The organism is Candidatus Pseudomonas adelgestsugas (assembly GCF_004124255.1).
In the GTDB taxonomy this organism is placed as follows: domain Bacteria; phylum Pseudomonadota; class Gammaproteobacteria; order Pseudomonadales; family Pseudomonadaceae; genus Aquipseudomonas; species Aquipseudomonas adelgestsugas.
Genome location: NZ_CP026512.1, coordinates 1,268,771 through 1,326,441, shown reverse-complemented (window position 1 = coordinate 1,326,441; position 57,671 = coordinate 1,268,771). Strand labels below are relative to the sequence as shown.

The window sequence follows — 57,671 nt, the reverse complement described above, 5'->3', positions numbered from 1 at the left end:
GATGTTCGTATTGGTGAACGTGTAGTGATTCAGTCAGGTGCTGTCATCGGTGGTGAAGGTTTTGGTTTTGCTAACTATAAAGGTATTTGGCACAAGATTGCCCAGGTCGGTGGCGTATTAATTGGTGATGACGTAGAAATCGGTGTTAATACAGCGGTAGATCGAGGGGCTTTAGCCGATACAGTAATTGGGAACGGTGTGAAGATCGACAACCAGATCCAGATCGCTCACAACGTACAGATTGGCGATCATACTGCTATGGCGGCATGTGTTGGTATTTCCGGTAGTACTAGAATCGGCAAGCATTGCATGCTTGCTGGAGGTGTTGGACTGGTAGGGCATATTGATATTTGTGACAACGTTTTTATTACCGGAATGACCATGGTAACTCACTCAATTACTGAACCTGGTACATACTCTTCCGGTACTGCTATGCAGACGGCGGCTGAATGGCGCAAAAGCGCTGCGCGTTTACGCAAAATTGACAGCATGGCTAGACGCCTTAGACAGGTAGAAAAACGCGTCGAGGATGTGACCCCTAGTGGTAATGCTTCATCAGAAGGTTAATACCATTTCCATATTAAGTATGGAGTATGTACAGCCACTATATCTATATAGCTTTCTTGATTTACTAGCGAGGCATGTGCTTAGGCATTCTGCCTTCTTCCTTATTACAGGCTTCTCACTAAAATGATGGGCATAAATGAGATTCGCGAATATTTGCCTCACCGTTACCCATTCTTATTGGTAGATCGTGTAGTAGATCTTAACGTAGCAGAAAAGCGCATTTGTGCTTATAAGAATGTCAGTATTAATGAACCATTTTTTAATGGTCATTTTCCAGCTCATCCAATTATGCCAGGTGTATTAATAATTGAGGCAATGGCTCAGGCTGCTGGTATTCTTGGTTTTAAAATGCTTGACCTTAAGCCTGCCGATGGCATGCTTTACTATTTCGTTGGTTCAGATAAATTGCGTTTTCGTAATCCGGTTATACCTGGCGATCAGTTGATCTTGGAAGCCAGACTAATCAGCTGTAAGCGCCAGATCTGGAAATTCGAATGTCAGGCTTCGGTGACCAGCAAACCGGTGTGCTCCGCTGAGATTATCTGTGCGGAACGCAAATTATGAGTTTGATTGACTCTCGTGCAATTATTGAATCATCAGCTGTTTTAGCCGCCGACGTTAAAGTTGGCCCCTGGTCGATCATTGGTGCAGGTGTTGAAATCGGTGAGGGAACTGTGATCGGGTCTCATGTGATCTTAAAAGGTCCGACTTTTATTGGCAAACACAATCGTATCTATCAATTTTCTTCAGTAGGCGAAGACACCCCGGATATAAAGTATAAAGGTGAAGAAACACGCCTAGTAATAGGTAATTATAATATTATCCGTGAAGGTGTAACTATTCACCGTGGCACCGTACAGGATCGTGCCGAAACCACTTTGGGGGACCATAATCTTATTATGGCTTATGCTCACATTGGTCATGACAGCGTGATCGGTAACCATTGCATTTTGGTTAATAACACTGCACTGGCAGGTCATGTGCATGTTGAAGATCGAGCAACCCTGTCTGGTTTTACCCTGGTACATCAATATTGCCATATTGGCGCCTATAGCTTTTCTGGCATGGGTACGGCAATTGGCAAAGATGTTCCAGCATTTGTTACGGTATTCGGAAACCCTGCTGAAGCACGCAGTATGAACTTCGAAGGCATGCGTCGTTGCGGCTTTAGCGAAGACGCAATTCATGCGTTGCGTCGTGCTTATAAAGTGGTTTACCGCCAGGGGTTGACAGTTGAGCAGGCTCTAATAGCTCTGACTGAGCCGGCAGCATTATTCTCGGAAGTAGCTGTGTTCCGTGATTCTATCCAAGCATCGACACGTGGTATTACCCGTTAATTATGGCTAACTTGTGTATTGCGCTGGTAGCTGGTGAGGTTTCCGGTGATATTCTTGGCGCAGGCCTCATGCGAGCCCTCAAGGCTCACTATCCAGTAGTGCGGTTTATTGGTGTCGGTGGCCTGCTAATGCAGGCCGAAGGTCTCATGTCTTACTTTCCTATGGAGCGTTTATCGGTCCTGGGGCTATTAGAAGTGTTAAGCCGTCTGCGTGAGCTGCGAGCTCGTCGTAAACTGCTAATCCAGACTCTGATTAGAGAAAAGCCAGACGTGTTTGTTGGTATTGACGCACCAGATTTTACTTTGAATATAGAGCTAAAGTTACGTCAGGCAGGGATTAAGACTGTACACTACGTCAGCCCTTCCGTGTGGGCATGGCGGCAAAATCGCGTGCTAAAAATCCGTGATTGTTGCGACTTGATGTTAATTTTATTGCCATTTGAAGCTAGGTTCTACGAAGAGAAAGGTGTCCGGGTACGGTTTGTTGGGCATACCCTGGCCGACACTATTCCATTGCATGTCAATGGCGCTGCTGCTCGCGCCGAGCTGGGCTTACCTAGCGGCCCGTTAGTTGCTCTGCTGCCTGGCAGTCGAGGCAGTGAGATTAAGCGTTTAGTTAGCATATTTTTTGATGCTGCGAAATGCTTGCAAAGCATGAAACCAAACGTACGTTTTGTTTTGCCTTGTGCTAGTCCGCTATGTCGCGCACAAATTGAGATGTTGCTGGAAGGTTGTAATCTGCCACTGACATTGCTCGACAGCAAATCACACTTAGCGCTAGCAGCCTGTGACGCAGCGCTAATCACCTCAGGCACCGCAACTTTGGAGGCTTTACTGTATAAGCGACCAATGGTCGTGGTCTATCGTCTAGCGCCGCTGACTTTTTGGATTCTTAAGCGCATGGTTAAAAGCCCATATATTTCCTTACCAAACCTACTGGCCCAACGCTTACTAGTGCCTGAATTATTGCAAGACGATGCAACGCCTGAAGCTTTAGCGCAAACTCTATTACCTTTGATTGATAACGGCGAAGAGCAAATTGGTAGTTTTAAAGACATCCACCACACCTTGCGGCGTGATGCATCCAACCAGGCGGCTGACGCCGTATTGACCTTAATTGGCCAAAAATAGAACATTTAACAGTAATGCAGATTGGTTTTGTGCTTTAGTCTAATTGCGGACGTTCATGAACTGGTAGTTAGTGTTAATAAAGTTAAGTAGCAAGTTACTGTGTGGCGCCGTAATGGCGGCTGCGGTAATACTTGATTTAATCCGTCAGACTCTCGGTTTCAACAACTCGCGGCAAACTCATCAAAGTAATACGTAAAATGACTAAATATCATTCTCAAAATAGCGGTGATTTATAGCGACCGCCGCTTTACTTTGAAGATGTTGCAAAAATTGATGGTGAATAGCACTAGCAATGTCCCTGCTATTGCTAGTGCATCGATTTCAGCTACAGTCAGTTGTGGACCTTGAAATTTTTGCGTTTTAATTGATGTGCTCTAGTTAAAAGTATTAGCAGCTATAAAGGCTACTGGATACTGGATTATCTTCAGGCTCTGGTTTATTTTGGTCCTATGCCTTATTTGTTATCGTTCGTTCGCTTCAGTCTATCAATCTTATGAGACGCTGTACTTAGCTAAACTCAGTCGCTAGACTGATGTTTCTCTCAGGGCACGGTACAATCTAAAACTTGTTGTTTTCATGTATTAGAATAGGATAACTATGCCGGTTTCATTCGTTCATCTACGCCTGCACACTGAATATTCCCTGGTTAACGGTCTAGTACAGATTAGACCACTAGTCCAAGCTTTAGTGGATATGAATATGCCAGCAGTAGCAGTTACCGAGCAGAACAACATGTGCTCCCTGGTTAAGTTCTACAAAAACGCTATGAGCGCCGGTATCAAGCCGATTTGTGGCGTTGACCTATGGCTGTCTAATAAAGATCAAGATAATCCGCTTAGTAGTATTAGCTTATTGGCAATGAATAGTGTTGGTTATCGTAACCTTACTGAGCTAATTTCCCGTGGCTTTCTCGATGGTCAGCGTAACGGTTCAGTAATTATTGAGCGTGAGTGGATTGTAAAGGCAAGTGATGGTGTAATAATGCTATCTGCAGCTAAAGAAGGTGAAATTGGTATCGCGATGCTGGGCGGTAATATGAAGAAAGCAGAAGCTCTTACTATAGAGTGGATGCGGGTTTTTCCTGATCGTTTCTATCTGGAAGTTCAGCGCACCAATCGCCCTAATGATGAAGAGCATCTTCATGCTACTGTAACTTTGGCTGATAAGCTAGGCGTGCCGATAGTCGCGACTAATGATGTGCGCTTTATTAAAAAAGAAGAATTCGAAGCCCACGAAACTCGTGTTTGTATTAGCGAAGGCCGTACTCTAGATGATCCACGCCGTTCAAAAAACTGCAGCGAAGAGCAATACCTTAAAAGCGCTAATGAAATGGTTAATCTATTTAAGGATCTGCCTGAAGCTCTAGAAAACTCTGTCGAGATCGCCAAACGATGCAATATTGAAGTTACGCTAGATAAACACTTCCTGCCCAGGTTCCTGGCTCCTGACGGTATGATTATCGATGAATATTTTCGTAAAGTGTCGTTCGATGGCCTAGAAGAACGCTTTAGTATTATGTTGCCTAAGGATAGTACTAAAGATTACGAGGCTAAACGCCAGGTCTATATTGATCGCTTGAATTTAGAGCTAGATATTATTATCCAGATGGGGTTTCCAGGTTACTTTCTCATTGTTATGGACTTTATTAATTGGGCTAAGAGTAATGGCGTACCGGTAGGTCCTGGTCGAGGGTCAGGTGCTGGTTCACTGGTGGCGTATGCACAGAAAATTACTGATTTAGATCCGTTAGAATATGGTTTGCTATTCGAAAGATTCCTGAATCCAGAACGAGTATCTATGCCTGATTTTGACGTCGACTTCTGCATGGATGGTCGTGACAGCGTAATTGAATATGTGGCTAAGAAATATGGTCGTAATGCGGTTAGCCAGATCATTACCTTTGGTTCTATGACGGCTAAGGCTGTAATTCGTGACGTGGCTAGAGTGCAAGGTAAATCTTATAGTTTAGCTGATCGCTTATCAAAAATGATTCCATTTGAAGTTGGCATGACCCTAAAAAAAGCCTACGATTATGAAGAAATTTTGCGTGAATTTATTGGAAATAATGAAGAGGCTGCCGAAATTTGGAACATGGCGTGTAAGCTTGAAGGTGTCGTACGTAACGTTGGTAAACACGCTGGTGGTGTAGTTATTGCGCCAACCAAACTAACTGATTTTTCGCCGATATATTGCGACGAAGAAGGTGATGGCCTGGTAACTCAGTTCGATAAAGATGATGTAGAGGCGGTTGGCTTGGTGAAGTTTGATTTCCTTGGCCTACGAACTCTAACGATTATTAACTGGACGCTTAAGACGATTAACCGTGAAAGGGCTAAAGCCGATAAAGAGCCTCTAGATATCTCTTTTATACCGCTAGATGACATACTAACCTATACCTTGCTACAAAAAGCCGAAACTACAGCAATATTCCAGCTTGAGTCGCGCGGCATGAAAGAGTTGATCAAGAAGCTTAAGCCAGACTGCCTAGAAGATTTGATTGCACTGGTAGCTCTATTTCGTCCTGGCCCTTTGCAGTCAGGCATGGTAGATGACTTTATCAACCGCAAGCACGGTCGCGCCAAATTAGCGTATCCGCATTCAGATTATCAGTATGAAGGTCTACAGTCAGTACTGGCACCAACCTACGGTATTATCCTGTATCAGGAACAGGTGATGCAGATTGCTCAGGTAATGGCTGGTTATACCCTTGGTGGCGCAGACATGCTACGCCGTGCCATGGGCAAAAAGAAACCAGAAGAAATGGCTAAGCAGCGCGCCGGTTTTATTGATGGGTGTGCTATCAATAACATTGAAGCCGATCTTGCCGGTAATATTTTTGACTTAGTAGAAAAGTTTGCCGGTTACGGTTTCAATAAATCCCACTCCGCCGCCTACGGCCTTTTGTCATATCAGACTGCGTGGTTAAAAGCCCACTACCCAGCGCCTTTCATGGCCGCAGTACTCTCGGCTGATATGCATAACACCGACAAAGTTGTGATTTTGATCGAAGAAGTGCGCATCATGACATTACACCTTGATGCGCCAGACGTGAATACTTCGGAATTTAAATTCACAGTTAACGACAAAAACCGGATTATCTATGGCCTTGGTGCTATTAAAGGTGTAGGTGAAGGTCCTGTAGAGGCGATCACCGAAGCGCGTCATGATGGGCCATTCAAAAATTTATTTGATTTCTGTGCACGGCTTCACCTTAAGCGTATCAATAAACGCACTCTCGATAGTTTGATTCGTAGTGGTGCACTTGACCGTCTTGGCCCGTATTTCTATGACGAGCCGAAGGCTTATAAGACAAACATGAACCGTAACCGTGCGGTGCTGCTAGCTGCTATGGAAGAGGCGATCAAGGCTGCTGAACAGACTGTCCGTACTCAAAATAGTGGTCACGCCGATCTATTTGGCGGTCTATTTATTGCAGAAGACTCTGATGTCTATGCTAACTATAGAACGACTAAGGAGCTGACTATCAAGGAGCGTCTCAAGGGCGAGAAAGAGACTTTAGGTCTATACCTTACCGGTCATCCGATTGACGAGTATGAAGATGAAATACGTCATTTTGCCAGTCAGCGCATTGTTGATCTAAAACCTGTGCGGGAGACACAAACTATCGCTGGCATGATTATCGCTATACGGGTAATGAAAAATAAGAAAGGCGACAAGATGGGCGTTATTACCCTTGATGATCGATCTAGCCGGATCGAGGTGTCAGTGTTTGCTAATATTTTCCACTCTACGCAGTCAATGCTGCAGACGGACATTATGGTAGTAGTAGAAGGAGAAGTCACTAACGATGACTTTTCTGGCGGTCTACGCATGCGCACTAAACGCGTCATGAGCATGGAAGATGCTCGTATTAATCTGGCTAAAAGCTTATGTTTGATGGTTAAGGCCAAAGCCCTTAAAGGTGATCAGCTACATTGGTTAGGTAACTTGCTAAAATGTTATCACGGCGTTTGCCCTGTTACAATGGAGTACACTAGCAATGATGCTAAGGCGCTGCTGCAGCTTGGTGATACGTGGCGCATTAATCCTGCTGATGGCCTAATTCAGGCTCTGCGTGATCAGTTCGGAAGAGAAAGTGTTTCCCTTCAATATTTTTGACATTCTAATCTCGAATAAAATATTTACTCTCGACCTAAACGCGCCGCTCCTTGAAAGTAAGGAGTGAATAGACAACAGCCTAGCTCAGCGCTTTTTGCTGTTTAGCAAGATGGACTTTTATGAACCAGAATTTTCTTGATTTCGAACAGCCGATCGCTGACCTGCAAGCTAAGATTGAAGAACTGCGTCTAGTAGGTAATGACAATTTGCTAAATATTGACGATGAGATTGCTCGCCTACAAGATAAAAGCAATGCTCTCACCAAAGACATCTTTAGTCGGTTAACTAGCTGGCAAATTGCATGTCTAGCTCGCCACCCGTGTCGTCCATATACTTTAGACTATATTCAATATATCTTCACGGAGTTTAACGAACTGCATGGCGATCGCCACTTTTCCGACGACGCAGCTATCGTTGGTGGTATCGCTCGCCTAGACGATCAACCAGTGATGGTTATAGGTCACCAAAAAGGCCGTGAGGTACGTGAAAAAGTACGCCGTAACTTCGGCATGCCGCGTCCAGAAGGCTACCGCAAGGCTTGTCGTTTGATGAAAATGGCCGAACGTTTTAAGATGCCAATCTTAACCTTTATCGATACTCCTGGTGCTTATCCAGGTATTGGTGCTGAAGAGCGCAACCAAAGCGAAGCAATTGCTTTGAATTTGCGTGTGATGGCTCGCCTAAAAGTACCTATTATAGCTACCATGATTGGTGAAGGTGGTTCCGGTGGTGCCCTAGCTATTGGTGTTTGCGATCAATTGAATATGCTGCAATATTCTACATACGCAGTGATTTCACCAGAAGGTTGCGCCTCAATCTTGTGGAAAACCACAGAAAAAGCTTCAGACGCCGCTGAAGCTATGGGTGTCACTGCTGATCGCCTGCAAGGCCTTGGCATTGTTGATAAAATTATCACTGAACCAGTGGGTGGCGCCCACCGTAACCCGGCAGCAGCTGCCGCAACCATACGCACTGAGCTTGGCTTGCAACTGACAACGCTCAAAAAGCTGAGTAACGAAGCGTTACTAGCTCATCGTTACGAGCGTCTTATGCACTATGGCCTCTAAGTTGATGTAGCGCTAATATGTTCAAGGCTGGTTTTTATACGTGATAGTATATCGCATTTTAGATTAAAAGTATATATTTTTTATGAATTCCACCATAATTAGTAAAGCTCTTCAAGCGCTCACACCATGGCGTTACGCAAAAGTTTGGCATATCGCTTTCTCTGGTGGTCTTGATTCCACTGTTTTGTTATATTTTCTTGCCACCATGGCAAAAACTGAAACCCTTCCAAAGCTAAACGTTATTCATGTCAACCATGGACTGCAAACTGCTGCTGATGCATGGCTAAGTCATTGCCAAACAGTCTGTAACAGCTTATGTGTACCTTTGCAAGTCATCCATGTCCAGGTCCAGGCTGGCGCTAGCCTTGAATGTGCGGCGCGTAATGCTCGCTATAAAGCGTTTATCGAGGTAACTGGAGTTGGAGAGGTGTTAATAACAGGCCAACACTGTAACGATCAGGCTGAAACACTGTTACTTCAACTGCTACGTGGCGCTGGAGTACGAGGTTTGTCAGCTATGCCTATGTATCGCCAATTGGCTGGCGGGCACCTAGTGCGGCCATTTTTAAGCATCTCGCGTGCTCAGTTAGAGGCCTATGCGAACGAGTATCGTTTGCAGTGGATTGAAGATAATTCGAATGCTGACACTAAGTTCTCTCGTAACTATCTTCGCCACTGTATATTTCCACTGCTTATAGAGCGTTGGCCTCAGGCTATCGCCAGTTTGGCTCGCGCTGCTAAGCATATAGGCGAAGCCCAATACCTGCTCGATGAATTAGCAGTTATAGACCAGCAGACCGCCAGTCAACCTTCGCCATTTCCATGGTTGACATTACCATCATTAGCTCTTGCACCATTGCGCAAGCTTTCTGATACTCGTCAACGTAATGCTTTACGTCATTGGCTGGCACTACTGACGCGTTTACCAGACAGCGCCCATTGGGCTGGCTGGTATTCATTGCGTGATGCCAAGCGTGATGCGCAACCGACCTGGCGCCTTACTGATGGTCAATTATGTCGTTGTGGTGAACGCATTTGGTGGCTACCTTCTGCTAGTTATCAAAAATTTTTTGATGCGCCAGTGAGTTGGTCTCAACCGAAAAAACCATTAAAGCTTCCCGGTAATGGTCAGTTAAAATTGATTGGCACGATACCAACAGGTCCACTGGTAGTTCGTTATCGACAAGGCGGTGAAATTATCGAAGTACCCGGTAGAGGCCTACGAAACCTTAAGCGCCTGCTTAATGAAAGTTGTTTACCTAGTTTTATTCGTAGAAGATTGCCACTTTTATATCGCGGTGAAGAATTGTTGGCTGTTCCGGCTATTGCAGGGTTATGGGTTAGCGGTCCTGGTGACTGGCAATTACATTGGATACCGCAAATTTATGATCAAGGTTTGAGCTGATAGAGCCTTTCCGGTAAGCTACATATCCTTTTGATAAAACTTTTATAAATTTACCCAGAATTAGTAATTTCTGCCTACCAAGCGGTCCCTGCTTAGTGATTTCTAAAATATGCAGCAATCGATGTGCTGGTGCTTTTTTAATCGCTCATCATAACGCAACGGTTTTTTTTGAGAGGTGCGCTATGATTAATGCAGGTTTGATCAGAAGCCTTGGTTCTTATTCGCTTTTCCTGGCGGTCTCAGACTTTTTTAACGTATATTTCTAGGGTTTTTCATGACGCGCTACATATTCGTTACGGGTGGTGTTGTTTCTTCATTAGGTAAAGGTATTGCTTCTGCTTCATTGGGAGCAATCCTGGAGGCACGTGGACTTAAGGTCACCATGCTTAAGCTAGATCCGTATATAAATGTTGATCCTGGCACTATGAGTCCGTTCCAGCACGGTGAAGTCTTTGTCACTCACGACGGTGCTGAAACCGATTTAGACCTAGGTCACTATGAGCGGTTCATCCGTACAACAATGACACAGCACAATAATTTTACTACAGGTCGTGTCTACGAGCATGTTTTGCGCAAAGAGCGCCATGGTGACTACCTAGGTGCAACTATTCAGGTGATCCCGCACATTACCGATGAAATTAAGCGTCGCATTATTAAGGGTGCAGGTGATGCTGATATAGCGATGGTTGAGATTGGTGGCACCGTAGGTGATATTGAATCCCAGCCGTTTCTTGAAGCTATTCGTCAGTTGCGTTTTGAAGTCGGCGCCAAGCGTGCGATGCTGATGCACCTAACGCTCGTGCCTTACATTGCTGCTACTGGCGAAACTAAAACTAAGCCAACCCAGCACTCAGTAAAAGAGCTACGTGCTATTGGCCAGCAGCCAGACGTGCTAGTGTGTCGCTCTGATCACTCGATCGACATAATCTCTCGCCGTAAGATTGCACAGTTTACTAATGTTGAAGAACGAGCAGTCATTGCTCTAGAAGACGTTGATACTATTTATAAGATCCCTGGCATTCTGCATTCTCAAGGACTAGATGATTTTGTGGTTGAGCGTTTTGGTTTACATTGCAATAATGCTGATCTATCCGAGTGGGAAATAGTAGTTGACGCTAAGCTCAATCCTGAGCATGAAGTCACCATCGCTATAGTCGGTAAATACATGGAATTACTAGACGCGTATAGATCGTTGATTGAAGCAATGAGCCACGCTGGTATCAGCAACCTGACTAAGGTTAACCTGCGTTATATAGATTCAGCAGATATCGAGAATTATGGTCGCACGCTGCTCGAAGGCGTTGACGCGATTCTCGTGCCTGGCGGTTTTGGTCTGCGCGGTGTGGAAGGCAAGATCACCGCTGTTCAATATGCCCGTGAAAATAAAATACCATACCTAGGTATTTGCCTGGGCATGCAATTGGCCGTTATTGAGTTTGCCCGTAACATGCTGGGTTGGAAAGACGCTAACTCAACTGAGTTTGATCATACCTGCGGTTATCCGGTCGTAGGCTTAATCACTGAGTGGGAAGATGCTAATGGTGCCGTCAAGACTCATATCGAAAGTTCAGATCTGGGCGGAACTATGCGCCTTGGTGCACAAGATTGCCTGTTAGAGCCTGGTTCGCTAGTTTACGACTGCTATGGTAAGGGGGTAATTGTCGAGCGTCACCGTCACCGCTATGAAGTAAACAATAACCTGTTACCGCAAATAAAAAAAGCCGGTTTAAAAATTTCCGGTTTTTCAGGTGATGGTAAGCTAGTTGAAGTAGTTGAAGCGCCATCTCATCCATGGTTTATAGCTTGTCAGTTCCATCCAGAGTTTACCTCAACTCCACGCGACGGTCACCCATTGTTTAGTGCTTTTGTTAAAGCAGCATTGACGCAACATAAAAAGCAGGCACAAACCTAATGGTCCAGAAAATCATTCGTGTTGGCGATATAGAGATCGCCAACGACAAGTCAATAGTATTATTCGGCGGTATAAATGTATTAGAAAGTGGCGATATGGCTATGCATGTCTGCGAAGAGTACATTAAGGTTACCCAGAAATTAAATATTCCTTACGTGTTCAAGGCTAGTTTCGACAAGGCAAATCGCTCTTCTATAACCTCCTATCGCGGCCCAGGTCTTGAAGAAGGTATGCGAATTTTTCAGAATATTAAGCAAGCTTTCGGTGTGCCAATCATTACTGATGTCCATGAGCCTTGGCAGGCTGCAGTGGTAGCCGAGATGTGCGATATAATCCAATTGCCAGCATTCTTGTCGCGCCAGACTGATCTTGTAGTCGCGATGGCTAAGACAGGTGCTGTGATTAATATTAAAAAAGCCCAGTTCCTCGCGCCACATGAAATTAAACATATTCTGAATAAATTTGTGGAGGCTGGCAATGATCAGTTAATCTTCTGCGAGCGTGGTTCGAGTTTTGGCTATAACAACCTTGTGGTGGATATGCTCAGTTTTGGTATTATGAAACAATTCCAATATCCGGTATTTTTTGACGTTACTCATGCGTTGCAAATGCCTGGTAGTCGTATTAATTCTGCTGGTGGGCGTCGTGCACAAGTCTTAGATCTTGCTAAAGCTGGCATCAGTCAGTCGCTAGCTGGCTTATTTTTAGAAGCCCACCCAGATCCGGACAACGCCAAATGCGACGGCCCATGCGCTCTGCGTCTAGACAATTTAGAGCCATTCTTAGCCCAGTTAAAGCATTTAGACGCACTAATCAAGAGTTTTCCTGCTATAGAGACTTTGTAAGCAGTGTTTCTCCTGTTACGTATCCTACGTAAAATGCTTAGCTCTATTTCTCTGGTCCTGGTTGTGATGCCTACAAGGTGGTCTTGTTATCGCTGTTATACTATAGACGGTTTAAAGATTTCTTTAAAATACGTCATTTTCGTCAACTTTAGAGTGTTTACAGTAATGGCAAAAATCATCGACATTAAAGGTCGTGAAGTTCTTGATTCCCGTGGTAATCCCACTGTTGAAGCCGATGTGCTTCTCGACAACGGTATCATCAGAAGCGCTTGTGTACCATCTGGCACTTCTACCGGTTCGCGTGAAGCGTTGGAGCTGCGTGATGGTGATAAGAGCCGTTATCTAGGCAAAGGTGTACTTAAAGCGGTATCTAACATTAATGGCCCGATCTGTGATTTATTGCTGGGTAATGATCCGCTAGACCAAAAATCCATAGACTACGCTATGATAAAGCTCGACGGCACAGAAAACAAAAGCTGCCTAGGCGCTAATGCTATTCTCGCTGTGTCCTTGGCTGTTGCCAAGGCAGCTTCTCATGGAATGCCACTATACGCATACATAGCTAATCTAAATGGTACTCCAGGCTTTTACTCTATGCCAGTTCCGATGATGAACATCATTAATGGTGGTAAGCACGCTGACAATAACGTCGATATTCAGGAATTTATGGTGCAACCAATTGGCGCCAAGACTTTTTCTGATGGTTTGCGCATAGGAACCGAGATTTTCCATAATCTGAAAGTTGTATTGCAATCTTATGGTCTAAGTACTGCAGTAGGTGATGAAGGTGGTTTCGTACCAAGCTTGGCGTCTAACGAAGATGCACTTAAAATGATCTCCGAAGCAGTAGTTAACGCTGGTTACAAACTAGGGACTGATGTAACTATGTCCATAGATTGCGCGGCTAGTGAATTTTACGAGAATGGTACATACCACCTGTTCAGTGAAGGTTACACATTCACCTCAGATGGTTTTTCTGATTATCTGAAAGATCTAACCGAACGTTATCCTATCATCTCAATCGAAGATGGTTTAGATGAATCTGATTGGGTTGGTTGGAAAGTACTTACCGATAAGATAGGCGAGAAAGTCCAACTAGTAGGCGATGATTTATTCGTGACCAATACTAAGATCCTGAAAGAAGGCATCGATAAGAAGATCGCAAACTCAATTTTAATCAAGCTCAATCAGGTTGGTACTTTAACCGAAACCCTGGAAGCTATTCAGATGGCTAAGGTTGCTGGCTACACCGTTGTAATCTCGCATCGTTCCGGCGAAACTGAAGATTCAACCATTGCTGATCTAGCTGTTGGAACTGCGGCTGGCCAGATTAAGACTGGCTCTTTATGTCGGTCTGATCGCGTGTCTAAGTATAACCAATTGCTTCGAATCGAAGAGCAACTGGCAGGTAATGTTCAATACAACGGTCGGAGCGAGTTTCACGGTTAATGTAAGCTTTTAAGTACAAATCTGATTTTTTGTATAGTTATGTCATTCGTTGTTGTAAAGGCTTTGTGTAAATATTTTTACTGGATACTCAAATTTCGATGCGTACTCCAAATTGGTTATTTCTAGTTTTATTTTTGTTACTGATTAATCTTCAGTATCGCTTATGGGTAGGTAATGGTATTTACGCGCAGATGAAAGAACTGACTCAGCAAATTGCTAGTCAGCATGCTGAAAACGAACGCCTATTAGAAAGTAATCGCATCCTTGACGCCGAAGTGCTTGAGCTAAAACAAGGTACAGAGACAATTGAAGAGCTGGCCCATCATGAGTTAGGTATGGTGAAAAATGGCGAAACCCTCTACCAGTTGGCCGAATGAATAAGCCTTTACCAGACTTCTGGGCCGTGATTCCTGCTGCCGGTTTTGGTATCCGTATGGCTGCGGACCGCCCTAAGCAATACTTGCAACTTGGTGAGCGCACCATTCTCGAACATAGTCTCGAATGTTTTCTTGACCATCCAGGTCTTAAGGGGCTAGTGATCAGTTTAGCTGTAGATGATCCATATTGGCAAAATTTGCCTTGCGCTAATGATCTGCGCATTCTACGTACGGCTGGTGGCGTAGAGCGCTCTGGTTCAGTGCTTAATGCGCTATTACAACTCAATGCTCTGGGCGTTAGTGACGACAACTGGGTACTAGTGCACGATGCTGTGCGGCCTAATTTAAGTCGTGACGACCTCAACAAGTTACTAGCTCAGTTAGCAAATGATCCAGTTGGTGGTTTTTTGGCAGTACCGGCTCGTGATACGCTTAAACGCGTTGATAAATATGGCCGAGTAATTGAGACATTAGATCGCAGTCTGATCTGGCAGGCCTATACACCGCAGATGTTTCGCCTGGGTGCTTTGTGTCGTGCCTTGACCAACTGCCTAGTATCAGGCGTATTAATTAGCGATGAAGCCTCGGCAATAGAATGGTCAGGTCAGGCGCAGCGCTTGATTGAAGGGCGCTCAGACAATATTAAAGTTACCCGACCAGAAGACTTGGATTGGCTTAGGTTGTGCTTAGCTAACCGCGGATAGTTAGCAATGTAGAGTTTAACTAATTAATTGGTAGGCCAGCTGTAGATTTTTCAGTATAATGTGTTATAGGGAGGTTAAATTTACTATAGATAAGGTTTGTATAAACAATTAAGAGTGAGCTGCTATGCTCTAGTTATTGAAACTAGGCTTTTGCAAAATACTTAATAGCTCGCGCAACTTTGGCGAAAGAAATACTTCTGCCTGCTTCTATAGTGCTATCAATCGGAGTACTATACAGCTGTAGCCACTACAGCAACGCCACTGGCTTTTCACCGAGCTAAATTGCTCCGACTATATTCTTAATCTGGCAATAAGTATACTCTTACGTCTTGCATGGCGGTATCTGGCATCGCCCGCTAATTTATCGGAGCGTTAGTTTCGCAGTACCTCTATAAAAAACTTTTTCGCTCTTTTTTAGCCAATCATCCAATATCTGAGCTGCTGATTATGGAGTTATGCGGATTGAATTTTTAATTCACTAATTACACTAGACTATTTATAGTAAGTGAAAATAGTGATGCGCACAGATGCATGTGTAGCAATGTTAGGCGACTATCTAACCGTGCGCCAGTCGTGTACGAAGACCATAAGTAACTTATGGTAAGGCTTTAATAACCATGCCAATAAATATGCTTAAAACTAGCAATTAGTTCGCTCAATATCCATGCATAATTGCAGATAAAACCACATAAATTGCACGACTAACGGTATGATAATTTTTTTGCGAGTGTACTCTATGCAAATTATTCACGCTTCCATTGCTACTCATAAGAATTCTTTGTAGCTATCCAATATAGAGTAATAATGTCTTACTTTTGCCTAGACTATTTATTACTGAGCCATGCTTTATAATCACTGTCTCAGATTGTTGCTCTATAGAAAAAATAGCATGATTCAGTCCTCTGCAGCTCTAACTATTCAGAACAAAAGTCTTTTAAGATTTCTAAAGCTGATGTCGTCATGCTAAAGATGAGTGAGCCGCTGTTGTATGTGGTTGCCTTTAGCAGTATAACAATACTTTTATTATAAATTGTCTAACATTGACTTAAAAGTACTCTATTCTGTCTTTAGTTATGAAATTTGTGTTACTATTTAAGAGATTGTTTATACTATAATTATCCATCTGAGCAACTGTAGTGTGCATTTATCTTTTGATTACACTTGTTCAGTATAACTGATGTGTGCAACGCTCGCATATTGTCGTAAAATTTGTGGCTAGCTAGTAATCATCAGTGTTTTTGGTTCTGGTCAAGATATGACCACTATTTATTCAGGTTAGTCATTATAAGCGTCGAGCGCAGTTCAGCGCTTAGCAAAATAAGCGGTAGTACTAAACTGTTCTGCTAGCTTGTAAAATAGCTAAAACTAACGTTAATCCTGCTAGATACTTTAATTGATCAGTACCATTGGCTTAGCAGTTTTTAATAAAGCTATTAGTGTTATATACAAGCAAGAATATTCATACCGTCATCTACTTTTGATATTGCCTATAAAACTAAAACATTTATCGCGCCTTAAAGATTTTTATTAGTTGATATAAATACTATCAGTATTATTCTAATGTGCTGGTTTGTGGTATAATTTTTAGTGTTTTCTTGCTATTGAAAATAGAGTAAACAGTAAGTTACAAGTGTTATATTTAATTCTTGAAAGCTTAAAGCGGAAGTCCTTCGCTTAGTGCATGGCTGTTGAATTATATTTGACTTTAGTGACATGCAATACTAAACTACGTTAGTTGCGTTTACACGTGTGTAGCAGCAAAAAATACACGTATTTTATCCTGATACGCCTGGTATTATACTTGAAAGTTATGAACAAATACTAGATAAAGAATTGTTGACATATATAATTGTGCAGTATATGCATTGCATTTAATTGAAGATTTTTTGTGGTTTTAGAAAAGCGCTAGATGACCTACTGCTCAAGGAATAAGTACAGTTTGTTGCAGTATGTATCTTTACAATATAACTCAGATAGATAGATCTAGTAGCAAGAGACCAAAGCGGCAATGCATTTGTTATGCTGCGCCTACTACCTAGCTATGACTATAGTTACTTTATGGCTAGTGTATCAAGGCTTTTGCTATATTACAATCAGGATTTGCTCGGTTTATATGAGGTTAAAGTAGTTAGAATATACCATATAAAGTATATTGGAGTATTCTAATGCGTATTGGTCATGGTTATGATGTACACTGTTTTGTTGAAGGCGATTTCATCACCGTAGGTGGTGTGCGTATTGCGCACCACCATGGGCTACTAGCTTGTTCTGACGGCGACATTATGTTGCATGCCTTGAGCGATGCTTTACTCGGCGCAGCTGCGTTAGGTGATATTGGTAAGTACTTTCCAGATACAGATCTTACCTGTAAAGGTTTAGATAGCCGTGTACTGTTACGTCACGTAGTTGACCTGATTCACGCTAATGGCTGGAAAGTTGGTAATGTAGATAATACTATTGTAGCCCAAGCACCTCAGATAGCTCAGCATATTGAGTCGATGCGTATATTGCTTGCTGCAGATCTACAAACTGAACTGCATCAAGTGAACGTGAAAGCTACCACTACTGAAAAGCTTGGGTTTACAGGACGTGAAGAAGGAATTGCGGCGCACTCTGTCGTTTTGTTGTTACACGCTGAATGATCTGCAACTAGGCTAATAGAATAATATACCATGCTATAGATTGTTAGGTATTAACAAGCTAGCGGTTTAGCATGTAATTTCTTGGCAAAACCTACTCGTGTATGAGTGGTGCAGAAACGGCACCTTTCAGACTATCTTGATTGCTAGCAAGAAGCGTCAGCTGCAACGCAGTGCAGCATTCAGCTAACAGTTTTGCCTTACTTGTGAAGTAGTTACCTACAATTGCTACCGCCCGTGCTAGCTGATAGTTGATGAGTTATATACAGTTTTTGAGCTACTAAAAACTAACGCTGTAGCCACAAACGGCAGTAATTGTAGTGAATACTGGTAAAGTATGTAGCACGTATCGTGGCTAATTTTTAGTAATATATCTAAGGTTAGTTATTTGTTAGTGTTGATCAGTGATTGCCATTTTCCAGTGCTTGATATTGAATATATGGGCTTATACTTGGCTATTCACTATTCAGTTATACGTTCCTATAAGCTTGAGTGAACGATTTCTGCTGGTGCACTATAGCTGCTTGAGTTTTAGTTAGTGAGCGCCTCTCTTAGCCAGGAAGAGAGCATCATACAACTGCCTATCGGCTATTTGCCGTAGTATGATGTTAGTCAATGCTCAACACTCTGTAATTAAAATTTCTTTTATTAGCTAGCTGTTCACTACTATATTAATGCTTAAGCTTATTGATCTAGTGCCGACAGGAATGACGAATAATCTATGCATATTTTAATATCAAATGATGATGGTGTAACTGCGCCAGGCCTTGCTGCACTTTATACTGCACTGCAGGATTATGCCGAGTGTGTGGTAGTTGCCCCTCACCAGGATAAGAGCGGCGCTAGTAGTTCAATGACGCTCAATCGTCCGTTGCGCTCGCAAGTTTTAGCTAATGGCTTTATTAGCGTGAACGGCACTCCTGTTGACTGCGTATACTTAGCAATCAATAGTTTATTAAATCAGGAGCCTGACCTGGTGGTATCTGGTATTAATCTAGGTGCTAATCTGGGTGATGACGTGCTGTATTCTGGTACCGTAGCGGCAGCCCTTGAAGGATGCATTTTAGGTCGTACTTCTTTTGCTTTTTCGTTTGCTTCAAGGCAATTAGAGAACCTCTCTACAGCAACGTATTTCGCGCGCAAACTAGTGGTGGCTTACGGTTCGTTGGACTTACCGCAGCACACAGTGCTTAACGTTAATATTCCTAATATGCCCCTCAATTATATTCGTGGTATACAGCTAACGCGCCTTGGCCATCGCTCTCGTGCTTTAGCGCCATTAAAAGTGGTTGACCAATATGGTAAAGAAGGTTACTGGATTGCTACAGCTGGTGATGCCAAAGACTGTAGCCCAGGCACTGACTTTTATGCAATAATGCAAGGTTATGTCTCTATTACCCCGTTACAGCTAGATCGTACCTTTAGTGATGCCTTTAGTTGTCTGGAGAGCTGGCTTAAGGGGGCTGCATTCAATGGTATGTGAAATAAAGATAGTTTGCTAAGCTACGGCATTGTATGACATTCTTGGTGTACTCTATAAGCTTTTCATTCAGCATACATATAATAGACTTTGTATGACACCGAGGCGTTAGAAGTCATCCGACATAATTTGCAGCACTTGTTTGTTTATGAGGTTATGGTTTATCGTGTCTATGAATATACAGTATTGTTGATTAGTTATAATTAAACCATTTCATAACCTGATATAGTAGTGCGCAGACTGAGCTACCGGCAGCTGGTTCTTTAGATATAATATTAGAGATAGGCGCTAGTTATGGTTACCATGCTGCTTTGTTGTCACAACTAGTGGATCAGGTGCTTTTTGTGGGAGCGCATTAAAATTCTGCAGAATCTCGTCAAGAATCGTCTATTAGAGCTAAACCTGCATAACGTGATGTTTCGCTAGAGCAATGGCTGAGATGTTTAAGTAAAGCACTAGCACCATATAACAGTATTACCATCACGCTGTCGCTGCCAATATGCTACAAGTGTTGTATGATTAAGCAACCCCATCTAGCTAGCGGTTAGTTATCTTGGCATGAGCTGGCAAAGTAGAGCAATTGATGCTCATAATTTGTGATAATAAAAGCTTTTAAGCGTATACCACAGGTGCTGTGCGCTCTGTTTTGCTGCCAAATAGTCTTATAAGGCCGATCATTTCTTCGCAAATAGTGAATCTTGTTGATGGTGGATATGTCTTATGGTTGAGCGTATTTAGTCAATCTGACTAAAAGCTAAATTTAAATATAATAAATTTATATTTTTGTCGTGTTTCGGCAAAAGCTAGTGTCTAGTTATGCTGTCTTTATATTTTAAGTCTGATACAGGCGTTTATATTTAATCATTGCAAGTGAAGCGGCGAATAAAGTCGCACAGGTCCTGCGTAGTTTATGAGTAAAATAAGTTTTCAGCGACTGATATTTGTTTTTGTATTGAGTTTCTTGTTGACAGGCTGTTTAAACCTTTCATCCAGTAATGCTCGGATTTTCGAGCGGAACAGTACTGGTGCAGTGCCGCAACAATCAACGATTGCTATCGAGCAATATATAGTGCGCAAAGGAGACACTATGTTTTCTATTGCCTTACGTTATGGATGGCATTACAAAGTGCTTGCAACTAGGAATAATATTCCTATCCCGTATACTATATATCCTGGTCAGACTATCTGTTTTAATAGATGCACTGGTTTGCCGTCTGCTACGGCAGTTGTGACAAAATCTGGAGATTCGGTTTTTTTTTCAAGTCAAAATACAATAATTACTAGATCTGCAGGCACCGCTAGTCATGCGTTTGCTAGTAAAATATCACCTGCGTTAGTAATTCCTGTAGGGTCTACACCAACTAACTGGAAATGGCCTTCAAGCGGGGTATTAATTAAAAAATTTTCTTCAAGTGGCAACTTAAATAAAGGTATTGATATAGCGGGATGTTTAGGGCAAGCTGTTTTTGCTGCGTCTGATGGAACAGTGGTTTACGCAGGGAGCGGTTTGCGTGGCTACGGTGAGTTAGTTATTATCAAACACAGCAATGCTTATGTCAGCGCTTATGGTCATAATCGCAAGTTATTTGTTCGTGAAGGACAGCAAGTCAAGATTGGACAGGCAATTGCTGAAATGGGATCAATTGGTACAAATCAAGTAAAACTGCACTTTGAGATTCGCCACCAAGGAAAGCCTGTAGATCCGCTGCAATTCTTGCCTCGTTGTTGATGTCGTTACACTGCTTGTTTGATTTTTGGAATATACTTTAAACTCATGCACTGCTAGAGCCAGAGGTGTATCTTCATACAAAATACTACAAAATAGATCTAAGCAAAAATGTTCTAGTTTAGAATAAAAAATAAAGTTTTCTTGCAATAAAGATATTTTCGAAAAAATCTACTTCAAACTGATCAATAGTCAGTTTAGATTTTTAGATCATCATAAAGCTAAGAACTCCACTGCGTTAGAGCAATATAATTATATCTACTACAGCGCAAATGGTGACTCAATGTAATGCAGTTGTATATTAGTTATATCAGCTGGTTCTTTACTTAACTAGCGAAAAGAGATTTATTTTGCTAGTCTTTTTTGCAAAAGAGCTATTTTGTATAGCATACCGCATGATTAGGAATAATTTATTACGGATAGTAGTAATAAGTAGCCTGATGTGACGTCAATCTTAGTCTCTGTAATTGCTGGCTGCAAGGCTAATCCAGGCTTTATCATGGCCATAGAAAAGCATAGAGTGTTTTGCGTTAGACTGATGCCGCATGATAAATTTACCGGACTATTGCTTGAAGACATTATTAATCTGTTGAAGAGGCAGGCAGATAATAGTCAAATGCATACTTATCATAATGAAGATAAGGCGAGTCTTTGTTATGATAAGTTCCTGTCGGATATCTTAAGATAAGAGGCGCTTTTTCTATAGATTTTTGTGAGCTATTGCAGGAAAATAATTGTTCATAAATCGTTAACCGGTGGCTAGTAGAGTTTACGGACAGGCAGCGTGAAATGTTAATTTAGTACTCGCGCTCTTCTGCAGCTACAATAAGCAGTACTCTGGAACCGTAAGTAAGTGTAGTTAGAGAGCAGTTTAATCCACTGAATTAGTGCAGCATGGACAAGAGAATGTGCTCAAGTATTTGAGCAAAATCTTTTGGACAGGAAAAATTTGTGAGTAAGCTTTTGTAGATACAACACAAGTTAGCTATCCAGCATGCTAGTAACTTTGATACACCATCAGTTACACCAATGTATTTTTATCGCAGGTAAGCCAGCTAACTATATTTTTATACTAGCCCAGACATTGCAGCAATAAAAAACCCGCCTTTTGATAGCGGGTTTTAATTTCACCTGGTATAGGTTAGATGACCTGCACCTCTTCGGCTTGCATTCCTTTCTGGCCACGTGTAGCTATGAAAGAAACCTGTTGGCCTTCTTTAAGGCTTTTGAAACCATCAGACTGAATAGCTTTGAAGTGAACGAACAGGTCGTCACCGGATTGCGGAGTGATAAAGCCAAAGCCTTTTTCATCATTGAACCATTTAACAGTACCAGTTTGGCGATTAGACATAGTATATCTCCTTGTACAAAGTTAACTGCGACTCAGAAAAAGCCCTGGCCGAGACTGAGTGCAAAGAGCAGGAAAAATTCTTAAAGATGGTTGGATCGAAATTCAACATATCGTGTAGATATTCTCAGTGACACAAGCAGCACAGTGACTCTATGTTAACCTTTTTTTTTAGATGTGCCAATGGTATTTTTAAGTGTTACTCTATTTTTATGACTTATAATGGTATTTACAGTTACCTGGCGCTATTAAAGCCGATTTTAGTGTCGTCGACTGAGGTTTTAGCATACATAACGCTTGTGAATAATCTATTATTCTATTTTAGCCTATGGGTGCAAACTTAGATAAGATATCTAACATAGGTATTTTACCTTACTATTAATTTTATCAGGATATTTACTATGAGTATTAAATCGGATAAGTGGATTCGCCGTATGGCGCAAGAACACGGTATGATTCAGCCGTTTGTTGAACAACAGGTTTACGGCAAAGGCGAAAATCGCATGATTTCTTACGGTGTTTCCAGTTATGGCTATGACGTGCGCTGTGCCAATGAATTTAAAGTATTCACCAATATTAATTCAGCGATTGTCGATCCAAAAAACTTTGATGAAAATAGCTTTGTCGACGTTAAGAACGATGTATGTATTATTCCGCCGAACTCATTCGCCTTAGCGTGCACTGTAGAATTTTTCCGTATCCCCCGCGATATGCTAATTATTTGCCTTGGTAAAAGTACCTACGCGCGTTGTGGCATCATTGTTAACGTGACTCCGCTAGAGCCAGAATGGGAAGGCCACGTCACGCTAGAGTTTTCTAACACTACTACATTGCCGGCGAAGATCTACGCGAATGAAGGTGTAGCACAGATGCTGTTTTTACAGTCCGACGAGGTCTGCGCAGTTTCTTACAGAGATCGTGCAGGCAAATATCAGGGCCAATGCGGCGTCACTCTCCCGCGTACTTGATTGAAAGATCTTATACGCCAAGGGAGTTAGTCTGTATGAAGTGACTATTATTTGGTTAATGCTTTCTTGTTGCGTTTAACATGCGCCTAGTCATCCTTAAAAATATTACATGAAGATCGACTTGCTAATCTTCAGCTAAGCTGCTCAGCTTAAACTAAATCAGATTAATGGTCTAGCTTGATCAGTGTAAACTGAACGCACTCAGCTAATAAGATTTATAAAAGATCTTAAAGTTGGAATATAAAATTTCTAATGATAAAACCTATACCTGAAACAGGTAGGCGCTATAGTATTCTTTATCAACGTACAGACTTTAGTCGCTGCTATTAAAGTCACTTGCTATCTACTGGCATGTAACTTTTAGTTTAATGTTGAGTGCATCATTTATACCAATATCAAAGCTTACTAAATTATCGTTAGCAATCTTGAATTTAAATGATACATATAGAAGAATTAATACTAAAGGTACAATTACTTATATTTATTGGCTTTAGTAATATGGATAGCCATGTATAGAGTTAGTGCAAAAGAAAAGATCAGTAAATGTTTATTTATTACGTAATCCATAAAAATAAATATATATATGTAGCAAGTGTAGAGCTATAACTAAGCTATATTAAATAAATCATATAGCAATTTTCTGCATTATGGTTTAGAAAAAAGCGTTCTATAAAGAAGAACAGCATAGTCCTGAGTATAGGAAATACCAGAAAGTAGCTATCAAAATTTAAGTACGCTATTTTAAGTTATACGTAGCCTAAATGCGAGCAGGCTTTCTTTCGTCTAGGTTTTATGTTTAGTTAACACATTCTATAACACTTCAATGATTGGTTTCTTTTACACTGTAATGATACAACTTCTGCTGCATTTTTAGCAACTTGCACTGCAAGTTAGTTCCTGCACTGCTAGAAATGGACATTTTCTCATCTCTAGCTTAAAAATTATATTTTAGTATTACACTGCAGACCAGGTCGAATTTCTTCAATGTAGTTTTATGTAAAATAGTATTAACTTAACGTATTTATTTTTAATGTTACCAGCTACTGCTGACATCAACATTAACCTGCCATTAGCCATTAATTCAGATAATTAGCTGTGTTTAGAATTATAACGTCAATCGATATACTAAAAGTATATTCAATAATAGTAAGATATCACAATGCGCTAGCTCGAATGGTGCGCAATACTGTTATATTCGGTTTTTAGCCGCTCAAAGTTACTCAAATTTTATCTTAATACTTTAAGTGTACTTTGGTTTGGTGAAATATTTGCTTAGTATCGTAAGGTTTAGGGTGACTATCTAGCAGCCTCCTGCACCAGGTAATACAGTAGACAAAAATGGCGCGGCAATCGAGGCCTGTCTGGCAAGTTATTAGTAATGTTTATAGTCTTACCTTGATGGTTGGTTTATAAAGTCAAGGTTATGCGTAAGAGGTAGAAGCTCTATCTGACTAGCATATAGCCAGCCCTAGCCAATTATCCGTTTAGCTTGACTAAAATCAATACTCATGCATAGCACTAAAGTTTTATGTGGTCGTACATTTTGTCCTAAGCTATATAGCGCCTGGTTTAAGGTATTAAAGTCGTCGCCATCTTAAACGAGCTGTAAATCATTTAGTCTGTAGCGGTTCCCCAGTTGGCAGTATGTAGTTTATCCATACTTCATTTATGATTTTTACTCAACTGATATGGTATTGCGCATTACTACATCAAGGTTGCTAGCGAGGATTATCAGATTAGGATATTTAGTTGGCTTCAACCTATTTATCAAAATCTATTTAAGTTTGGGCTGCATATCAGATTAATCATAAATGACTAATGTTGCATGTAATCTTAGTTTGTATATATTTAGATATACTAACGCTGACATTTACTATCAGCTATTAATGGTTGCATCAATGATATTAAGCTTAATAATTACATGTAAATTATGCTCGCTCAGCGACTAACTATGCTAGTGATGCTAAGTAGAATATTGGTTACTAAAGTTGGCATTATGTAGGCGGCGTCTGGATCTAACTACGAAAAAATGTAGTCATAGCTAAAGGTTGCGCTAAAAGTTAATACATTAGCACAAAATGATCAGGTGAAACACCTATCTCTTGAGATAGAAGGATAAAACTGCATGACTAAGATACTGTCAGATATGCGTCGTGATTATACACGGTACAGTTTAAGCGAAGCCCAAGCCTCTGCTGAGCCGTTTGCGTTGTTTTACCAATGGTTTAGCGATGCGATGCAAACCGAGCAGTCACCAATGGAAATCAATGCAATGACTTTATCTACGGTAGACCATGAAGGTCGACCACATTGTCGCATCCTGCTTCTAAAGGGCTTAGATGCTCATGGTTTTATATTTTTTACTAACTATGAGAGTGCCAAAGGCAAACAACTTGCAGCCTGGCCTTTTGCGGCTATGACTTTTTTTTGGCCAACCCTGGAGCGCCAAGTACGTATCGAGGGGCTGGCGTCTAAGGTTACGCCTGAAGAGTCAGATGCTTATTATGAAGTCCGTCCATTAGGTAGTCGTCTAGGAGCTTGGGCATCGCCGCAAAGCGAAGTTGTTTGTGATCGTGAAGAGCTGCAAGGCTTACTCAATGCAACTAAACAGCGTTTCAGTCATACTCAACCAGACCGTCCTACGTATTGGGGTGGCTATCGTTTATTGCCTGAGCGTATAGAGTTTTGGCAAGGACGTGCTAGCCGTCTGCATGACCGCTTGAATTATCGCCTTAAAGCTGGCGAGTGGATTCGTGAGCGCTTGGCACCATGAGTTTAATTTATTCTTATGCATGAATGCTAATATCACGCTTTAGCATTTATGCAGAGGCTAAGATATTTTGTTGTTGCTAATTATAATTCAGAATGCTGTAAAATTTTTTAAAGTAAAGAACATTATTAATGTTTGTTAAATTTTTTAGTATAAGTAATTTGTACTGAGATTTATTTATAGTAAATTTTAGGATGCGTGTCGTAACAAATAGATAAGTTGTGATTTATAATAAATAACTGTTTTTTAAGTTTGATGTTATGAGTTAGTAAGTTTTACTTATTGCTTTTTACCATCATCTTATTCTTAATAAGAGGCTGTACCTTACATTTAACTAGCATATCGTACTTGTCTGATGAGACGTATCGTGTACGGATTGTGCATATAAGCACTACTAAATCCCTGTAATCTGTAAAACTAAAGTAACTGAGACCCAATCAGTTAGTACTGAACTATGCAGTGGTGAATAGTTGTTGGTAGTAGCAGAACTATTGATAGAAGTAATAGTAGCATTGACACCGACATTATCGGTTCTGTTGCCCGTGGTTTATTGAGTTTCGTCTCTAAAAAAGTTTAGCCACGTTTATAGTATAAAAAAATACTTTTACGAGAATGATAATAGCAGACGTATTTAGGTCTAGGTTATTGACCATAACCGACATTTTCCGTATCGATGTTAGCATATGGCACCTAACGTTTAATATTAAATGTTCTTTGGCTGCTATCAGAATAAGCAACATGAGCTTGTTTTTTTTGTTTTTTATATTGTAGCTCACGACAGCTCATGCATTAAACAGATACCTCAGCTACACAAGTCCTGTTATCATTTTGCTTGAAATGATTAATTTGACTATTAAAGCTGCTATATGCGCTGCAATTGGATTACTATGCACTAACTTGCTAAACGACTGTAGCGGTACTTTAAAAGAAGTGTAATCGCGAACAATCTTGATTTGCGCCATAATAGTCGCAAAATAAATAAAAGTAGATAAGAAATATAGATTGATTTTAATAATTTTATGTGATGACGGCATAGTACATAATTATTTATTACAATAAAATCTAACTAGCTGTGCATGAGTAGTAGGTTAAAACTAATCCGTTTTAACGACTGCAGTCAATGTCCAACATAGCTTACTATAACCAAACAACGTCTTGTGCTTCAAGATCTAGCATAAGCAGGTATACCTAGTTTGACTGTACTAAATTGCTTAGGTTTTAGTGTTGCGCATACCAACCTCAGCGCTATTGTCTCAATGATTCAAATTCTATATATATCCACTAGCAGAGCATCACTGGCATAAACGACGCTTTCATTAATATTGTGCAAGTTTGTTGCTTCCTGGCGCTGCATGTACGCATTGCAAGTAATATATTATAGCGCCGAGATACGTGTCTCTAGATATTGCCTAACATTGCATTGCGTAGTGAGTAATTTTTGATCTACATTTTAGCATGCTGACAAGGCTTGATAGATCGCCTCAATAGTCACATTAGGCAAGGCTGTATGTAATATTAGTTAAAGATATTTACTAGATTTATAAGATCATTTAAACAGCTGATAGATATAAGCACAACTACTGGCAATTTATTGCCAGTAGTTGTGCTGGTACCGCATATTTGTGATTATTAAGGATGTAAGGTGTCAATATTCAAGGCGTTCGCTATAACTAGATACTATCAATAAACTGGTCACTTCAGTGATCTTTCTTCAACGTAATGTTGACTAAAATGTTGGAGTTAGCGTTATGCGCATGATGCGCATACCAATTAATGTTGTTAATTGGTATGCAGTATAACTTAGATATGACTATAACACTATACCGCTAGTATGTATACAAAAGCTACAATCAAAGTTATTAAATCTAGCAGTAGTTTTTTGGTATGTTGCATAAGGTTGCAATTATTCTTGTCAAACTTTGCTACTATGAAACTATGGATATGGCTCTAGATTTTAATCCAACTATAAAGTTTATACTGCTAAAAAATCTAGGTATTGATTTACCTAACTGTATGTTAGAATAGGTAGTAGAGGTAGTTGCATGCTTTTTATTTAGCAGGCTACAGATGTCTTTGGTGCGTTAGCACACCTTATTGCCACGCTAAAAAGATGATTTAATTAAAGTGCATATGCACTAGCGACAGTCAGCTAAAATATTTGCAAGTGCGATAAAAATATAACAATATGCCATGCAACCAAACTTTAACAGTTACCTAACTAATTACTTTTTAGCCGATATTCTGCGCCTGATTTATTTTGCGATCACTAGCAAACTTGAACAGCACGTAGACTATGCCCTCACATTTAGATTTACGGTATATATGTTAAGCATAACTTCTACGATTTTTGTGATTAGCATAGTTGCGTTGAATAGTGAAACCAGTAAGTCATAACTAATGATGTCAAAGCGCTGCAAGATAGCAAGCGCCAGATTTTTCTGTATATCTGATAGATAAATTTGAACTCAATGATTTGTCATATGATAGGCTATAATAGGTAGTCTACATTATATAGTGCTGGCACTATCGACATAGTGTTATGGGTATACTAATTGCTCAATATACTAGTTATTAGATTAGGTTATTAAGTTAAGACTACTACTGCTTATTTATTTTTCTATAAAAAAACGTGATTAGTGGCAGTTAAATTATTACACCATGTTATTATGTTATTTAATATGAAGCCCATATTCTAAACTAGTTTATAGTTGTTAACTCTTATGATTATGCACTAACAGCCTTGATTGCTAGATGATGTGGTCAGGCGCGCTACGCGATAGAGTTATGTCTGGTTGATCGAGCTTTTATATAGGGGTTCGGTAACTACGCACAACTTTGCTGCTTAGGTGGGTATAAGCGTATCTGATTGACCAGCTACAGGTTCGGTTGCCTATTATAAAATAGGCTTGGCGCCAGTGTTAATGTGAGTTAACAATCTAATTGTGTTTATAGCTATAAATATAGCTAGTACGCGAGTTTTTTCATGTTGGTTTTTCTAAATGTATATGGATTAGATAGACTTACGCATAAAATCTTTTTGTAATTCTTCAGTCTACCTGTATTATTGTTTTTAGCAATGGATACAGCCTTATATTGTTATGGATAACATCTACTTATGTATAGTAAATATGAAGCTTCATTAATTTTAAGACTAATTACAGTCAACTATGATTAGTCTGCCTTAGATTATATATGCGTGGCAATATGTATCAGGTATATTTTAGCGTTAACAACAATAAAAAGGATCTGCATAAACTTGATCTAAGCAGTAATATTTGGAGCATTATATCTGCTGTTTCTTATTAACCTGCTTCATTGCTTTAATTACAATGTGTGCTCAATTATGATTGAGTTACTCTGCATGGAATATTACCCGAGCGACTTTTAGTTCAGCATCATCAGTACTGCTTTTACCCATAATCTATAATTATCGTTAATTTAATATCGATGATGGTAGTATATTCAACATTAGCTTGCGCATTAAGTCAATAAGCTTTAGCTAATTACATTAAAGTACATTAAAGTACATTAAAGTACATTAAAGGCAATAAACGGTACAGAATGCGTATGTAAATTTGACTGGGAGAGGTTACATGCGAACCATTTATCAAATTATTAAAGTTATATATTTTCTGCGTACTGTCGCGTAATAGCTGTAAGTATTTTATAGCGTAAGCCTGCGACTATGTCTATTGTTAATGTTAGCCGCTTTAGCGCAATGGTTAAGGTGGATGACAGTTGGTACGTACCATGTTATTTTCTTGCCACAACATGGAATTTACATCTCGCGGTGTTCATGCGCTGCATTAAGTGGTGCACATGTAGCGCAGAGGAAATCTGCACAATCTTCTCTTATCTGGTCTATCGCTATGGTTATCACGATATAGTATTAAATTTTTTAGTTGTATTTATGTCAAGAGCAACACTTAAACTACTCAACTTATGCGTATTATTTATTTTAAATGTAAACTTAGCATAGAGATACTTAATAATGCAGTTGCATTATGCGACAGTTGCCTACTAGTGTGATCGTTGATCATGATTGGTCTAAAGGGTGTAATATTAAGATTTTGTGATTATTTACAGGATCCCCTAGTGCGCAACTATATAGCTGTGTCAGTCGAGTATTTTTGCCAGATTAAGATTACACATGCTACCAATGCTATTCGTTAGCGTTTGGTTGGTCATGTAATAAATGAACCTGGTGTGTTAGAGGTTGTACAGCAAAAACTGGTATTCTAAACACAACATATCGTATTGGGTTAGATTATACGCTAGAGGAAAAATCAATCGTACATACTTAGTGTCCGTGCTGCATCTCCTTTTGCTATTTTGCTTGCGAGCAGCTGTCACGTGTCCTAATTCGCATATGTTGTTTATAGTTCACTTGAATACGCTACTGACAATTACACTTGAGCGTTATAATGCTCAATAGTTTCGCTGACTATACTTTATAGAGTAAAGCAACTATTCACTAATTTTCCTATAATAATAAGGTTAGCGAGTTAAATATTTTACCGGGGCTGTCAATCCTATAGTGTTGCTTGAGTGGGGAGTGAAGATTAGTCATCATTAATAATGATGCTCTTTGGTGCGTAAAACTAATCGCTTATACTGAGTATATCGAGCATACTGAAGGTAATTAATAGTATACATAGATTGGTAATACTCAAAACCAGGAATAAGTTGGCACTATGCGGTGCCGTACATTTTTACATTGAGGATAACATTTAGCTAATTAATATGCAATTGAAGCAAGCGCCTAAATAGTCAGGTGTACGTATTCGATTGTTATGTTTAAGCACAACAAGCAAAGACATGGCTAGTTGTGTAAGGATATTAATTTTAATATTAACCATAAAGCTAGAGCCTACTATCATAGGCATGATACCACGATGCAAATTATACTATGCGTTATTAAAAATAAATTTATTGATCTGAGTACTAAAATGCACCAGGGATATGCCTGATCAGCCTTCATATAAGGCTAGTCAGACATTTTATAAGGTACTACCTTGTAGGTAAGCTAAATAAACAGTTGAATAATAAACTAAAAAACGTTAAATTAACCTGCATTTATTGAGATGTTTTTATTGTGATCTTTCCTTGCGTTTTATTATAGGTAATAATGATCTCTGTGAATTATTTAATCTGCTTGTTTGTATTAGTAGATTAGTTTTATTGCATTAAGACAGAAGCTAAAAAAATCAGTCATGTCTTTTTTAGTACGTGGCATGCTATCTATGTGTTGATTATTAGTCTTGTGGTATTTTGTGGGGTTTATGGTTTATATCTGTAATAACGTCGGTAAGCTTGAGAGTTGTAAGTTATTCTGGTTTGTATAGAATATTAAGATATTCTGGCGAATTCAGTTGCCATCAGGATTGCGCATTCTGTTTTAGACAATAGCCAGTCAGTTGCTTAACGCCTTGGAAGCTAACCAGAATAATCCAGCTGACAAGCCAGCAGTCATTGGCAAAGTTAGTACCCAAGCCATGAGAATGGTCCTCACCGTATTACCTTGCAGTCCACTCTTATTTGCGACCATAGTCCCAGCAACACCTGACGATAATACGTGCGTAGTTGAGACTGGTAAACTAAAAATATTGGCAAGGCCAATCATGCTTGCCGTGGTAATCTGTGCCGACATGCCTTGAGCATAGGTCAAGCCTTGCCTGCCAATCTTCTCACCAATAGTCAAGACAACACGTCTCCAGCCTACCATAGTGCCTAGACCTATGGCTAGTGCTACTGTCAAAATTATCCAGAAAGGCGCATATTCTGTAGTTGCGGTTAAGTCTTTGCGTAACTTATCTAGGTCTGATTTTTCGCTCGTATCTAGTATAGGTAATTTACTAACTTTTTTGGCGGTATCATCTAAACATAGCAGGTAGCGGCGTACCTCAATACGATTATCAGAGTTTAATGTATGGTAGTCAGAGACGCCTTGCAAAGTTTCTATTAATGCTTTTATGGTCATCTTGGTTGGTTGTTGATTGCATTGAAGCTTACCTGGTAAATCGTCTCTTATACTGCTGCTGGGCGCTAAAAAATCTTCCAAAGTAGCGTTGTTGCGCTGATAGAACTGACTTAAATGTATAGTAGCGTCACGAGTACGTTCGATCTGATAAGTAGTGCTGCCTAGGTTAAGCACAAATTGCGTAGGCACAATACCGATCAACACCAGCATAATTAACCCAATGCCTTTCTGGCCATCGTTAGAACCGTGTACAAAACTTACAGCTATGGCAGAAATAACTAAGACTAAACGGTTCCAGAACTGCGGGTGCTTCTTGTCGTCGAATTTGCGGCGCTGATCTGGAGTCTTGTGCATTTTTGATAGTGGGCGCCACCATTGCAGACCAACTAGCACTATGGTAGCGACCAGAAAGCCAGCTAATGGAGATAGCACTAGTGAGGCACCGATATCAATTGCTTTTTGCCAGTTTATACTGTCAGCTAGGGGTATATCGTTAATCATAGCATTGGTTAGACCAACACCGAGGATCGAACCAATCAATGTATGGGAGCTAGAAGCAGGTATGCCGAAGTACCAAGTTCCTAGATTCCAGGTGATCGCCGCTGCCAATAAAGAGAATACCATTGCTAACCCATGGCTAGTGTTCACATTAATCAGCAAATCTACCGGCAGCAAGTGTACAATAGCGTAGGCTACGCCAACACCACCAAGCAATACGCCAAGGAAGTTGAAAACTCCAGAGAAAAATACGGCTAGATGCGGCGGCATGGCTTTAGTATATATAACTGTAGCCACCGCGTTAGCGGTATCATGAAAACCATTGATAAACTCAAAGGCAAGTACAAAGGCCAAAGCAAGCAATAGACCTACTAAAATCCAGGCATCCAGTCCGCTAAATAAATCGATCATGAAGATTTTCTGACTCAGTCGTAAGAGGCGTGATGATATAGCAGACTATTTTAATAACACTATCACCATGAAGTTAAAAAGCGTCAGTGTTATATAAAAGTTTTTATATAAAGGCATTGTCCTTTATAAAAAGGCTGCCATAAATGTGTGCTCTTCTAAATGTCAGGCTAAATACTCAAACTTTTTGAAAGTATCAAGATAGACTTAAGGCTTGATTAGCTACATGATTAGCTGCACGAGCGAAATAAATTACGATAACTATATGATCCCAATGGTATTGTGTGTTGCTTTATATACCCAGATTTGTGTGACTTGTAATAGCGACTAGCCATCTTTGCTGCTTAAAGCAATAGCAGGTACTTTTAAGATTAACGATAAATTGCGTTATTTCCCTGTTTTTATTAGTAGCGCTGCCTATCTTAGTTTCATTGATTCAGTGTATCTAAATGTTTATTGATAATCTTGATTTTATTAATTCACTGGCTTGTAGCTTATCTTGGGTATGAATGTTTCATGAGTATAAACGCGAACTATGCATAGCCCAAATGAGTTATTGAGCTGAAATACCTCTAACCTCCGTAAGTTTGTTGCTTATATACTTTTATAAAACGTAATTATATTACTACCGATTGACGCACCTTGTCATTGTAGCCCAGGATTTTACCCTTAAGTTACACCTATTTATCGCTCATATCGTTTGCTGTATAGGATTTAGCCGTTTATGAGCGAGCAAACGCATACAGCCATGTCACAGAGCTACCCTGGAACAGTGACGTTCTTATATTGTATAGTCAACTTGACTATCATACCCATAGCCAGATCTTAGTGAACCTATAAGTAAGCACTAGTATTTACTAGTGTGTTACAATTTTATGAGGCATATTTTATTTGTAACATTGGATGTTACCGTACTGTCATAGTACCTTGACTATGCAGACTTATAAACCAAGGTTAAATGCAGCCTAATCATACTAGAAGCCTTATTTGAGTATCTGTAAGTAAATACGTCAGTATGGTAATACATCGTTAATCAGAATCTTGGAACTAAAAAAATAGTTGCTTGTGTTCCATCACCTGATGACATACAAGACCTCAGGCTATAACTCAATGTTAGCGCTAATGCTAATGGAGGATTACCTGTAGTAATTTGTAGTAATGTTTGCTGTCAAATACATTTAGCGCCAGCAGTGACTCAAGTCTGTAGTTGTTTGTCGACGGTGTTCGATAACAATATAAATCTAAGCTTAATCAATTTAATGTATTTTCTCTAGCGCATTAATGAATGCACAAAAGTGTTATTAGTGGCGCTCAATCAAAAAAATAACTATATCAGATAGTTTGTTCGCTATTGGTACAAAAAAATAACAATAATAAATTAGTCATCTTTCGGTATGCGCTTAGATTTATAATCTTTTATCAATGTCTAGCCACTACCAAACCGTCCAATGGTGTGTCGTCATTTTGTTGTTTTGTTAATATCTTCCGTTGTTGATCTCGATATTACTAGTATGTAATTTTTTGCTTCAGTGTCATTTATGTGGCATTGACCATAATAACGGTAGGTTAGTGATGAGCTCTATACTAATCTGTATAATGCTTGATACACTTAAATCCAGTCTATAGTTTAATTGTTTTGGTCGTACAGTATTGCTGGTGAGTGTAGTACGAATATTTGACGTTTTAGACTACTGATGATTAATGGTATTCTGCTGGGATGACTTCGTCATGGTATCGTTGTGTGTTTTGCTATAGGAATTAGAGCGTTATCTTAGTAATGCACAATAGTGGTATTGATATGGCGTACAAGTTTTTGTCACCAATTGAGCTGTTGATTGATACCCAGGTGAGTATCGGTAGTGTGACTAGAGTAAAACAAATCATCAAGGCCAACCCTAACTCCGTATCTTATTTAGTACCTGTGGCATCAGTACTGTGCTGCTGTGCTCGCTTGCTGTGTGACACTAGTGGTTGTTACCTACTAAATAACAGCTTATTAATCATGTTGCATGATAGGCGTTAGTATTGAATAAGTCATGTTTATCGGTGTTTTGTTATGGCTCTATAATTTGTTATTTGCAGTATTGCATGGCGATATTAGTTAAGATCTGTAGAAGGTTAAGTCACTGATAAAAATCATAACCTGCTTATTCATTATTCAAGTACTGGTGGAAATGGTATCTGTGTGCATTGATATTAACTGTAATCTAACGTACAGAGGCTAACCTTATAAAGCAACGTGTTGTTTTGTATCGCTTTATAGAAATACAAAAAAATTTGCCTTGGTAGCCATGCACCGCGAAAAGCTTGATGAGCGATATATTTATCAATAATGCTATTGACTGGTTAATTATTTGATTGGACTGCAACATAACATATGTTGCGTGATAGCTAATTTAGCATCTTTGTTGATTAAGATAATCGTAACGTTGTATGAATGGTGTTGTTCCCGGTAGGCCTGTTAGGTGCTATGCTAAAGAAATTGTGTCGGTACTTGTCATTCAAAAAAACGGTAAAAATTTGGTAGAATATGGTGTCTCGTATATAGTAAATTTCATCCTGAAATTTTCAGCTAAACTTGAACATGCTTATGCCCAGACAAAACATTATTGCTGATACATAATTCTAGGGACGTCAATGATTGGGCGGTAACGTTGATTTCAGTGTACTCTGAAGCCGTAAAAGCACTAGCTAACTTTGTTAAAGTAGTGTCAAATTTTTTTAGTAGGTCCTGGTGTGGTGTTATACTGCGCACGATGGTCGTCGACCCAGTACTGGTATGTGCAAATTAGTAAAATTTCTAGTGTTAGCGATTACTGATTTTACTGTGATTAGATTCAACTAAGCTTTGGTCTGCACTTGGCTGCCAGTTAGGCATAAGCGGTGTGCGACTGGTACTTACTGTGATGTATCAGATTAAGTGCTGACTATCTTACTAAAGCCTGGCTATAGCAATTGAATGCATTTAAATTAAGAAAAACTGCACTATGAGTGACAAGTCTAGTTACAGATATCAACCCACAGTAGCCTGCGTTCTTCGCTCTTGATGTTAATGTTTATGCTGTATTTTTTATCGGAAATTAGTGACTAGAACCTCATATGCGATAATCATATTCTAGTAGATACGGAATAGTGTTTTCGTTTTAGGTTTATCAAACCTGATTATGCGTCTGGCTCAATAGCATAATCAGGCGCCTGATTTGATATATTTTGTTGTGTGTTATAGGTTTAGTAAAACACTTGATCCTGGGGATCTTTTTTACAGTGATACACTGAATAGTGGTTATTCTTTGCCGGTAGGGTACCGTAGTACTTTGATCGTCAAGCTGGACGCGGTGGGTGTGCATTAGTGGAATTTGATTTCCCAGGATACATAGACAAGGATATAGCGTTCTTTGACTATTGCTTTGCTAATGTAACCCCTTATCGCAAGCAAGCCAGCTTTCTCTGTTGAAGAAATAAAGATTAAATAACTAAGTTCATATAGGAAACTGGCTTGCTTGCGATAAGGGGTTACATTAGCAAACTTCTATCTAAAAGTCTGCTTGCGGAATATGGTTATTGCAAAGTATGTTTAAGCTGTGATCGTTCCAACTGAGTGAAAAATATGATAACAACTGGTTACTACACCGGAAAAGAACGCAGTAAACGAATTTTTGCGATTATTGGAGCATCCTCTGGTAATCTTGTCGAATGGTTCGATTTCTATGTTTACGCCTTCTGTGCTATGTACTTTGCGCCGGCATTTTTTCCGTCGGATAACCCTACTGTACAATTGGTTAACACCGCTGGTATATTTGCTGCTGGTTTTTTAATGAGACCTATTGGTGGTTGGTTGTTTGGGCGAGTAGCTGACAAGCGCGGTCGTAAGACATCGATGATGATCTCGGTGCTAATGATGTGTGCCGGCTCTTTAATTATTGCTGTTTTACCAACTTACAGCGATATTAGCGTTTGGGCTCCAATCTTACTATTAATAGCTCGTCTTTTTCAGGGCTTATCGATAGGCGGTGAATACGGTACTACTGCAACGTACATGAGCGAAGTGGCCCTCAAGGGCCAGCGTGGATTTTTTGCCTCGTTCCAATATGTAACCCTAATTGGCGGTCAATTACTAGCTGTGCTAGTAGTAGTAATCCTACAACAAGTTCTAAGTGAAGATGAATTACGGACCTGGGGCTGGCGGATTCCATTTTTAATTGGTGCTATTGCAGCAGTGATTTCGTTACTACTGCGTCGCACATTGAAGGAAACCATTAGCAAGGAAGTACGCAAAGACAAAGATGCCGGTAGTATCGCTGCGCTTTTTCGTAATCATAAAGCAGCTTTTATTACCGTCCTGGGATATACCGCAGGTGGATCGCTTATTTTTTATACGTTCACTACTTATATGCAAAAGTATCTAGTAAACACTGCTGGTATGCACGCTAAGACGTCAAGCTATATCATGACTTGCGCACTTTTTCTTTACATGTGTATGCAGCCGGTTTTTGGCATGCTAGCAGACAAAATCGGCCGACGTAATTCGATGCTTTGGTTTGCCAGTCTTGGCACTCTGCTTACAGCTCCTATCCTGCTTACCTTAAAAACTATGCATGACCCATTTTTGACTTTCCTACTAATCACTCTAGCGTTAGCAATTGTTAGCTTCTATACCTCGATCAGCGGCTTGGTTAAAGCTGAAATGTTCCCACCACACGTTCGGGCTTTAGGTGTTGGTTTAGCTTATGCAATAGCGAATGCAGTATTTGGTGGCTCTGCAGAGGTAGTTGCGTTAAGCCTAAAATCTATCGGTATGGAAAACACTTTTTACTGGTACGTCACGGCAATGATGGCAGTAGCTTTTTTGTTCAGTCTACGCTTACCTAAAGAATCTGCATACCTACATCATGATCTATAGAGAATAGATAGATTCTAATACTGTGCATAAGTAGTCAAATATTTAACGTTGGTTGTATTGCTAACACCATTCCAAGGTGCTAATCGCCTTGTATGCTAATTGTTATTCGGATTAACGCTTAGTCTAGTGGCACCTGATTTAAACACGTGAAACAAATTATTTTATGTGATAAAACCGCTAGTTAGACTTGGTTATTGTAGTAACGTATATTCTTTAGTTGCTTTGTCTAGAGGAAGTAACGACTAAAGTTGTAACGATGTTTTGTGTATGTTTTAAGTGCATGTGCGTAGGTCTGGCGCTTGTAGTATGCAGAGTTGTTGTTGCTATAGATTTGTCGTCTTACTAGTTAGTGTTTTAAAGTAAACTGTTGGTTACATGAGGAAACATCCATACGTATCGAAATGGTTTCGTATGATATAGTGTCAGCGATGGTAGCGCTGATCAATGCATTCATTGCACAATAGTCTATTGCTGATTTTGCTGCAGCTAACTACGTATTTTATGAAATAAATTACCTATATGTTAATCGTTATTCTGCATCAAAGTTGCGTACCTAATGGTATTAGTACATGATGCGTATTGACGTTAACAATTATGTAATATACAGATAGATGCCGTATTAAAAGAGCGTGTTATAGAATTTTACTGGCCTACAGTAAGTTGGCTTTGTAGACAAATAAAATGTTATGCAAGCGGCCTACATGTATACCGTTCAGTAAATTTATTGACGCGTACGTTTGCTGCAGTCTGAATATCATGACAAAGTTTAATAGTAATTCCCACAAAGTAATTACTAGCAATCTCTTGTGATAGTATTTCATACTATCTATCATGTTTCTTTTACACATGCTTAACTATTAGCGCTGCGCTGACCGTGATTAACTAAATTGAATAGTTCAAGTACGTACTTATGCGCAGCCGCTAGCAATAGCGTAACCTTATTTTAAGATTAAAAGAAATACTGATGTGTAGCGTGCTTTACCACTGTATAGGTTAGGTGAAAGCATACCACTTTCTATCTAAGCTTATAGCTAAGAATATATTAAGTAAATTCAGTATTGAGTTTTGCTAGTTTAATTAAAATTGCAATACTTTCCTGTGCAGCTGGTAGTCCTACTAGATAGAGTTACTTTTGTTTGCTGGATAGTAGAAATTGTCACCTTGTAACCAAGATCCATATACATTATGGATGTGCTGTTTGATGCGCACCACCCTTCAACATTATACGTACTAATTCCATGTATTTTAGCATGGTTGAGTTAACCGTAGACCGGTTTTACGGTGGTTTTTATACCGCTAATGTTAAATGCTATTGCTATGGTAATATACTGTAGTATACAGGAATAATGATTAGCTTGACGCTAGACTACATTAGATTAATGTCAGATCAACGGTCAGCAAAAAATAACAGATCTGCGCTTTTGGACCTCCAAGGCGCTATGTTGTTCGTCGACATAATAGGTTTATCATAAATCAAGGCTTTTCTTAACATTGTCATAGCATTAGTTGTAGTTGTTTTAGTCATGGTTCAACCTTTGGTACTGTGAACCAGTATAAATGCAATGTTGTCAGTAACTTCTTGTGGGCTAGATACAAAAGATATTACTATATTAATAGGTTAGCATTAGTTTTAATTAGATCATGCTACTTAGCTTACTGTAGAGTAACTCAAATTTAGCACTCAAGGTCTAGTCACTTACTGGTTAGTTATGGATCAAGCTAGCATATGACTAACTATTAAATATTCTTTAGTGGAGCACACTCCATACATTGATCATGGTATATTTATCATGGAAAGTATATTTACTATCCTAAAATATTTAAATATTTATCTTTCTACTGTTGTCATGTGGCTATTGCGGTCTAAAAGTAATAGTTAAATACCTCTCTAGTATCTACGTTAGCCATTGAGCTTTTATGAGCAAAAAATCTAACATTTTTTTACATTAAAATCTAAGAAGGTAGAGATAACATTATTGGCGATAATTAAGGGCAAGCTAAATTTGCTCAAAAAAGGATACGTAAACTGCCTGCTCTTTATGTGCAGAAAACAGTTTTTTGCAAAGGTGCTATCAGAATAATTTTATCATAGGTGTTATTTTTTCAATAATTCATTTTTTGTAGTTTGTTCGTTCCACCCACCGCCTAAAGCTTTATATAGATTAACTTCACACTTAAGCTGTTCTAGGCGGGCAGTAATTAGTGATTGCTGGGCATTAAATAGTTGGCGTTTAGCATCCAGGAAAGTCATTTTACGGTCAATACCAGCATGGTAACGACGCTTAGCTAGGCGGTAGTAATCTTTATTAGCCGCGACTAAAGAGTACTGTGCATCTAGTTGCTGTTTATAGGTATTACGGGCAGCTAGGCCGTTAGAAACTTCCTGGAAACCGGTTTGTATTGCTTTCTCATAGTTGGCCACGTTAATTTCTTTTTGGATTTTTGAGTAGTCTAAGCTTGCACGTAAGCTACCAGCGCTGAAGATCGGAATATAGACTTGTGGAATAAATGACCAAGTACCTAAATTACCTTTGAATAAACTGCTAAGGCTTGGACTGGCGATACCGGCACTAGTAGTCAGACGGACGCTTGGAAAAAACGCTGCACGTGCTGTGCCGATATTAGCGTTGGCGGCTTTTAGGTTATATTCAGCCTGCATGATATCTGGACGACGTTGCAGTAGGTCAGATGGCAAACCTGCAGGTACTTCACTGAGCAAGTCAGTCAATAGCGGTTTACTGGCAATACTTGCTGGCAATTCTGTACTGAGAAGCATGGTTAGGCTGTTTTCGTCCTGTGCTACCTGGCGAGTGTAGTGTGCTAGTTGGATGCGTGTATTTTCCACAAATGTATGTGCCCTCGTCACGTCGAGTGCTGAGGCCATACCAACTTCATTGCTGCGTAATGTCAGCTTATAGCCCTGCTCAAGCGTGCTGAGGGTATCTATGGTCAGTTTAAGTAGTTCTTTGCCGGTCTGCCATGTCAGGTAGGCATTTGCTACGCTAGCTACTAGGCTAATATGTATACTGCGCCGTGCTTCTTCAGTAGCCAAGTACTTTTGCAGTGCTTCTTCGCTAAGGCTATGTACGCGGTTTAGTAAGTCTAGCTCATATGAGTCTATACTGAAGTTAGTCGAGTATTGGTGTATGATGCCTGTTTTGCTGGTTTGCAATAGCTTATCAGGTACACGCTGGTGGCTACCAGCGCTGGTAGTTAAAAAAGTCGGGAACAAGTTAGCACGTTTAATCTGGTATTGTGCTGCATAGGCGTCAATGTTCAGTGATGCAACATGCAAGTCACGGTTGTTAGCTAGTGCGGTCTGGATTAGCTGCTGTAGAGAGGGGTCACGGAAAAAATGCCTCCAACCCTGATCAGCGGCGGCCTGACCTAAAGAATATGCCTGGCCATGCGGATACTGCGTGGCCACTGGCATTTTAGGGCGCTGATAGTCAGGTGTCAATGAACATCCACTAAACAAGAATAATATAACAGCCAAGAAAAATAAAAACCTATTCATTGGCTAAATTCTTTAGTGGTTTTAGTATTAACTGTCTTTTTACGTTTGCCAGCAAACGTCACGAAGAACAATGGTACCCAGAATATTACTAAGACGGTAGCGGTAATCATACCGCCAATTACGCCGGTACCGATTGCATGTTGGCTACCTGAGCCAGGCCCCGAGGAAATTGCCAGTGGCAATACGCCGAGCATAAACACCATGGATGTCATAATAATTGGACGCAGACGCATACGAGATGCTTCGAGTACAGACTCGGCTATGCCTTTGCCATGCTCGTAAAGCTCTTTAGCAAACTCCACGATTAGGATAGCGTTTTTTGCTGCTAGTCCAATCGTTACCAATAAGCCAACCTGAAAGAACACGTCGTTTGATAAGTCGCGCAGGCTCGTAGCGATTAGTGTACCAATTATACCTAGCGGTACTACTAGAATCACTACAATCGGAATTGACCAGCTTTCGTACAGTGCGGCTAGGCATAGGAACACTATTACTAGTGACAAAGCGTACAGCGTAGGTGCTTGGGAGCTAGACATACGTTCTTCATACGAAAGCCCAGTCCATGAATAACCAATGCCGGACGGCAGGCCTTCGGCGATACGCTTGACTTCCGTAATCGCATTGCCGGTACTATAACCTGGTGCAGGCGTACCGAGGATTTCTATTGCCGCTAAACCATTATAACGTGATAGTTTTGTTGAACCGAAGATCCATTGGCATGACGAAATAGTTGATAGTGGTATCATCTTTCCAGAGGCGTTGCGTACGTACCATTTATTTAAATCTTCTGGGGACATCCTGCTGTCTGCATCACCTTGCACATACACCTTCTTTACACGACCACGATCGATAAAATCGTTGATGTAGATACCACCTAAAGCAATTGCTATGGTCTGTTGGATGTCTATTAGACTGACGCCGTAGACACTGGCTTTCTCATCGTCAACAGTTATTTCGTACTGCGGCGCATCATTCATACCATTGGAGCGCACGTTTGCGAGGATCTTGCTTTGTGCCGCTGCACCTAGGAACTGGTTTTGTGCAGCCATCAGTTTATCGTGGCCAACTCCACCCTGGTCTTGTAGAAATATATCAAAACCGTTAGAGTTACCTAACTCTAATACTGACGGTGGTACTACGACAAATACTAGAGCCTCCTTGATGGCAGTAAAAAAGTAATGCTGTGCACGCTTGGCTACTTTGAACGCAGACATGTTTGCATCACGTTCGCTCCACGGTTTGAGTTGCACGAACGCGAGGCCAGAGCTTTGGCCTCGGCCAGCAAAGTTGAAGCCATTTATAGTAAACACCGACTTGACGGCTTTGCCTTCGCCCGGCTTGTCTTCCTTGTCATTCAACAGGTAGGTGGTCATGTCATCGATAACTTTTTGCGTATATTCAGTCGAAGTATTATCCGGTGCCTGCACCTGAGCAAAGATCACGCCTTGGTCTTCTTCAGGTAAGAATGCGCTTGGAATACTGGTAAACATCCAGATTATGCAAGTTAAGATTAGTGCATACATTAGGAATGCTGGGATTTTATGCTTGATCATGTTATTGACACCGTGCTCGTAGCTTAGTAAGCCAAGATCAAAAGTACGGTTAAACCAGCCAAAGAAACCACATTTTAGTTGGCTATATTTTTTTGGATTGATCGGCTTAAGCATAGTGGCGCACAGGACTGGAGTGAAGATCATAGCAACTAGTACAGATAACGCCATTGCTGATACAATGGTGATGGAGAACTGCCGGTAAATCACACCCGTAGAGCCTCCAAAGAACGCCATTGGTAACATGATTGCCGATAAAATGAGGGTAATGCCTACTAAGGCGCCATAAATCTGGCCCATGGACTTAATCGTCGCTTCTTTTGGTGAAAGATGTTCTTCAGCCATTACTCGCTCAATATTTTCCACTACAACTATGGCGTCGTCTACTAGCAAGCCTATAGCGAGGATTATGCCGAACATGGTCAGGGTGTTAATGGTAAATCCGGTTGCAGCAAGGATGCCGAACGTACCAAGCAATACCACAGGTATTGTCATTGTAGCGATAATAGTAGCGCGAAAGTTTTGCAGGAATAGGAGCATCACCAGGAAGACCAACACAATCGTTTCGCCCAAGGTATAAATAACACTTGAGATTGATTCGGTCATGACCGGTGTGGTGTCATACGGTACTATTACTTTCATGCCGGGAGGGAAAAATGGCTCTATCGATGCTACGGTAGCGTAAATCGCTTTGGCGGTATCTAGGGCATTTGCACCGGTCGCTAGTTTGATTGCCATGCCAGAAGCTGGCTTACCATTAAACTGTGTGCTAATGTTGTAATTCTGGCTGCCCAGTTCAATACGTGCTATATCACCAAGGCAAACCTGCGAGCCATCAGAGTTTACTTGCATTAAAATCTTGGCGAATTCTTCAGCAGATTTTAGACGGGTTTTACCGGTGATTGTGGCATTTAGGTGTGTACCTGGTATGGCTGGCATGCCGCCTAATTGACCAGTAGCTACCTGAATATTTTGCGCCCGGATAGCAGCGCTAACATCTACTGGCGTGAGCTGGTAGATGTTTAGCTTTGCTGGATCTAACCAGATACGCATAGCATACTGCGAACCAAAAACCTGGAAATCACCAACACCAGCAGTACGTGAAACTTGATCTTGAATGTTAGAAACGATGTAGTTAGATAAATCGTCCTTAGTCATGCTACCGTCTTCTGATACTAAGCCAACTACCATTAAGAAGTTTTTTGCCGACTTAGTTACACGTATACCTTGTTGCTGCACTTCTTGTGGCAATAGTGGAGTTGCCAGGCTCAGCTTGTTATGCACTTGAACCTGAGCTATATCCGGGTTGGTGCCATGGTTAAACGTAGCGGTAATGGTCATGCTGCCGTCGGAATTACTATCCGAAGCTATATAACGCAGGTTATCGATACCGTTGAGTTGTTGCTCAATTACCTGTACCACGGTATCCTGTACAATTTGTGCAGATGCACCTGGGTAAATTACCTGGATGTCAATAGCAGTAGGCGCGATGGCTGGGTATTGATTAATAGGTAACTTAAGGATTGATAGTGCCCCGACTAGCATGATGCTTAGAGCTATGACCCAGGCAAAAATAGGGCGATCTATAAAAAAAATCGACATAGATTATTCCCCTTTACTAGCTGGTTTAGTGTTGTCAGCGTTTTTAACTTTGACTTCGATGCCAGGCTTGATGAATTGTAGACCTTCGGTGATCACGCGGTCACCAGCATCGAGGCCTTTTTCTACTAACCAATAGGCGCCATCGGTACTGTTAGCGATTAGCTGACGTTGTTCGACTTTATTGTCCTTGTTTACGATGAGTGCAGTTGGGGTGCCCTTAAAATTACGGGTTACACCTTGCTGAGGTACTAAAATAGCCTGGTTGTTTATGCCAGTTTGTAGTTGAGCATGCACGAACATACCAGGCAGCAGCGTGTGGTCAGGGTTCGGGAACGTGGCGCGTAAAGTTACGGAGCCGGTAGTTTGGTCAACCGATACTTCAGAGAACTCAAGCTGACCGTCTAGACCGTAGGCAATGCCGTCTTCTAGAGTTAGCTTGACTTTAGTATTGTTTTCACTAGCTTGTTTTAACTGGCCACTTTCTAAGTGATGGCGCAATTTTAGTATTTCAGCTGAAGATTGCATGACATCGACGTAGATCGGGTCTAGTTGTTGGATAATAGCCATGGCGTTAGCCTGGCCGTTGCTAACCAGCGCGCCTTCAGTAACTGAAGAGCGGCCAATACGCCCTGAAATCGGTGCCAATACTTTAGTGTAGCGCACGTTGATAAGTGCGACTTGCACATTAGCTTCAGAGATCATTTGGTTAGAAACTGCCGTATCGTATTCTTGGCGGCTAACCGCTTGCTCATTAACCAACTGTTTGTAGCGATTAGCAATTGCTCTAGTTTGCGCTAAGTTAGCCTGGGCGACTCTTAGAGAGGCATCATATATTGATGAAGTGATCTGGTAGAGTTGTTGTCCCTCTTTGACGTTGCTACCTTCTTGAAAAAAACGTTTGAGGATGATGCCAGTAACCTGAGGTCGTACTTCAGCTATTCGGTAGGCAGTGGTACGGCCTGGTAGATTAGACGTCAGGATAAAGGTTTGCGGTTGAATGGTGACCACGCCAACTTCAGAAGTTTGAGTTGGTAGAACCTCTTCTTCTTTTTTGCATCCGCTAAGCAGAGATGTGAAAGCGATGGTAGTGACCAGAGTGATAATAGCTAGTTTAAGTTGCATAAAATCCTCAGGTCAGGCGTACAAAATATACACAAGAAGTGTAAAAGGCAAAAGATGGGATAACAAACGAAATTATCTCGCTGTAGCGAGATAATTTCGTTTGTTACTATTTGCTAGCTCTTGAGCGGTAAAGCAGTTATCAAAACTTAGATTTTAATACTCTTATTATCGATAATAGCGTTGTCATGCAATCTACTGAGGAATAATTAAGCGCCTCTATGCCGCACTTCTTTAAGTTCGAATGCAAAGAAGCGTATGAGGTGCATAGTCAGACTCTGCAAGTTACTGATTAAGCTTACTACGCAGGTGCAGTATTGCGCAGACTGATGGCCTCTGGGTGGACCACCCTAGCGCAGAGCCTTGAATGGCATCATTAGTAGCACGTAAAATCTGTTGTAAACAATATAGTTAGACAGCTTGCGTAAACCTTTGAAGTCCTGTTTTATACGTGCGAGTATACCGATAAAACATATAACATGGCGTTATTAACGCTAAACCAATATTCCTAGAATAAAACCCATAAATTAACCTGATACTACGTAACGTGTTTCTATGGCGGCAACTTCTGAAAAACTCTGTACATAATTTTAGTATAGCATGCATATATTTTTATATGCGACGTGATTGGTTAGTGGTTTATTAGTACCTAATAGCCTCCAAAGACAGCAGGATGCTAAACTCTGGATTGATGCGTGGCTAGATATGCTACGCTTGATCCTTCCTAAGCTGCACAATGAAAATAGAATACGTACTTGCTTTTATTGCATCCACCATAAAGCGTAAAGATAATTAATCATTTTTATGTCGCAAGATTTGTATGGTACCTTTAATATGCAAACTAGCCAGCCGTTGATCCAACCGTTGATAAATAGCCAACTGAAGATGTAGTAACGGTATTCTGATAAAGTTACAAAGGTAAGTCCCCTGAGGCTGGATATATTCAACAAGTGTGACTTATGTAAAATGGTTGGCTTCTTACACAGGTATATCTGTAGTATGATTGATTCATAGAAGCAATAAATGTATCGCAAGCAAGCTAAGTTCCTATATTGACTATCTTAGTGTATACTGCGGAAGCAGTATAGGTTACTGACGTATATGGCTAGCCGGCTTTAATCATATTGACTTGTTGCTTAAGACTGCAAAAGTCTAGTCGTCGCCAGTTTCTTTCTTGTGAAACTGCATGAGCATAATAACTAGTTTATCTAATTCAATGTCTACTCAGGTAAACGTTTTGCTAGGTTATGATTTTCTATCTAGTATGATATAAGATCATACCGCCATAAGTGCAAGAAAGTTTCATCGTTATATGTCTTGGATTATCCTGTCCTGATTGATCTAGACAAGTGCCTAGTCGTTTAACCAGGTATCAGGATGTTCGAGTAATAGAACAGCTATGTATAAATTTATCGTACGCTCTTTAAACAGAGCGGATTAGTTAGTATGCTGATCACAGAGTGAGCTCTGTCACTATTTAGAATAGCAATCAGGCTTGTGACTAGCAGTAATCGCTATAGTTGCGGCGTCTAGAGCTGGCTAGCCTACAGTTTCCAGCCAGGCGTTTATTTACTTACTCGCTAGCGAGTAAGTTGACTAAATCAGACTGGTAAACATTAATGTTATGACCATCTATGTAGCGTTAGCAATTAATATAATCATGTCTACCTTTACATTTAGTAGTAGTCCTATGAAGACGAATTCAGTAAAGCAGATTTTAGCTCTAATGTTAATTATGAGTCGTATCAAGAAGGATTAGATGGTGTTTTTGTATATTCACAAAAGTGTTATTTGCTTTATTTTATCTTTCTGAACTCTGATCTATCACGCTATATTTGCAATATAGTTAGATAAATCGTAACGGTAGGCTAAGACAATTTGCAGCACTGATTGATATACTTAGCGCTGATGCCTTACTCGTGATTTTAACTTAACTCAGAGCACTGTTAGGATTTTGTATTCGGGTAAGCATATCTTATTGTATTAATATGTTCTATGGATTCTTATTTTATTGAAGTCGATATTCATGGTAGTAATTTGATATTGTAAGTAATTATATTCTTACTAAGATTTCAATCTACCTATAACGATATAATTTGGATATGACATCAGATTTATTGTAGCAATTTTAAAATTATTACAATACTGGATCAGTAGTGTTGACTCGATTTAGTTATAAGATACTGTATTATTCATGCGTCCTCTAAATAATTAATTGACTTCTCAATTATAGAAGTTGCCTATAAGGCAACTTTGTTAAAAGTCGCTTATGAGGCAAGTTTAGCTCGTAAATTTAGCTGGCAATTTAGTTGTATCACTAGCTAGATCTTTCTATTGATATCAATTTTGCCGGCACGTGAAGTCTTGCGGTATTAATCCTGGCAAGCAAGCGCTACGCTCGGTCTCATAGGTTGTTTCAATGTATTTTTTGATCACTGCTCGCCGTGAAAAGTAGTGTCCTATACCGACAATCAGTTTGAGCGCTTGATGTATATAGTATACCGTGTGTTGGTGGCTGAATTATATTTGTTTGGGCGATTAACAAAGATCGTATCTTTGATAGTGGTGAATAATTGGCTATATTAGTATTATTGGTTTACGATAACAGAGCAGTTTGCCTGGCAGCTTCAGGCATTTAACACAAATTAAAGATATTGCGCTGTGTCATGAATGGATTATATAATTCTATGCTGATTTGGTTGTTAGAGTTTCGCTTAATTTTGCCAATCACTTAGAATTATAAGAATTTGCAGAAGTTTGCTTTTATATTTTGATCGTATCTGCTTTGATTCATATCAACAGATTGAGATACTACTTAGACCTAAATAGCTTTTCTATATCGTTTGTTGTGTATCTATAGTCTAAACGTTGCGCGTTTACCTTAGTAAACGTAATTAGTTTGAGTACGCGGATTTTTTATATTACAATAATCATTGTCAAACAGACGTATTAGCTACGAGAGTAAATTATCATTTTTAATAAATGATGGTAGCACACTAAGCTTAGCTATCAAGCAAATAACTAATTAATATCTATTGCAGTGACACGTCTTCATCAATATACTTAATAAGTAAACGCTTGTAGGAATTGCGCATGTTGCACCATTCTATAATAGTGCCTCCCGGAAATATTAGTAACGTGTGATCTTGTTTAAGGTGCAAGTTAATTTGCCTGCATATCAATCAATTATCACTCTAACTACTACAACTAAGCGGGTTATCGGCTAGATACGTAATGCGGTTTTTTTGCTAGAAACAATATCAGTGCATAGCTACCTAACAGTTTAATATGCATTAAGTGTATACGCGGACAGCTCATTCAAAGGTTATCTTGAAGTAGCTAGTGTAGCTTTGGCGTAACACGTCGAGTGTAAGCAGGATAAATAAATTAGCTATTTAGTGGTTTGTATTTAAACACAACTGACTGCACATTTTAGTATTTAGACACATACATATAGGATATAAATGGTGGTGCTATCTTAGCGATGACATGAGATGTTTAAGTCCGGCGCTGTTTGCGGTTTTTTTGGCCTGGTACGCAGGTGTGGATTATATGAGTAACATTTATATAAATGCTGCTCTATTTATTTGCTTAGCGACTTATGTGCCTGGATTCTCGTATTACGTATTAAATAGCTTTAGCTGTTCTAGCTAAGTCTTTTAGCTAATTTATCCTAGAGGATCTAGAGCGTGTCGTCATTGCGGTAGGCCTAGTTAATTTTAGTGCGATCAATTATCGTGATCTTCGTTCTGCAAGTATAGGGATCAACTATGTAGGCGAAATTCCTTTTCGCTATAGAACAGCAAAGTGTGGTGTCAATCTAGTAATTGAGTAAACGGGTGATAGTTGCCAGTCGTTTACTATTCAGATCAGTAAGCCGATGTGGTTATCGTAGATATTATAGTTATCCATGTCCAAAACCACACTAAACAACTTTATATTGGTGTTATACTAATCGATATATCCAGCGACAGTAGAACTAGCATTCAATTTGTATATAGTTAATTTGAAAAGAAGTAGTATACTAAGTGTAATAATCATTGATTTAATAATTACTGTTCAGTAAATACTGTGGCGTATTTCTGCCCGAATTCAGTGGGCTAGCCATATAGTTATCAACTAATAACTACGCTCTCATAAGTAAGTTTACTCTTACATGAAATGTGCGCCATTTACAATACTATGCTTAATGTTTCGTCTAGATTTTTTGCTATACGAGTCTTTATGTTCAATAGTACACTTCTGCTCTTCACGTTGCAGACTTGTGCTGCCGTATATGCTGATGTCGATTAGTCTTTAGATACCGAATCCTCACACCGGTTGTTAGTCAACACTAAAATACCAGAATCGCTAAAGTCAATCACTTCCTCGTACCACACCGCTATGGTGACAGCAAAGATGCAGTTTAATTGGGGTTATGGGCCAGCTAGAATTAATAAACAGCAGTATCGCGCTTTATGATTGGCTAGCTCTATATCAAGATCTACCCCAAGGCATTATGGGATAACCTAACATTTATTGATCTATTGATTGCTTTACCCTATAGCGCATATAGCGCATAAATTGAATTATGCCTGGTAATAGCGATGATGCTGCATGGCAAAATTTAGGCCTACAGTACTGACTTACTCTTGTTCATTTAAATAACCAGTTCTTTCAGGTAGCAACCATAAACACTGGTGATATTATATGCTGAGGATTTTAGGCTGGTGCCAATTATGGCGGCATTACGCAAGGCGGTTAGGTTTTCGTCTATTAGTTTATCGGTGCCGATAGGTGCGGTGTTGATTTTTACGGTGCACTGACGTGAGCGGTGCAGTGTTCCTATGGCACAGCGCTAACCGTTTCGAGTTGCTGATCGACGGGCCTAGTTTTTTTCCGCAGATGCTGGTAGGTATTGCTAAAGCTAAACGCCAGATTGATCTGGAATTATATCTGGTAAAAGCAGGTGCTTGTGCAGATGCAATGGTGCAGGCTTTGGTACTTGCGGCCGAGCGAGGTGTGTGGGTGCGTTGTTTATTTGATGATTATGGTAGCCTTGCGTTCACCATAGGACTGCGTAAACGTTTGATTAATGCAGGTGTGGATTTACGCTTTTACAATCGTTTGAGCTGGCGATGTTGGATGCGTAACCTGTACCGCGATCACCGTAAGCTGTTATTGATTGACCAAAGTATTGCTGTAGTTGGTGGTACTGGCGTTACTGATGAGTTCTGGACTCCTGGACAAAACACTGCTGCTTGGCATGAAGTGATGGTGCAAATTAGTGGGCCGCTAGTGCTGGATTGGCAGGCGTTATTTGATCGTCAGTGGCACGCTAATGCGGCACGTCTAGAGTGGAAAGCTGTTACTCATTTTGTTTTGCCGCGATTACCTAAAGCGCCTATAACCGGGCCAGGTCTTGGTCGAGTTGTGTATGCTGACGCCCGTCAGCACCATAATATTTTACAGTCGCTGATCAGTGCTTTGAATGGCAGTCAGCAACGTATTTGGCTGGCGACTCCATACTTTCTGCCAACATGGAGTGTGCGGCGCGCCTTATATCGCGCAGCCTGGCGCGGTGTAGATGTGCGTTTATTGCTGACCGGTCCACATACGGATCATCCGTCAGTACGTTATGCTGGGCACCGTTATTACCCGCGGCTTCTGCGCGCAGGCGTGCAGATCTTTGAATACCAACCTTGCTTCCTGCACTTGAAAATGGTACTAGTGGACAATTGGGTTAGTATCGGTTCGTGTAATTTCGATCACTGGAATTTGCACTTTAACTTAGAAGCCAACTTGGAAGCATTAGACCCTAAATTGACGGCAGCGATGGCTAGTAGTTTCGAACGTGATTTCGCTAAAAGCCATGTGGTAAGTTTAAAAGCATGGAAGGCACGGCCATTGTGGTTACGAGTAAAGCAGCGGGTGTGGGGTTTGGTTGATCGTTTGGTGGTCAATTTGTTGGATCGGCGTGCATAGAGTTACTGCACTATTGCTAATGGACAAATAAGTTAGTTTGACCATACTAACGTCTATGATATCCAGATGTAGTTATTTACTCTAGTAAAGATTATTTACCAGGTATTCATTATGTGATCAAAAAAGTGAAGGCAAACAAGCATGACTCGCGATCATTAGTTAACAGTTGCTTATAGCAGAACGATAAGCTAATCATAACTGAAGGATTGGTCTTGAGCTTTTTATGCTTCCTTGCTGCGCTGTCTATCGTTGATAGACAGCGGTAGATCGTGCAATGTCTTAATTGTTTAATTAATTATGAAATTGCTTGTTCAGTTAACGTCCGCACTGCGGAGCTAGTGATTTGATGCTAAGAGTATACAGTATTAGACAAGTAGTTAATCTTACTGTAGTTAGTGGTAACTACAGTAGCATAGCTAGTACATTCTTGATTCAAAATTACTAATTGTCCACAACACAGATGGTGTAAATTTCAGACTTACTTAATTGCGTAATAACACTTGCGTGATTCTCTGAGATGGTAAGTAGATGCAAGCATAAGTCACTAGCAATCTTAAGATTATCTTGCTGCACTTACCGTTCAATGCGATTTATCTGTTTAGGCTCAGAGTGATTAGGCAGTTATGCGGCATGCATCTAGAGCATGCCGCTATATCAATTTTTGCTGCCCTGCTTAGGTAGCTGCTTTAGTTTTTTGTATGAGGGAAATAAGCTTAGTAGCGATCGCCTATACCTCTAGTCAAGCAATGTTGACGTCAGTACGCAATAACGCACCGTCGAGTATGTGCATTTTAGTTGGCAGGCAGCTAGTCATATGTTCACGTACAATGTACAGGGCCTGGTAATTAATCAGCTCAAGACAGCCATGACTGCTTGTCGCATTGATGGGTTTTTTTAAAAATTATCTTAAATAATGACAAAAAATTTATGTTTAGATATATTTTCTATAACTATTGCGTTTTTAGTGGCATACAATTATTTATTATATAATTATTTAGTTTTGCGTATTAGGTGTTTTGTAATAATGTGGTATTTCTTGCGCAGTTTTTACCTCTTTACTATCCGTGCCATTAATACTCAGCGCGGTATTTAATGTGTTATTAGGTGGACATAGCAACTCCGTCGAGGTTTATATGTCGTATGTCATTGTTGTGGTTTTGTGTGTTACTAACCAGTAATACTACCATAATGGTGATGATAGTGTTCAAGTTTTGATGATAACTTGTCATTTTCATTATAATAAAAGAAAGTGCTATCTCAAGTTATTAGAGTAGAATAAATATAACGGTAGCGCAGAAAGTCTTGATTTTACCTATTTAGTAACACATGAATCAGAAGAACAAGAATAGTTTCAGGATTATTATCTTGAACATGGGCGATAAAATATCAATCGTCAGCTAGTCGTATATACCTGAATATACAGCAAAGCTTTAAAAAATGTGTTTTGTTTCTATTTTTTATGAATTAGTCTGCATTATTATTGTGTACTCGTAGAGTACGAGTATGACTTTTAGTTAAACGTTGTTCCATATGTAACTTAAATTTACCCGTATCTTCTCTGGTATTTCGTCTAACGCATTTCCGCTACAGTGTTTATATCAACGCTTATGGCATTGGTGAGTATGTTAGCCAGTTTAGCTTATCGTGTGCTTGGGTCGGCGGCGCTTTGTTCAATATATTGAGCGTGACTAATGTAAAGAATCATTAACATTTTGTTTCCTACTTACTCAGCATATATCCATCAAATTTATTTAACAAGTAACTGAGCAGAGTAATGTTGAGTTTCTGCGCATTACGCAGTGATCATGGAATATGCATGTCGACTATAACCAAGATGTGGCTAACTTATTGAAAGTTGGCTGTGTGCAGATTGATTTTCTATGCAGAGAGAATTGGTGTATTAAATAAAGTATATAAGCGAGTAAGAATCGCGTTACTTAGAGGTGCTACAAGGTTTTTCTGAGGTAATGCTTAGTGTATAAGAGTATACGCAAGAACATACTAAAATACTATGTCTAATATGCTTTTTAGCTTTTAGTATTGATATTTATAGCTACATAAACACTAGTTCTATTATAGATGTACAACATAATATCTCTGTTAATCAACATTTGATTTACATTTTGGTATAAAGACTACGCTCTGTCTAGCAGTGACAGTACACTGATCGAGGTGCACCCTTACTCGGTGAACCGGCTTAGTAAGTAGGGAGATACACTTGGCTGAGGCATAAGTGGTGCCAAACTCACCGTCGTTTAGTATGGCTTGTAGTTATTACTGGATATTGCGGCTAAAAATTGCTCCTGATCCAGAGACAGCGTTTGTGCTATTTTGCTTGACAGAAATAGTCATTTAGAGCCTGACACAAAGTATCCATCTGTCACTTACGTATCAGTGTCTGATGAGATAGGTATGACAGCGCGATTAAGCTGATACATAGTTCAGTTCTGCCACGCTCAGCATGTAAATTATAAGTGATCACCATGGTTATAATGCTTGGTTTGTCGTGCAGTTGTAGTAGAGCGTTACTTGGGATGGTGATGTGGTGTTGTCCTTACAGGTAAGCGTTGTTATAGATTGTCTAGTAATAGATTTATAGTTAGTTTAGCATACAAAAAATATATAAGTCAGCCATGTTCCGTAACCTACCATTTATTGTGCGGCGCCATTGCTGCCCATCTTCTTGCACCTGGATCTTGCATATGGTACTTACTAATAGTTCCATGCTTTGGATGTTTATTGTTATAAGTCTGTAATCACTACCAAATACTAGTTTGGTTCAGTTACCTAAACTAATCAAGGTTTGCTAGCAATATAATATTTAATATTAATTAATTAGCCGATAATAGTATATTTTTTATTATTGGTGCCTCGATCTTTTTACTGTATAAATGCGTTGAGCCGATAGCGAATTAGCGCTCGTATTAAGCGGTAACAATGTGCTGCTAATGTGTACGAAACGTGTTAATGCTAGAAATTTTGATATAAGCAAATTCTGATTAATTTTAAATTAAATATGGCTAACTGGTATTGTAAAGTATCCAGGTATCTAAAATTTAGATAGATTTATACCATCTTGTGAGTAGCCAATGAGTATAAACTGACTTAGTCAAATAATCGTAACAATCACGGTTTACCGTTAAGTGCTGAGCTATCCAGGCAACGGTTATACATCTGCGGCGTGTTTTGCAAACGGATAACTCTCTAAGTTACACAGACTGTATGCGTATGGGTAGACAACCCATCAATTTCCACCAAAATTTTCGATTGGCTAGCTGCTAGCCTTAGATCATTGGTGTGATAGATAACTTTAAATTGTTTAGGGGTAAAGATTTTTGAGCTTTAAAAGCTCAATACGGTGATTAAGGCGCTGAACCGGGCAGGTAAAATTAATTGAATTTAAATGTGGTTCAGTAAACTGCTGCCTATCTTCCAGGCTTTTATCTATCCGTATAATTAACTAGAGATAGTGAACTTTTTTGACCAGCCATCCACTTAAAAGTGGGCGGAAGCTATATTTCACTGTTGTAAATTGCAGTAATGAGAATCTACGATGCACTCTTTACTGGATAACTAAAGATTTAATTGTGCTAAGTGGATGGCTGGTTTGTAGGTGATTAGTTTGCATTAAGTGAATAAGTTGGCTATATGGCTATAGTAGTGTTTTGTGTTGGCGCGTTAGCGTGTTGCGAAGAAGTATTCAGTTTATTCAAAGTAGATATTTTGAATTATATTAAAAATATATTAAATTAAAAATGGTACTATTAGATATCTTGTTATGTCGTTAAATAATAAATATTTTTTAAAAGTCGCTGATAATGTTTTCAGACTGTTTAATAGGTTGTCATACACAAGACGACTATTATCATTATCACTGAGTTGTTTTTTCAGCTTTACTCTTTCTGTATTTATACCGTATTGTAACTATAATACAACTTATTGTCACATCATATAGTTGCGGGATAGATACTTCCAGTATCTAAACTAAAATTAGAGCAATCATGGTGGCGATGGTTTCAGGCGACGCATTCAGTGCTGTTTTTTATACCAGCTGTTTATCAATAATTTTAGACTCAATAGCTATTGTATAAATTTTAATAGCACTTCACTGTAGTAACGTCAGTGATATATGCCTAAGAATTAGATAGGTTGATGGAGCTATCTGCTTAATAATTATATTATTATTATTTTATAATTTTGGTGAGTATAGCGATATTACTGCCGTAATAAATAACTGGGCGGTATAGAGTTTTGTGGTACAGCGCGTCAGGCATGCTTAAACACTATGTTGCTGACCGCTATGCTACATAAGTAGCTATAGCTGCTTAATTTCTTAACTCAAGACATCTACATTTGCGAATGTTAGCTAGTCTGTCAATTATTGACTTATAGTTCAGTATATGAAATAATTACTTGTCTGTAAGTGGTCTGGTAAATCAGCTAGCGTATTTTTAGCGTCCTGATCCGCATTAGGACGATTTTACCATGACTTATGGGGCTATACTGAGATTGGTGCTAGTGCCAATTAGGATGGCTCTACTAGTCTTTTTTTGATTCTAGAACGTCTTTGTGGAAATTGCTAGCGATGATAGCAATGCTAGTTTTGGCAGTATGATTCTATCTGGAAACCTGGATCAAAACAGGTATCGGGTTTGCTAAATATTATTACCATAAAAGTATGTGGCCATAGGTCAGCCTGCGCTCCCTTCTAAGGAGCGCAGGCTGTTTATATAGACAATTTAGTTAGCTCAAGAAATAATGCAAACTTGCCTAGCAAGTGCGATATGGATTGGCTAGTTCCTATATCTGCAAACAGGCTCACTGCTAATTTTAGCATCATGAAGCGACTGCTTAGTGTGACGATGCACGCTGTTGCATTTTGCAGCAAACACATGTTCACGCTAAGGGCATAGTTCTGGCTTCAATAGATTGGCTGTTTGGGTTAAGTGTTTGTACGGTATTCGGCATCAATAAAATTCTGCGGTTAGATTTTCGAAGTATATCTTTATCACTGATCTCAATTAATAAATTGATAGATTATTATCATTAATTTATAAGAAACAAACTACTTGTGTGTAAAATTAATTGATAAGCGCAATTTGACTTTATAAGGTTTTCTCATGTTTTGTTACAAAATGATTTGACCATGACTGACAACATCCGTATTAAACTTGAACCAAGCTGGAAGTATGCCCTGCTAGACGAGTTAAACAAGCCGTACATGGTAGAGTTACGCGCATTTTTACGCCGGGAATATGATGCATGCAAAGAGATTTACCCACCGAAGCAGTTGATTTTTAGTGCGCTTAACTCCACCCCTCTAGATAAGGTCAAAATAGTGATTTTAGGCCAAGACCCATACCATGGACCTGGCCAAGCCCACGGTTTGTGCTTTTCGGTGCAACCTGGCCTACCAATTCCGCCATCACTGGTCAATATCTATAAAGAACTACGTCGTGACCTGAACATTAATATCCCTAACCATGGTTGCCTGCAGAGCTGGGCAGACCAGGGCGTGTTAATGCTTAATACGACTATGACTGTAGAGCGCGCTAATGCAAACGCGCATGCTGGTAAGGGTTGGCAGTTTTTTACTGACAGGATTATAAAAGTAGTCAGCGAGCATCAGCGGCACTTGGTATTTATGTTATGGGGTGCCCATGCGCAAGGCAAGCAAAACTTGATAGATATGACTAAGCATCTTGTGTTGACGTCCGTGCATCCATCGCCTTTGTCGGCGTATCGTGGGTTTTTAGGTTGTGGGCATTTCAGTAAGGCCAACAAGTTTATTGAACAGAATAATGAAATGCCGATTGAGTGGCGTTTGCCATTTATCTAAAAGTTTAGTATAACCATATATGTGTGATAGCTTTAGATTTTATTGGGTTATCAGCTCAATACTTCAATAATGGTCACACTAGATGCGATACAAACAATAAATGATACCATTTGTATCATCGTGTTTAGTACTATGGGTTGTAATATTTGGTGGTGAAGTTTATTTCAGCAATGCTGCCTGTGATCTTGCTTAAGGTAAATACATTAAGACTTTATTGTATCAGTATACTAAAATTTTACAACTAGTAAAAGTGACAAGCGCTATATTGACGCTGTACCGATTAAGATGCAATCTAATGAAGATCAGACTTAGCAAAAAATACGCGACTGAAGATGGTAACCAAGGTTACCAGGATACAAATTGGATACAGAACTGGCCAGCTACCATAAGTTACTAGTATAAGTTATGTGCATAGGGTAAAATCGCGATGTGCAGTCTTCTGGCAAAGACT

General features: G+C 40.0%; 24 protein-coding genes and 1 pseudogene (1 of these 25 cut by a window edge). 20 read left to right on the top strand and 5 right to left on the bottom strand.

What is annotated here, in order from left to right; translation table 11 throughout:
• From lpxD to C3B55_RS03300, 15 genes are all read left to right on the top strand, one after another.
• Nucleotides 1–567 carry the 3' portion of a UDP-3-O-(3-hydroxymyristoyl)glucosamine N-acyltransferase gene (gene lpxD, locus C3B55_RS03370; RefSeq protein WP_129211468.1) on the top strand. The gene continues 489 nt to the left of window position 1, outside the view, so the window shows 567 of its 1,056 coding nt (coding positions 490–1,056); its start codon lies off the left edge, out of view; the stop codon is at nucleotides 565–567.
• 123 nt (nucleotides 568–690) lie between these two features.
• On the top strand, nucleotides 691–1,131 hold the full coding sequence (fabZ, locus tag C3B55_RS03365) for a 3-hydroxyacyl-ACP dehydratase FabZ (protein WP_129211466.1): 441 nt from the start codon (nucleotides 691–693) through the stop codon (nucleotides 1,129–1,131).
• On the top strand, nucleotides 1,128–1,904 hold the full coding sequence (gene lpxA, locus C3B55_RS03360) for an acyl-ACP--UDP-N-acetylglucosamine O-acyltransferase (RefSeq protein WP_129211464.1): 777 nt from the start codon (nucleotides 1,128–1,130) through the stop codon (nucleotides 1,902–1,904). The genes fabZ and lpxA overlap by 4 nt, the downstream gene beginning before the upstream one ends.
• A 2-nt stretch (nucleotides 1,905–1,906) precedes the next feature.
• Nucleotides 1,907–3,034 (top strand): lipid-A-disaccharide synthase, encoded by a 1,128-nt coding sequence (gene lpxB, locus C3B55_RS03355; protein WP_129211462.1) that lies wholly within the window; start codon nucleotides 1,907–1,909, stop codon nucleotides 3,032–3,034.
• Nucleotides 3,035–3,631: 597 nt separating this feature from the next.
• A complete protein-coding gene (gene dnaE, locus C3B55_RS03350; RefSeq protein WP_129211460.1) occupies nucleotides 3,632–7,153 on the top strand; it encodes a DNA polymerase III subunit alpha in 3,522 nt (1,173 codons plus the stop codon).
• 119 nt (nucleotides 7,154–7,272) lie between these two features.
• The gene (gene accA, locus C3B55_RS03345; protein WP_129211458.1) at nucleotides 7,273–8,220 is read left to right on the top strand and encodes an acetyl-CoA carboxylase carboxyl transferase subunit alpha; all 948 of its coding nucleotides are present in this window, start codon (nucleotides 7,273–7,275) and stop codon (nucleotides 8,218–8,220) included.
• Between the two features lie 82 nt (nucleotides 8,221–8,302).
• Complete coding sequence (gene tilS / locus C3B55_RS03340; RefSeq protein WP_129211456.1) at nucleotides 8,303–9,625, top strand: tRNA lysidine(34) synthetase TilS; 1,323 nt, start codon at nucleotides 8,303–8,305, stop codon at nucleotides 9,623–9,625.
• A gap of 274 nt (nucleotides 9,626–9,899) precedes the next feature.
• Entirely contained in the window at nucleotides 9,900–11,537 is a 1,638-nt protein-coding gene (locus C3B55_RS03335) for a CTP synthase (protein ID WP_129211454.1), read from the top strand.
• On the top strand, nucleotides 11,537–12,382 hold the full coding sequence (kdsA, locus tag C3B55_RS03330; protein ID WP_129211452.1) for a 3-deoxy-8-phosphooctulonate synthase: 846 nt from the start codon (nucleotides 11,537–11,539) through the stop codon (nucleotides 12,380–12,382). The genes C3B55_RS03335 and kdsA overlap by 1 nt, the downstream gene beginning before the upstream one ends.
• Before the next feature lie 165 nt (nucleotides 12,383–12,547).
• Entirely contained in the window at nucleotides 12,548–13,831 is a 1,284-nt protein-coding gene (eno, locus tag C3B55_RS03325; protein WP_129211450.1) for a phosphopyruvate hydratase, read from the top strand.
• A gap of 98 nt (nucleotides 13,832–13,929) precedes the next feature.
• A complete protein-coding gene (locus tag C3B55_RS03320; RefSeq protein WP_129211448.1) occupies nucleotides 13,930–14,208 on the top strand; it encodes a septum formation initiator family protein in 279 nt (92 codons plus the stop codon).
• Nucleotides 14,205–14,912 (top strand): 2-C-methyl-D-erythritol 4-phosphate cytidylyltransferase, encoded by a 708-nt coding sequence (gene ispD, locus C3B55_RS03315; protein WP_129211446.1) that lies wholly within the window; start codon nucleotides 14,205–14,207, stop codon nucleotides 14,910–14,912. Before C3B55_RS03320 ends, ispD begins: the two co-directional genes overlap by 4 nt.
• A gap of 2,165 nt (nucleotides 14,913–17,077) precedes the next feature.
• On the top strand, nucleotides 17,078–17,554 hold the full coding sequence (gene ispF, locus C3B55_RS03310; RefSeq protein ID WP_129211444.1) for a 2-C-methyl-D-erythritol 2,4-cyclodiphosphate synthase: 477 nt from the start codon (nucleotides 17,078–17,080) through the stop codon (nucleotides 17,552–17,554).
• A gap of 718 nt (nucleotides 17,555–18,272) precedes the next feature.
• Nucleotides 18,273–19,034, top strand: coding sequence for a 5'/3'-nucleotidase SurE (gene surE, locus C3B55_RS03305; RefSeq protein ID WP_129211442.1), 762 nt, complete (start codon nucleotides 18,273–18,275; stop codon nucleotides 19,032–19,034).
• Nucleotides 19,035–19,941: 907 nt separating this feature from the next.
• On the top strand, nucleotides 19,942–20,760 hold the full coding sequence (locus tag C3B55_RS03300) for a peptidoglycan DD-metalloendopeptidase family protein (RefSeq protein ID WP_129211440.1): 819 nt from the start codon (nucleotides 19,942–19,944) through the stop codon (nucleotides 20,758–20,760).
• Nucleotides 20,761–21,898: 1,138 nt separating this feature from the next.
• On the opposite strand, the gene C3B55_RS03295 is transcribed toward C3B55_RS03300, so the two are convergent.
• A complete protein-coding gene (locus tag C3B55_RS03295) occupies nucleotides 21,899–22,108 on the bottom strand; it encodes a cold-shock protein (RefSeq protein WP_002554837.1) in 210 nt (69 codons plus the stop codon).
• Nucleotides 22,109–22,506: 398 nt separating this feature from the next.
• On the opposite strand from C3B55_RS03295, the gene dcd reads away from it, so the two are divergent.
• Both dcd and pdxH read left to right on the top strand, forming a co-directional pair.
• On the top strand, nucleotides 22,507–23,073 hold the full coding sequence (gene dcd, locus C3B55_RS03290; RefSeq protein WP_129211438.1) for a dCTP deaminase: 567 nt from the start codon (nucleotides 22,507–22,509) through the stop codon (nucleotides 23,071–23,073).
• Nucleotides 23,074–25,198: 2,125 nt separating this feature from the next.
• On the top strand, nucleotides 25,199–25,846 hold the full coding sequence (gene pdxH / locus C3B55_RS03285; protein WP_129211436.1) for a pyridoxamine 5'-phosphate oxidase: 648 nt from the start codon (nucleotides 25,199–25,201) through the stop codon (nucleotides 25,844–25,846).
• Between the two features lie 5,410 nt (nucleotides 25,847–31,256).
• On the opposite strand, the gene C3B55_RS03280 is transcribed toward pdxH, so the two are convergent.
• On the bottom strand, nucleotides 31,257–32,732 hold the full coding sequence (locus C3B55_RS03280; RefSeq protein WP_129211434.1) for an inorganic phosphate transporter: 1,476 nt from the start codon (nucleotides 32,730–32,732) through the stop codon (nucleotides 31,257–31,259).
• A 3,604-nt stretch (nucleotides 32,733–36,336) separates the two neighbouring features.
• Between C3B55_RS03280 and C3B55_RS03275 the strand changes: the two genes are divergently transcribed.
• Nucleotides 36,337–37,629, top strand: a complete 1,293-nt coding sequence (locus tag C3B55_RS03275; RefSeq protein ID WP_129211915.1) for an MFS family transporter — start codon at nucleotides 36,337–36,339, stop codon at nucleotides 37,627–37,629.
• A gap of 2,072 nt (nucleotides 37,630–39,701) precedes the next feature.
• Here the strand turns inward: C3B55_RS03275 and C3B55_RS03270 are convergent.
• From C3B55_RS03270 to C3B55_RS03260, 3 genes and pseudogenes are all read right to left on the bottom strand, one after another.
• Nucleotides 39,702–41,146 (bottom strand): annotated as a pseudogene (locus C3B55_RS03270) (efflux transporter outer membrane subunit).
• Nucleotides 41,143–44,298 (bottom strand): efflux RND transporter permease subunit, encoded by a 3,156-nt coding sequence (locus C3B55_RS03265; RefSeq protein ID WP_129211430.1) that lies wholly within the window; start codon nucleotides 44,296–44,298, stop codon nucleotides 41,143–41,145. The pseudogene C3B55_RS03270 and the gene C3B55_RS03265 overlap by 4 nt, the downstream one beginning before the upstream one ends.
• Before the next feature lie 3 nt (nucleotides 44,299–44,301).
• Entirely contained in the window at nucleotides 44,302–45,420 is a 1,119-nt protein-coding gene (locus C3B55_RS03260) for an efflux RND transporter periplasmic adaptor subunit (protein WP_129211428.1), read from the bottom strand.
• A gap of 4,803 nt (nucleotides 45,421–50,223) precedes the next feature.
• Between C3B55_RS03260 and C3B55_RS03255 the strand changes: the two genes are divergently transcribed.
• Both C3B55_RS03255 and ung read left to right on the top strand, forming a co-directional pair.
• On the top strand, nucleotides 50,224–51,381 hold the full coding sequence (locus C3B55_RS03255; protein ID WP_129211426.1) for a phospholipase D-like domain-containing protein: 1,158 nt from the start codon (nucleotides 50,224–50,226) through the stop codon (nucleotides 51,379–51,381).
• A gap of 5,146 nt (nucleotides 51,382–56,527) precedes the next feature.
• Nucleotides 56,528–57,220 (top strand): uracil-DNA glycosylase, encoded by a 693-nt coding sequence (gene ung, locus C3B55_RS03250; RefSeq protein ID WP_129211424.1) that lies wholly within the window; start codon nucleotides 56,528–56,530, stop codon nucleotides 57,218–57,220.
• Nucleotides 57,221–57,671: the final 451 nt, after the last annotated feature.

Excerpts from the sequence above, each read along its gene's own strand:
- eno (WP_129211450.1), top strand. The coding sequence starts at position 12,548 with ATGGCAAAAATCATCGACATTAAAGGTCGTGAAGTTCTTGATTCCCGT.
- C3B55_RS03260 (WP_129211428.1), bottom strand. The coding sequence starts at position 45,420 with ATGCAACTTAAACTAGCTATTATCACTCTGGTCACTACCATCGCTTTC.
- ung (WP_129211424.1), top strand. The coding sequence starts at position 56,528 with ATGACTGACAACATCCGTATTAAACTTGAACCAAGCTGGAAGTATGCC.
- C3B55_RS03295 (WP_002554837.1), bottom strand. The coding sequence starts at position 22,108 with ATGTCTAATCGCCAAACTGGTACTGTTAAATGGTTCAATGATGAAAAA.
- C3B55_RS03280 (WP_129211434.1), bottom strand. The coding sequence starts at position 32,732 with ATGATCGATTTATTTAGCGGACTGGATGCCTGGATTTTAGTAGGTCTA.
- C3B55_RS03320 (WP_129211448.1), top strand. The coding sequence starts at position 13,930 with ATGCGTACTCCAAATTGGTTATTTCTAGTTTTATTTTTGTTACTGATT.
- lpxB (WP_129211462.1), top strand. The coding sequence starts at position 1,907 with ATGGCTAACTTGTGTATTGCGCTGGTAGCTGGTGAGGTTTCCGGTGAT.
- lpxA (WP_129211464.1), top strand. The coding sequence starts at position 1,128 with ATGAGTTTGATTGACTCTCGTGCAATTATTGAATCATCAGCTGTTTTA.
- tilS (WP_129211456.1), top strand. The coding sequence starts at position 8,303 with ATGAATTCCACCATAATTAGTAAAGCTCTTCAAGCGCTCACACCATGG.
- pdxH (WP_129211436.1), top strand. The coding sequence starts at position 25,199 with ATGACTAAGATACTGTCAGATATGCGTCGTGATTATACACGGTACAGT.
- fabZ (WP_129211466.1), top strand. The coding sequence starts at position 691 with ATGATGGGCATAAATGAGATTCGCGAATATTTGCCTCACCGTTACCCA.
- dcd (WP_129211438.1), top strand. The coding sequence starts at position 22,507 with ATGAGTATTAAATCGGATAAGTGGATTCGCCGTATGGCGCAAGAACAC.
- kdsA (WP_129211452.1), top strand. The coding sequence starts at position 11,537 with ATGGTCCAGAAAATCATTCGTGTTGGCGATATAGAGATCGCCAACGAC.
- ispD (WP_129211446.1), top strand. The coding sequence starts at position 14,205 with ATGAATAAGCCTTTACCAGACTTCTGGGCCGTGATTCCTGCTGCCGGT.
- ispF (WP_129211444.1), top strand. The coding sequence starts at position 17,078 with ATGCGTATTGGTCATGGTTATGATGTACACTGTTTTGTTGAAGGCGAT.
- C3B55_RS03275 (WP_129211915.1), top strand. The coding sequence starts at position 36,337 with ATGATAACAACTGGTTACTACACCGGAAAAGAACGCAGTAAACGAATT.
- C3B55_RS03335 (WP_129211454.1), top strand. The coding sequence starts at position 9,900 with ATGACGCGCTACATATTCGTTACGGGTGGTGTTGTTTCTTCATTAGGT.
- accA (WP_129211458.1), top strand. The coding sequence starts at position 7,273 with ATGAACCAGAATTTTCTTGATTTCGAACAGCCGATCGCTGACCTGCAA.
- C3B55_RS03300 (WP_129211440.1), top strand. The coding sequence starts at position 19,942 with ATGAGTAAAATAAGTTTTCAGCGACTGATATTTGTTTTTGTATTGAGT.
- dnaE (WP_129211460.1), top strand. The coding sequence starts at position 3,632 with ATGCCGGTTTCATTCGTTCATCTACGCCTGCACACTGAATATTCCCTG.
- surE (WP_129211442.1), top strand. The coding sequence starts at position 18,273 with ATGCATATTTTAATATCAAATGATGATGGTGTAACTGCGCCAGGCCTT.
- C3B55_RS03265 (WP_129211430.1), bottom strand. The coding sequence starts at position 44,298 with ATGTCGATTTTTTTTATAGATCGCCCTATTTTTGCCTGGGTCATAGCT.